The sequence below is a fragment of the Pantoea sp. MQR6 genome (assembly GCF_022761075.1).
Taxonomy (GTDB): Bacteria; Pseudomonadota; Gammaproteobacteria; order Enterobacterales; family Enterobacteriaceae; genus Pantoea; species Pantoea phytostimulans.
Genome location: NZ_JAKYXB010000001.1, coordinates 1,607,851 through 1,665,521, shown reverse-complemented (window position 1 = coordinate 1,665,521; position 57,671 = coordinate 1,607,851). Strand labels below are relative to the sequence as shown.

At 50.2% G+C, this 57,671-nt stretch carries 55 protein-coding genes and 2 tRNA genes (2 of these 57 only partly in view); 25 read left to right on the top strand and 32 right to left on the bottom strand.

Annotation, left to right across the window (positions count from 1 at the left end; translation table 11 throughout):
• The 4 genes from MUG06_RS07810 to pncB all read right to left on the bottom strand — a co-directional run.
• Window positions 1–235 carry the start of an amino acid aminotransferase gene (locus tag MUG06_RS07810; RefSeq protein ID WP_215847177.1) on the bottom strand. The gene continues 956 nt to the left of window position 1, outside the view, so 235 of the gene's 1,191 nt are visible here — the first part of the coding sequence; its start codon is at window positions 233–235; its stop codon lies beyond the left edge, outside the window.
• Window positions 236–456: 221 nt separating this feature from the next.
• The gene (gene ompF / locus MUG06_RS07805; RefSeq protein WP_279233926.1) at window positions 457–1,563 is read right to left on the bottom strand and encodes a porin OmpF; all 1,107 of its coding nucleotides are present in this window, start codon (window positions 1,561–1,563) and stop codon (window positions 457–459) included.
• Window positions 1,564–1,864: 301 nt separating this feature from the next.
• A complete protein-coding gene (gene asnS / locus MUG06_RS07800) occupies window positions 1,865–3,265 on the bottom strand; it encodes an asparagine--tRNA ligase (RefSeq protein ID WP_243078233.1) in 1,401 nt (466 codons plus the stop codon).
• Between the two features lie 157 nt (window positions 3,266–3,422).
• The gene (gene pncB, locus MUG06_RS07795; protein ID WP_243078515.1) at window positions 3,423–4,643 is read right to left on the bottom strand and encodes a nicotinate phosphoribosyltransferase; all 1,221 of its coding nucleotides are present in this window, start codon (window positions 4,641–4,643) and stop codon (window positions 3,423–3,425) included.
• A gap of 227 nt (window positions 4,644–4,870) precedes the next feature.
• On the opposite strand from pncB, the gene pepN reads away from it, so the two are divergent.
• Window positions 4,871–7,486: an aminopeptidase N gene (gene pepN / locus MUG06_RS07790; protein WP_243078232.1), complete on the top strand. Its 2,616-nt coding sequence runs from the start codon at window positions 4,871–4,873 to the stop codon at window positions 7,484–7,486.
• Between the two features lie 47 nt (window positions 7,487–7,533).
• On the opposite strand, the gene ssuB is transcribed toward pepN, so the two are convergent.
• From ssuB to ssuE, 5 genes are read right to left on the bottom strand one after another with little or no spacing between them, the layout of a single operon-like run.
• Window positions 7,534–8,322, bottom strand: a complete 789-nt coding sequence (gene ssuB, locus MUG06_RS07785; RefSeq protein WP_243078231.1) for an aliphatic sulfonates ABC transporter ATP-binding protein — start codon at window positions 8,320–8,322, stop codon at window positions 7,534–7,536.
• Window positions 8,319–9,110: an aliphatic sulfonate ABC transporter permease SsuC gene (gene ssuC / locus MUG06_RS07780; protein ID WP_243078230.1), complete on the bottom strand. Its 792-nt coding sequence runs from the start codon at window positions 9,108–9,110 to the stop codon at window positions 8,319–8,321. The genes ssuB and ssuC overlap by 4 nt, the downstream gene beginning before the upstream one ends.
• A 10-nt stretch (window positions 9,111–9,120) precedes the next feature.
• Window positions 9,121–10,269, bottom strand: coding sequence for an FMNH2-dependent alkanesulfonate monooxygenase (gene ssuD / locus MUG06_RS07775; protein WP_243078229.1), 1,149 nt, complete (start codon window positions 10,267–10,269; stop codon window positions 9,121–9,123).
• 11 nt (window positions 10,270–10,280) lie between these two features.
• Window positions 10,281–11,234: a sulfonate ABC transporter substrate-binding protein gene (locus MUG06_RS07770; RefSeq protein ID WP_243078228.1), complete on the bottom strand. Its 954-nt coding sequence runs from the start codon at window positions 11,232–11,234 to the stop codon at window positions 10,281–10,283.
• Between the two features lie 10 nt (window positions 11,235–11,244).
• Window positions 11,245–11,796, bottom strand: a complete 552-nt coding sequence (ssuE, locus tag MUG06_RS07765) for an NADPH-dependent FMN reductase (RefSeq protein ID WP_215847174.1) — start codon at window positions 11,794–11,796, stop codon at window positions 11,245–11,247.
• A gap of 737 nt (window positions 11,797–12,533) precedes the next feature.
• Between ssuE and MUG06_RS07760 the strand changes: the two genes are divergently transcribed.
• The 5 genes from MUG06_RS07760 (at window position 12,534) to MUG06_RS07740 (ending at window position 17,834) form a co-directional block, all read left to right on the top strand.
• The gene (locus MUG06_RS07760; RefSeq protein WP_243078227.1) at window positions 12,534–13,388 is read left to right on the top strand and encodes a hypothetical protein; all 855 of its coding nucleotides are present in this window, start codon (window positions 12,534–12,536) and stop codon (window positions 13,386–13,388) included.
• Window positions 13,389–13,475: 87 nt separating this feature from the next.
• Window positions 13,476–15,005: an oligosaccharide flippase family protein gene (locus MUG06_RS07755; protein WP_215847172.1), complete on the top strand. Its 1,530-nt coding sequence runs from the start codon at window positions 13,476–13,478 to the stop codon at window positions 15,003–15,005.
• Complete coding sequence (locus tag MUG06_RS07750) at window positions 15,002–16,009, top strand: glycosyltransferase family 2 protein (protein ID WP_243078226.1); 1,008 nt, start codon at window positions 15,002–15,004, stop codon at window positions 16,007–16,009. The genes MUG06_RS07755 and MUG06_RS07750 overlap by 4 nt, the downstream gene beginning before the upstream one ends.
• 120 nt (window positions 16,010–16,129) lie before the next feature.
• The gene (pyrD, locus tag MUG06_RS07745; RefSeq protein ID WP_215847170.1) at window positions 16,130–17,140 is read left to right on the top strand and encodes a quinone-dependent dihydroorotate dehydrogenase; all 1,011 of its coding nucleotides are present in this window, start codon (window positions 16,130–16,132) and stop codon (window positions 17,138–17,140) included.
• A 151-nt stretch (window positions 17,141–17,291) separates the two neighbouring features.
• Entirely contained in the window at window positions 17,292–17,834 is a 543-nt protein-coding gene (locus tag MUG06_RS07740) for a cell division protein ZapC (protein ID WP_215847169.1), read from the top strand.
• Window positions 17,835–17,839: 5 nt separating this feature from the next.
• Here MUG06_RS07740 and MUG06_RS07735 read toward each other — a convergent pair whose 3' ends face one another.
• Complete coding sequence (locus MUG06_RS07735; protein ID WP_243078225.1) at window positions 17,840–18,949, bottom strand: MOSC N-terminal beta barrel domain-containing protein; 1,110 nt, start codon at window positions 18,947–18,949, stop codon at window positions 17,840–17,842.
• 110 nt (window positions 18,950–19,059) lie between these two features.
• Here MUG06_RS07735 and rlmKL point away from each other — a divergent pair, with 110 nt between their 5' ends.
• The 6 genes from rlmKL (at window position 19,060) to rmf (ending at window position 27,030) form a co-directional block, all read left to right on the top strand.
• Window positions 19,060–21,174: a bifunctional 23S rRNA (guanine(2069)-N(7))-methyltransferase RlmK/23S rRNA (guanine(2445)-N(2))-methyltransferase RlmL gene (rlmKL, locus tag MUG06_RS07730; RefSeq protein WP_215847167.1), complete on the top strand. Its 2,115-nt coding sequence runs from the start codon at window positions 19,060–19,062 to the stop codon at window positions 21,172–21,174.
• Between the two features lie 6 nt (window positions 21,175–21,180).
• Window positions 21,181–23,100, top strand: a complete 1,920-nt coding sequence (locus MUG06_RS07725; RefSeq protein ID WP_243078224.1) for an ABC transporter ATP-binding protein — start codon at window positions 21,181–21,183, stop codon at window positions 23,098–23,100.
• A gap of 16 nt (window positions 23,101–23,116) precedes the next feature.
• On the top strand, window positions 23,117–24,385 hold the full coding sequence (gene pqiA, locus MUG06_RS07720; protein WP_243078223.1) for a membrane integrity-associated transporter subunit PqiA: 1,269 nt from the start codon (window positions 23,117–23,119) through the stop codon (window positions 24,383–24,385).
• Window positions 24,372–26,012 (top strand): intermembrane transport protein PqiB, encoded by a 1,641-nt coding sequence (pqiB, locus tag MUG06_RS07715; protein WP_243078222.1) that lies wholly within the window; start codon window positions 24,372–24,374, stop codon window positions 26,010–26,012. The genes pqiA and pqiB overlap by 14 nt, the downstream gene beginning before the upstream one ends.
• Window positions 26,012–26,581, top strand: a complete 570-nt coding sequence (gene pqiC, locus MUG06_RS07710) for a membrane integrity-associated transporter subunit PqiC (RefSeq protein ID WP_243078221.1) — start codon at window positions 26,012–26,014, stop codon at window positions 26,579–26,581. The genes pqiB and pqiC overlap by 1 nt, the downstream gene beginning before the upstream one ends.
• A 278-nt stretch (window positions 26,582–26,859) precedes the next feature.
• Window positions 26,860–27,030, top strand: coding sequence for a ribosome modulation factor (rmf, locus tag MUG06_RS07705; RefSeq protein WP_215847164.1), 171 nt, complete (start codon window positions 26,860–26,862; stop codon window positions 27,028–27,030).
• 60 nt (window positions 27,031–27,090) lie between these two features.
• On the opposite strand, the gene fabA is transcribed toward rmf, so the two are convergent.
• Window positions 27,091–27,609, bottom strand: coding sequence for a bifunctional 3-hydroxydecanoyl-ACP dehydratase/trans-2-decenoyl-ACP isomerase (gene fabA / locus MUG06_RS07700; protein ID WP_243078220.1), 519 nt, complete (start codon window positions 27,607–27,609; stop codon window positions 27,091–27,093).
• Window positions 27,610–27,677: 68 nt separating this feature from the next.
• Entirely contained in the window at window positions 27,678–29,495 is a 1,818-nt protein-coding gene (locus tag MUG06_RS07695; protein ID WP_215847162.1) for a Lon protease family protein, read from the bottom strand.
• Window positions 29,496–29,602: 107 nt separating this feature from the next.
• Between MUG06_RS07695 and matP the strand changes: the two genes are divergently transcribed.
• Window positions 29,603–30,070 (top strand): macrodomain Ter protein MatP, encoded by a 468-nt coding sequence (matP, locus tag MUG06_RS07690; protein WP_215847161.1) that lies wholly within the window; start codon window positions 29,603–29,605, stop codon window positions 30,068–30,070.
• Between the two features lie 88 nt (window positions 30,071–30,158).
• On the opposite strand, the gene ompA is transcribed toward matP, so the two are convergent.
• Window positions 30,159–31,226, bottom strand: coding sequence for a porin OmpA (gene ompA, locus MUG06_RS07685; protein WP_243078219.1), 1,068 nt, complete (start codon window positions 31,224–31,226; stop codon window positions 30,159–30,161).
• A gap of 349 nt (window positions 31,227–31,575) precedes the next feature.
• A complete protein-coding gene (gene sulA, locus MUG06_RS07680; RefSeq protein WP_243078218.1) occupies window positions 31,576–32,067 on the bottom strand; it encodes an SOS-induced cell division inhibitor SulA in 492 nt (163 codons plus the stop codon).
• A 210-nt stretch (window positions 32,068–32,277) separates the two neighbouring features.
• Between sulA and MUG06_RS07675 the strand changes: the two genes are divergently transcribed.
• The gene (locus MUG06_RS07675; RefSeq protein WP_243078217.1) at window positions 32,278–32,880 is read left to right on the top strand and encodes a TfoX/Sxy family DNA transformation protein; all 603 of its coding nucleotides are present in this window, start codon (window positions 32,278–32,280) and stop codon (window positions 32,878–32,880) included.
• Between the two features lie 23 nt (window positions 32,881–32,903).
• Here the strand turns inward: MUG06_RS07675 and yccS are convergent, their stop codons facing one another.
• Together yccS and MUG06_RS07665 are read right to left on the bottom strand one after the other, a co-directional pair.
• Window positions 32,904–35,066, bottom strand: coding sequence for a YccS family putative transporter (gene yccS / locus MUG06_RS07670; RefSeq protein ID WP_215848305.1), 2,163 nt, complete (start codon window positions 35,064–35,066; stop codon window positions 32,904–32,906).
• Window positions 35,047–35,490 carry a YccF domain-containing protein gene (locus MUG06_RS07665; protein WP_243078216.1) on the bottom strand — a complete coding sequence of 148 codons (444 nt, stop codon included), beginning with the start codon at window positions 35,488–35,490 and terminating at the stop codon, window positions 35,047–35,049. The genes yccS and MUG06_RS07665 overlap by 20 nt, the downstream gene beginning before the upstream one ends.
• Window positions 35,491–35,613: 123 nt before the next feature.
• Between MUG06_RS07665 and helD the strand changes: the two genes are divergently transcribed.
• A complete protein-coding gene (gene helD, locus MUG06_RS07660) occupies window positions 35,614–37,668 on the top strand; it encodes a DNA helicase IV (RefSeq protein WP_243078215.1) in 2,055 nt (684 codons plus the stop codon).
• A gap of 1 nt (window position 37,669) precedes the next feature.
• Here helD and MUG06_RS07655 read toward each other — a convergent pair whose 3' ends face one another.
• Together MUG06_RS07655 and MUG06_RS07650 are read right to left on the bottom strand one after the other, a co-directional pair.
• Window positions 37,670–38,128, bottom strand: coding sequence for a methylglyoxal synthase (locus tag MUG06_RS07655; RefSeq protein WP_243078214.1), 459 nt, complete (start codon window positions 38,126–38,128; stop codon window positions 37,670–37,672).
• Between the two features lie 84 nt (window positions 38,129–38,212).
• The gene (locus MUG06_RS07650; RefSeq protein ID WP_215847155.1) at window positions 38,213–38,851 is read right to left on the bottom strand and encodes a DUF2057 family protein; all 639 of its coding nucleotides are present in this window, start codon (window positions 38,849–38,851) and stop codon (window positions 38,213–38,215) included.
• Between the two features lie 174 nt (window positions 38,852–39,025).
• On the opposite strand from MUG06_RS07650, the gene MUG06_RS07645 reads away from it, so the two are divergent.
• Entirely contained in the window at window positions 39,026–39,448 is a 423-nt protein-coding gene (locus tag MUG06_RS07645) for a CoA-binding protein (protein ID WP_215847154.1), read from the top strand.
• Window positions 39,449–39,482: 34 nt separating this feature from the next.
• On the opposite strand, the gene hspQ is transcribed toward MUG06_RS07645, so the two are convergent.
• Both hspQ and rlmI read right to left on the bottom strand, forming a co-directional pair.
• A complete protein-coding gene (gene hspQ / locus MUG06_RS07640; protein WP_215847153.1) occupies window positions 39,483–39,800 on the bottom strand; it encodes a heat shock protein HspQ in 318 nt (105 codons plus the stop codon).
• 59 nt (window positions 39,801–39,859) lie between these two features.
• Window positions 39,860–41,050: a 23S rRNA (cytosine(1962)-C(5))-methyltransferase RlmI gene (gene rlmI / locus MUG06_RS07635; RefSeq protein WP_243078213.1), complete on the bottom strand. Its 1,191-nt coding sequence runs from the start codon at window positions 41,048–41,050 to the stop codon at window positions 39,860–39,862.
• Window positions 41,051–41,135: 85 nt separating this feature from the next.
• On the opposite strand from rlmI, the gene yccX reads away from it, so the two are divergent.
• Window positions 41,136–41,414 carry an acylphosphatase gene (gene yccX, locus MUG06_RS07630; protein WP_215847152.1) on the top strand — a complete coding sequence of 93 codons (279 nt, stop codon included), beginning with the start codon at window positions 41,136–41,138 and terminating at the stop codon, window positions 41,412–41,414.
• Here yccX and MUG06_RS07625 read toward each other — a convergent pair whose 3' ends face one another.
• Both MUG06_RS07625 and yccA read right to left on the bottom strand, forming a co-directional pair.
• Window positions 41,415–41,741 carry a TusE/DsrC/DsvC family sulfur relay protein gene (locus tag MUG06_RS07625; protein WP_243078212.1) on the bottom strand — a complete coding sequence of 109 codons (327 nt, stop codon included), beginning with the start codon at window positions 41,739–41,741 and terminating at the stop codon, window positions 41,415–41,417.
• Between the two features lie 102 nt (window positions 41,742–41,843).
• Window positions 41,844–42,500, bottom strand: coding sequence for an FtsH protease modulator YccA (gene yccA / locus MUG06_RS07620; RefSeq protein ID WP_243078514.1), 657 nt, complete (start codon window positions 42,498–42,500; stop codon window positions 41,844–41,846).
• A 229-nt stretch (window positions 42,501–42,729) separates the two neighbouring features.
• Here yccA and MUG06_RS07615 point away from each other — a divergent pair.
• From MUG06_RS07615 to agp, 3 genes are all read left to right on the top strand, one after another.
• A tRNA-Ser gene (locus MUG06_RS07615) sits at window positions 42,730–42,817 on the top strand.
• Between the two features lie 78 nt (window positions 42,818–42,895).
• Window positions 42,896–42,983 (top strand) — tRNA-Ser (locus MUG06_RS07610).
• 265 nt (window positions 42,984–43,248) lie between these two features.
• Window positions 43,249–44,808, top strand: a complete 1,560-nt coding sequence (agp, locus tag MUG06_RS07605) for a bifunctional glucose-1-phosphatase/inositol phosphatase (protein WP_243078211.1) — start codon at window positions 43,249–43,251, stop codon at window positions 44,806–44,808.
• Window positions 44,809–44,879: 71 nt separating this feature from the next.
• On the opposite strand, the gene MUG06_RS07600 is transcribed toward agp, so the two are convergent.
• From MUG06_RS07600 to wrbA, 3 genes are read right to left on the bottom strand one after another with little or no spacing between them, the layout of a single operon-like run.
• Complete coding sequence (locus MUG06_RS07600; protein WP_243078210.1) at window positions 44,880–46,253, bottom strand: NAD-dependent succinate-semialdehyde dehydrogenase; 1,374 nt, start codon at window positions 46,251–46,253, stop codon at window positions 44,880–44,882.
• A gap of 57 nt (window positions 46,254–46,310) precedes the next feature.
• On the bottom strand, window positions 46,311–46,541 hold the full coding sequence (locus MUG06_RS07595; RefSeq protein WP_215847149.1) for a YccJ family protein: 231 nt from the start codon (window positions 46,539–46,541) through the stop codon (window positions 46,311–46,313).
• A gap of 32 nt (window positions 46,542–46,573) precedes the next feature.
• Window positions 46,574–47,173, bottom strand: coding sequence for an NAD(P)H:quinone oxidoreductase (wrbA, locus tag MUG06_RS07590; protein ID WP_215847148.1), 600 nt, complete (start codon window positions 47,171–47,173; stop codon window positions 46,574–46,576).
• Window positions 47,174–47,502: 329 nt separating this feature from the next.
• Between wrbA and MUG06_RS07585 the strand changes: the two genes are divergently transcribed.
• The gene (locus MUG06_RS07585; RefSeq protein ID WP_243078209.1) at window positions 47,503–47,679 is read left to right on the top strand and encodes a general stress protein; all 177 of its coding nucleotides are present in this window, start codon (window positions 47,503–47,505) and stop codon (window positions 47,677–47,679) included.
• 96 nt (window positions 47,680–47,775) lie between these two features.
• Window positions 47,776–48,690: a DMT family transporter gene (locus MUG06_RS07580; RefSeq protein WP_243078208.1), complete on the top strand. Its 915-nt coding sequence runs from the start codon at window positions 47,776–47,778 to the stop codon at window positions 48,688–48,690.
• Here MUG06_RS07580 and rutG read toward each other — a convergent pair whose 3' ends face one another.
• From rutG to rutA, 6 genes are all read right to left on the bottom strand, one after another.
• Entirely contained in the window at window positions 48,691–50,010 is a 1,320-nt protein-coding gene (gene rutG / locus MUG06_RS07575; protein ID WP_215847146.1) for a pyrimidine utilization transport protein G, read from the bottom strand.
• Window positions 50,011–50,083: 73 nt separating this feature from the next.
• Entirely contained in the window at window positions 50,084–50,599 is a 516-nt protein-coding gene (gene rutF / locus MUG06_RS07570; RefSeq protein WP_215847145.1) for an NADH-dependent FMN reductase RutF, read from the bottom strand.
• Window positions 50,600–50,621: 22 nt separating this feature from the next.
• Entirely contained in the window at window positions 50,622–51,431 is an 810-nt protein-coding gene (gene rutD / locus MUG06_RS07565; protein WP_243078207.1) for a pyrimidine utilization protein D, read from the bottom strand.
• Complete coding sequence (rutC, locus tag MUG06_RS07560; RefSeq protein ID WP_215847143.1) at window positions 51,431–51,826, bottom strand: pyrimidine utilization protein C; 396 nt, start codon at window positions 51,824–51,826, stop codon at window positions 51,431–51,433. Before rutC ends, rutD begins: the two co-directional genes overlap by 1 nt.
• 36 nt (window positions 51,827–51,862) lie before the next feature.
• The gene (gene rutB, locus MUG06_RS07555) at window positions 51,863–52,579 is read right to left on the bottom strand and encodes a pyrimidine utilization protein B (RefSeq protein WP_243078206.1); all 717 of its coding nucleotides are present in this window, start codon (window positions 52,577–52,579) and stop codon (window positions 51,863–51,865) included.
• A complete protein-coding gene (gene rutA, locus MUG06_RS07550) occupies window positions 52,579–53,670 on the bottom strand; it encodes a pyrimidine utilization protein A (protein ID WP_215847141.1) in 1,092 nt (363 codons plus the stop codon). Before rutA ends, rutB begins: the two co-directional genes overlap by 1 nt.
• A 307-nt stretch (window positions 53,671–53,977) precedes the next feature.
• Between rutA and rutR the strand changes: the two genes are divergently transcribed.
• Together rutR and MUG06_RS07540 are read left to right on the top strand one after the other, a co-directional pair.
• Window positions 53,978–54,613 carry an HTH-type transcriptional regulator RutR gene (rutR, locus tag MUG06_RS07545; protein WP_215847140.1) on the top strand — a complete coding sequence of 212 codons (636 nt, stop codon included), beginning with the start codon at window positions 53,978–53,980 and terminating at the stop codon, window positions 54,611–54,613.
• Window positions 54,614–54,648: 35 nt separating this feature from the next.
• A complete protein-coding gene (locus MUG06_RS07540; RefSeq protein WP_243078205.1) occupies window positions 54,649–55,623 on the top strand; it encodes a metal-dependent hydrolase in 975 nt (324 codons plus the stop codon).
• 50 nt (window positions 55,624–55,673) lie between these two features.
• On the opposite strand, the gene cycA is transcribed toward MUG06_RS07540, so the two are convergent.
• Window positions 55,674–57,068: a D-serine/D-alanine/glycine transporter gene (cycA, locus tag MUG06_RS07535; protein ID WP_215847139.1), complete on the bottom strand. Its 1,395-nt coding sequence runs from the start codon at window positions 57,066–57,068 to the stop codon at window positions 55,674–55,676.
• Between the two features lie 286 nt (window positions 57,069–57,354).
• Here cycA and MUG06_RS07530 point away from each other — a divergent pair, with 286 nt between their 5' ends.
• A protein-coding gene (locus MUG06_RS07530; protein WP_243078204.1) for an extensin family protein crosses the window boundary here: on the top strand, window positions 57,355–57,671 show its 5' end (the start). Its footprint extends 379 nt past the window's final position; 317 of the gene's 696 nt are visible here — the first part of the coding sequence; it begins with the start codon at window positions 57,355–57,357; its stop codon lies off the right edge, out of view.

The following is a 57,671-nucleotide window of genomic DNA, read 5'->3' as shown; positions in this document are numbered from 1 at the left end:
GCGTGCAGCGCGCGAAATCGGCCAAACCATCAATGCTGAGATAGTTTTTAGTGGTTTCATTCTCAAGCAGATACTGTTCGGCTTTTTTAACGCTAGTCAGAACAGGCGTTTTGCCGGTTTCATCTTTGTAGACGCCAATACCAAGATTAATTTTATGGGGGCGGTCATCAGCGCGGAACAGATCGGCCAGTCCAAGAATAGGATCAGCGGGTGCAGCAGAGATCGATTCAAACATGAGTCAGGTCCAGTAGCGTGAACTTTAGCAAAATGAGCTCTCAGGTTAGCGCTGAGCAGAGCAAAAGCCAACCGTTTGCGAGATAAATTCACAATTTAACGATCAGGGATAAGAGTATTTAAGATTCTAATAATAAACGTGATAAGCGAGGTAAAGAAAGAGCAGAGAGTAGACATAAAAAAACGGAGCCGAAGCTCCGTTTTTGCAATTCTGAGTTCAACTTAGAACTGGTATACCAGACCCAGAGCGACGGTGTCGTCTGTGTTCAGACCCAGACGGTTGTTGTCGTCCAGCTGGTTGATCTGATAGTCCACATAGGTAGACATGTTTTTGTTGAAGTAGTAGGTTGCGCCCACATCGATATATTTAACGATGTCAGCATCGCCGATACCGTCGATGTCTTTGCCTTTAGACTGAACATAGGCGATGGACGGACGCAGACCGAAGTCGAACTGGTACTGTGCAACCACCTCAAAGTTCTGCGCTTTGTTAGCAAATGCCTGACCAGTGGTAGTTGGGCCAGTTACGATTGAAATTGGCGTTGAGTTACGGGTTTCACCGTACATTGCTGCCAGGTAAATGTTGTTGGCATCATACTTAATTGCAGTTGCCCAGTTTTCAGCGCGCTTGCCTTGACCTACAACAGTGCCGTCTTGCGCTACAGTACCCGCTGCCTGAGCGTCGGTACGATCGCTGCTGCTATAGCCACCTACAACACCCAGACCGATTGGTGAGGTGTAAGAGGTTGACAGGCCCCAGCCGTCGCCATTTGAACGACGTACTTCGTCACGCTCGTTTTTGCCCTGATACTGAACAGCGAAGTCCCAACCATCAACCAGACCAAAGAAGTTGGTGTTGCGGTAGGTCAACAGACCGGTGCTACGACCGTTCATGAAGTTATCTGAGTATCCTGAGTCGCCACCGAACTCTGGCAGCATATCGGTCCAGCCGATTGCATCGTAAACCACACCGTAGTTACGGCCGTAGTCGATTGAGCCAGCATCGCCGAATTTCAGACCAGCAAAGCCCAGACGGGTTCTGTTACCGTCTTGTGCGTCAGAGCCTTCAGAGTTGTTAGCCTGAACGTTGTATTCCCACTGGCCGAAACCGGTCAGTTGGTCATTAATCTGAGTTTCACCTTTGAAACCGAAGCGAACATAGGTGTTGTCGCCGTCATTGCCGTCGTTGTCAGAGAAGTAATGCAAACCAACAGCTTTACCGTACAGATCCAGTTTGTTGCCGTCTTTATTATAAATTTCTGCTGCATTTGCTGCACCAGCAGCTAACAGAGCTGGAATAACCACTGCAAGAATGTTGCGCTTCATCATTATTTATTACCCTCATTGGAGTTATTCGTACACCTGCCACTGCCGTCAAGAAACCTTTACGGGAACCTTGAAAGAAGTTTGGTGTCTTCCTGTGTCTGCACGCATCTTTCCATCACACCGACGGTAATTCTACCTCGAAAATGCTACTAATCTCGTATTCTTGTTTCAGAAAGAAAGTATGTATTACAAAATGTAAAATTAGGGGAACTTTGTGAGGGAACTCTAAATTTACAAAAATAAAAAAAGGCCGGCGATGCCGACCTCTTTATATATATGAATTTCTTATAATTAATGCAGAATCTTAGAAACTCGCGTTACGTGGAGTACGTGGGAACGCGATCACGTCTCTTACATTTTGTACGCCGGTGACATAAGCGATTAAACGTTCGAAACCTAATCCGAAACCTGAATGTGGAACCGTACCGTAGCGACGTAGGTCACGATACCACCAATAATCTTCTTTATTCAGACCCATTTCTTCCAGACGTGCGTCTAACACATCGAGACGCTCTTCACGCTGTGAACCGCCAATGATTTCACCAATACCCGGTGCCAGAACATCCATAGCCGCAACAGTTTTACCGTCATCGTTAAGGCGCATATAGAACGCTTTAATATCTTTCGGATAGTTTTTCACTACAACTGGCGCTTTAAAATGTTTCTCAGCCAAATAGCGTTCGTGTTCGGAAGAGAGATCGATACCCCATGAAACCGGGTTCTCGAAAGTTTCACCACAGCTCATCAGAATATTGACGGCGTCGGTATAGTCGACCTGAGCAAAATCAGTGGTGATGAAGCGCTGTAAGCGATCTACGGCATCTTTATCAACACGCTCAGCAAAGAACGCCATATCATCAGCACGCTCGTCTAAGACGGCTTTAAACACGTACTTAAGCATGGATTCTGCTAATGCCGCTGCATCATCAAGTGAAGCAAAGGCGATTTCTGGCTCCAACATCCAAAACTCAGCCAAATGGCGGCTAGTGTTAGAGTTTTCGGCACGAAAGGTCGGGCCAAACGTATAGATTTTTGACAGCGCGCTAGCATAGGTTTCGCCGTTCAACTGACCTGATACGGTCAGGAAAGCTTCTTTGCCAAAAAAGTCTTCGCTGAAGTCAACTTTGCCTTGATCGTCACGCGGCAGGTTTTCCATATCTAACGTAGAGACGCGGAACATTTCGCCTGCGCCTTCAGTATCGGAAGCCGTAATCAGCGGTGTCGACACCCAAAAATAACCATTTTCATGGAAGAAGCGATGCAGCGCCTGAGCCAGCGTATGACGAACACGCGCAACGGCACCAATCAGATTGGTGCGCGGACGCAAGTGCGCGACTTCACGCAGGTATTCGATACTGTGACGTTTAGCCGCCATGGGGTAGCTGTCTGGATCTTCAACCCAGCCCACTACCTCAAGTTTGGTCGCCTGAATCTCAAATGCCTGGCCTTGGCCTGGGGAAGCCACAACGGTTCCGGTAACAATCACGGAACAACCTGTGGTCAGACGCAGCACTTCATTCTCATAATTATTCAGAGAATTATTGACGACAGCCTGAACGGGATTAAAGCAGGAACCGTCATAAACGGCGATGAAGGAAAGACCGGCTTTTGAATCTCTGCGGGTACGCACCCAACCACGTACGGTGACTTCACTGTCAACCGCGACGCGACCGTGCAATACATCCGCTACAGGCACTACGCTCATAAATATCTCTCTATATAGAAGAAGTGAGTAAAAAAGTTGCCCCATCCGGGGTTTTGCTATGTTACTTGCGGCTAAACAGGAAACAAGCAAAATTCCGGGGGAATGCAGATTTATTACAGCAGAAGTGGGGCGGATCAACGCCCCGATAAGAGGACGCTTAACTGGCTTTTTTCACCAGCGGCAAATCGAAGGCTTTTCTTAAGGCTCTGACGAAGGCTTTATCCTGACAAATGGTTTTGCCCGGACTATCAGAAAGTTTGGCAACCGGTTTACCGTTGCACTCCACTAATTTGATCACGATATTGAGCGGTGTCACGCCAGGAATATCACATGTCAGGCGAGTACCAATCCCAAATACCACATTGGCGCGTTGGCCAAAATGGCGATACAGCGCCAGTGCTTTATCCAGATTAAGGTTATCTGAGAAGACCAACGTTTTGCTTTGCGGATCAATACCCAGTTTTTGATAATGGGCAATCGCTTTTTCACCCCATTCAACGGGATCGCCTGAGTCATGGCGCAATCCCTGATAACGGCGAGCGAATGTCAGACCAAAATCGCGCAAGAAGGCGTCCATGGCGATGCAATCGGTCAGGGCTATTCCCAACTGGCCATCATACTCATCGAGCCATGCTTGCAGAGCCGCACGCTGGCTGTTAGCCAAAACCGGACTGATTTGTTGAAATGCCTGGAACCATTCATGTGCTTGCGTGCCGACCGGCGTCAAATCCAGACGACGCGCCAAATCGTAATTGCTGGTGCCTACCAGCCAAGGGAAATCCTGCTTGAGGGTACTGACGATGGATTGCTGAACATCTTGCGAATAGCGACGGCGGGTGCCGAAATCCATTAGACGGAAACGTGACATATCCAGGTCAGAAACCTGCTGTTTAAACGCATCCAGCTTAATATGTAAATGATCGACAGCCTGCTGTGTGCCGATTTGCGGGGTGCGATGACGATGTACCACTTCACTGATCAACGCCAACAGCGGCACTTCCCACATAATCACTTCGCGCCATGCGCCCTGAATACGAATATCCAGTTTGCCGTGATGATTACGCACCTCGACCTGAGCGGGGTTGTAGCGGAAATTTCGCAGCCAGTCGAGATAGTCGGTCTGGAAGAAGGGAAGGCTAGCCAGCCAGGCATATTCATCATCGCTGAGCGTTAGCGCCTGCATTGCGTTAATCGCTTCACGGATCTCATCAGCGTAAAAACCCAGCAGTTCGTCACCACGGCAGCGAAACTCGGCCGCCACCGTTATGTCATGATAGCGGTGGAAAACCGCTTGCTGCATATGGAGCTTATACGCATCGGTATCCAGCAATGAGGTCAGTATCGGGGAAGCATGTCCTGTCATGGCGCGTTTCAGCATCCTGTTCGGTGGCGCAGAGCCCGGTGTGATAAAAGTCATAAAGACGCAAAAGTATAAATCAGTAACTGAGGCCAATCACAGCATATTTCAAGGCTGCAGGTCGAGACTAATCTGTGCCATTGTTAATGAATTGTAGCGATTTTTGCCAATGCGTGCATTGTGCGTGGCAAGCTTGTAGTAACAAGCTTAGACTTTGGCGGTAAACCTATAACAATGCGAGACGGAATATGACGCAACAGCCACAAATTAAAAATCGCCACGATTACCGTGCGCCAGATTACACCATCACCGATATCGATCTGACGTTTGAGCTGGATGCCACCACCACGCGCGTGACGGCGATCAGCCAGGTAAAACGTTTGGGTGACAGCCAGGCTGAACTGCGTCTGGATGGCGAATCGCTTACGCTGATTGCGCTTGAAGTGAATGGGCAACCGTGGACCGCATATCATGAAGATGAAGGCGTATTGGTGCTCAATCAGCTGCCTGAAAGTTTCACGCTGAAAATCATCAATGATATTCATCCTGACCAAAATACTGCGCTGGAAGGATTATACAAATCAGGCGAAGCACTCTGCACCCAATGTGAAGCGGAAGGTTTCCGACATATTACCTGGTATCTCGATCGCCCAGATGTGCTGGCGCGTTTCACTACCACCATTATTGCTGATGGCGAGCGTTATCCGTTCCTGCTGTCAAATGGCAACCGCGTTGACAGCGGACGTGATGCACAAGGTCGTCATTGGGTAAAATGGCAAGATCCCTTCCCAAAACCCTGTTATCTGTTTGCGCTGGTGGCAGGTGATTTCGACGTGCTGCGCGATAGTTTCAAAACCCGTTCAGGTCGTGATGTTGCGCTGGAGATCTTCGTTGATCGCGGCAACCTTGATCGTGCTGACTGGGCGATGATCTCGCTGAAAAACAGCATGAAATGGGATGAGGAACGCTTTGGTCTCGAATATGACCTCGACATCTTTATGATCGTCGCAGTGGATTTCTTCAACATGGGCGCAATGGAGAACAAGGGGCTGAATGTCTTCAACTCCAAATATGTTTTAGCCAAAGCAGAAACCGCGACCGATAAAGATTATCTCGGCATTGAGGCGGTGATTGGCCACGAATATTTCCATAACTGGACCGGCAACCGCGTAACCTGCCGCGACTGGTTCCAGCTGAGCCTCAAAGAGGGCTTAACCGTCTTCCGCGATCAAGAGTTCAGCTCTGATCTCGGCTCACGCGCGGTAAACCGTATCGACAATGTGCGCATTATGCGTGGTGCGCAGTTTGCTGAAGATGCCAGCCCAATGGCGCATCCGATTCGTCCTGAGCAAGTGATCGAAATGAACAACTTCTACACCTTAACGGTGTATGAAAAGGGTTCAGAGGTGATCCGTATGATGCACACCTTGCTGGGCGAAGAAAATTTCCAGAAAGGCATGCAGCTCTATTTTGATCGTCATGATGGCAGCGCAGCAACGTGCGATGACTTCGTGCAGGCAATGGAAGATGCATCCAATGTCGATTTGTCACAGTTCCGCCGCTGGTACAGCCAGTCGGGTACGCCGGTGCTGACGGTACGCGACGATTACAATCCAGAAATGGAACAATACACACTTCACGTTACGCAACACACGCCAGCAACCGCCGATCAAAAAGAGAAGCTGCCGCTGCACATTCCACTCGATATCGAACTCTACGATAGCGAAGGTAAAGTGATTCCGTTGCAGCACAATGGTTATCCGGTGCATAACGTGTTGAACATCACTGAAGAGTTCCAGACTTTTATTTTTGATAACGTCTACTTCCAGCCAGTGCCGTCGCTGCTGCGAGAATTCTCTGCGCCCGTGAAGCTCGATTACAAATGGAGCGATGCGCAACTGACGTTTCTGATGCGCCATGCGCGTAATGATTTTTCTCGCTGGGATGCTGCGCAAAGCTTGCTCGCTACTTACATTCGCCTGAATGTGTCGCGTCACCAGCAAGGCCAGCCGCTGTCGCTGCCGCTGCATGTGGCTGATGCTTTCCGTGCGGTGCTGCTTGATACTCACGCCGATCCGGCGCTGACGGCGCTGATTCTGTCGCTACCCAGTGAAAATGAAATCGCTGAGCTATTTGAGGTTATTGATCCTCAGGCGATTACCGTGGTGCGTGAAGCGCTGCAGCGCACGCTGGCGAAAGAGTTGGCCGATGAGTTCTTTGCGGTATACAACGCGAATCAGCAAAGTGAATACCGAATTGAACACGCAGCTATCGGTCAGCGTACGCTGAAAAATGTCTGCCTGAATTATCTCGCCTTTAGCGAGGTGGAACTGGCGGATAAGCTGGTTCAGGCACAATATCAGCAGGCCACCAATATGACTGATTCGCTGGCTGCGTTGTCTGCTGCCGTATCGGCGCAGTTACCTTGTCGCGAAGCGCTGTTAGCGGCTTACGACGAGCGCTGGCATCATGATGGTTTGGTGATGGACAAGTGGTTCATGCTGCAAGCCACCAGTCCAGCGGCGGATGTTTTGACGAAAGTGCGTGCGCTGTTGCAGCATCGGTCATTCACGATGGGCAACCCAAACCGTATTCGTGCTTTGATTGGCGCCTTCGCTTCAGGCAATCCGTCAGCTTTCCATAATAAAGATGGCAGCGGTTATCAGTTCCTGACAGAAATGCTGACCGATCTCAATACTCGCAATCCACAGGTCGCGGCGCGCATGATTGAACCGTTGATTCGTCTGAAGCGTTACGATGCCGATCGCCAGGCGCTGATGCGCAAGGCGCTGGAGCAGCTGAAAGGGTTGGATAAGCTTTCTGGCGATCTGTACGAGAAGATCGCTAAAGCGTTGAACGCCTGATAATGAAACGGCGGGTTTTGCCACTACGTGCATAAACCCGCCGTTTTTTAGCGCTGCTGAGCGTAACGTACCGGTTGATCGCTCTCCCCACGTCGCATTACACGATCCAGCACTTCCGCCTCCAGTTCAGCCAGTCGCGCAGAACCACGACGGCGCGGACGCGGCAGATCGACCAGTAAATCCAATCCAATCTGACCTTCCTCAATCAACAAAACACGATCCGCCATTGCCACCGCTTCACTGACGTCATGGGTCACCAGCAGCACGGTAAAGTGATGTTGCTGCCACAGCGATTCAATCAATCCCTGCATTTCGATACGCGTTAATGCATCCAGCGCGCCCAGCGGCTCATCCAGCAGTAACAACCCAGGTCGATGAATCAACGCACGCGCCAGCGCAACACGCTGCTTTTGACCACCTGACAAGGCGGCTGGCCAATCATTAGCGCGTTCAGCCAGGCCAACGGCTTCAAGGGCTTCCATCGCTGCGCTGCGCCATTCGCGGCCGCGCAGGCCAAGTCCGACATTATCGATCACTTTTTTCCACGGCAGCAGGCGTGCATCCTGAAACATCAGGCGCGTATCTTCGCGTGCCGAATGTAACGGCGCATTGCCCGCCAGTAGCTGTCCGCTGGAAGTTTGTTCCAGCCCGGCAAGCAAACGCAGCAACGTACTCTTACCGCAGCCGCTGCGACCTACTACCGCCACGAACTGGCCGGAGGGAATGTGCAAATCAATGTTATTCAGAATGGTGCGGTTGCCATAGTGTTTGCTGACCGCATTGACGCCAACGGGTGTACCGGTATTGAGGCGCGCTGGGGGAAGGGTATGACTCATGCGTTCTCCTCCTTCAGTTGATAAGCCGGATGCCAGCGCAGCCAGACGCGCTCTAACAGCTGCGCAGTGACATCGGCTAGCTTACCGAGCAGGGCATAGAGAATGATGGCGACTACCACCACATCAGTTTGCAAAAATTCGCGCGCGTTCATTGCCAGATAGCCGATACCTGAGTTCGCTGAAATGGTTTCAGCCACGATCAGCGTCAGCCACATCAGGCCAAGCGCGAAGCGCACGCCAACCATGATGTTAGGAAGAGCACCGGGCAGAATCACCTGAATAAACAGGCTCCAACCTGACAAACCGTAACTGCGAGCCATTTCCACTAATCCGCGATCAATATTGCGAATGCCGTGATAAGTATTCAGGTAAATCGGGAACAGCGTGCCCAAGGCGACCAGAAAAATTTTCGCCGCTTCATCAATACCGAACCACAAAATCACCAGCGGAATCAGCGCCAGATGCGGGACGTTACGTAACATCTGCACTGAGGTATCTAAAAGGCGCTCGCCAGTACGCGAGGTGCCGGTAATCAAACCGAGTATCAAACCAATCGAACCACCAATACTAAAACCGATGGCAGCACGCCAGCCGCTGATAGCAAGGTGTTGCCACAGCTCACCGCTGGCGGCGAGGTTGTAAAAAGTGATAACAATATTTTCGGGTGACGGCAGAATGCGCGTTGATAACAAGCCGGTTTGCGACGCGATTTGCCACATTACAATCAGCAGGGCGGGCAGCAGCCACGGCACCAGCTGATTCGATATGCGTTTACTGACTTTCGCCATGATGCTCTCCTCAGCCCTGCGCTGCTTTTTTCTCAGGGGTAAAATCATTGGCTACCGCTTCACCATGCGCTTGTACTACGCGAGGTTGCGGCACCAGCGGCACGTTCAAATCGAGATGCGGGAACAGCAACTCGCCAACGCGATAGGCTTCTTCCAGATGTGGATAGCCAGAAAGAATGAACGTTTCGATGCCTAACTCTTCATATTCCTTCATGCGTGCAGCGACCGTTGGTCCATCGCCCACCAGCGCGGTGCCTGCGCCACTGCGAACCAAACCGACACCCGCCCACAAGTTAGGACTGATCTCCAGCTTGTCACGACGTCCACCATGAAGCGCTGCCATGCGACGTTGCCCGATAGAGTCAGCGCGCTGGAACGCAGCCTGAGCTTTAGCGATAGTGGCATCATCCACATTGGCGATCAGCTTATCAGCGGCCTGCCAGGCTTCTTCGTTGGTTTCGCGCACAATCACATGTAAACGAATACCGAAGCGCACTTTGCGGCCCTGTGCCGCCGCTTTGGCACGCACCTGCTCAATTTTTTCTTTCACCTGCGCGGGAGGCTCGCCCCACGTCAGATACACATCAACCTGTTCTGCAGCCAGGTCTTGGGCAGCATCTGACGATCCTCCAAACCACAGCGGTGGACGAGGTTGCTGCACCGGTTTAAACATCAGACGCGCACCGCGTACGTTAACGTATTTGCCTTCATAGTCGACGGTTTCGCCTTCGAGCACCCGGCGCCAGACGCGGGTAAATTCCGCTGATTCAACATAGCGTTCACGATGGTCGAGGAACACGCCGTCGCCGGCTAACTCTTCAGGATCGCCGCCGGTAACAAGATTAAACAGCGCACGACCGTTTGACAGGCGATCCAATGTGGCTGCCTGACGCGCCGCCTGAGTAGGCGAGATCACACCTGGACGCAGCGCCACCAGAAAGCGCAAGCGCTGGGTGACAGGGATCAGTGAGGCTGCAACCAACCACGCATCTTCGCAGGAGCGTCCGGTGGGAATCAGCACGCCACCGAAGCCGAGGCGATCGGCCGCTTGCGCAACTTGCTGTAAATAAGCGTGATCGACAGGGCGAGCACCCTCAGCAGTACCAAGATAGCGACCATCGCCATGCGTCGGCAGAAACCAAAATACGGAAACGCTCATGTTTTCACTCCTTATTGCGTAACGGCATGCGGTTGCCAGATGCGATCTTTGATCGACACTTTTACTGGCATCAGATGATTGGCATAAAACAGGTCAGCGGTTTGCTGCTGGGCTGCAGCGGTTTTAGCGCTAACCGGTGTAATAGTGGTGGGCGGGCGATGACTGAGGTAGCTGGCAATCACCGGTTCTGGCAAGCCCATGGCTTTAGAGAGTAATTCAGTGCTTTGCTGGCGCTGGCTGAGGGTTAATGCATCGGCGTCACTGAAGGTTTTCAAAACGTGTTGTACAAAGTCACCGTGCGTTTCGGTGAATTTACGCGTAGCCAAATAGAAGGAGCCGGTTTGGTTCAGCTTGCTACCATCGACCAGAACGTGAACATTCCCTTGCAGCAACGCAGCGGAGTAGTAGGGATCCCAAATTGCCCACGCGTCTACATCACCTTGCTGAAAAGCGGCACGTGCATCGGCTGGCGTCAAATAAATCGGCTGGATATCGTTGAAACTCAATCCGGCTTGCTCAAGCGCACGCAGCAATAAATTGTGCGAGCTGGAGCCTTTTTGAAAGGCGACCTTTTTGCCTTTTAGGTCGGCCACGTTTTTCAGTGGGCTGTTATTCGCCACCAGAATCACTTCTGCCTGTGGCTTTGGCGGCTCTGAGCCAACATAGAGCAAGTCCGCGCCAGCAGCTTGGGCAAACAGCGGTGGAATGTCGCCGGTACTGCCTAAATCAATACTGTTAACATTCAACGCTTCCAGCATTTGCGGTCCTGCCGGAAACTCTACCCACTGAATTTTAGTGTGAGGAAAACGTTGCTCTAACATCTGATGCGTTTTTGCCAGCACCATGCTGACCGATCCCTTTTGGTAACCCACGCGAAACTGTGCCGGATCTTGTTCAGCGGCCTGCGTCTGCAAACCCGCGAATAACAGCGCGGTGGTGAGCCATATTCCTACACGCCTTTTCATCTGTTCTTCCTTATACAGCCTGAGCAACGGGGTGTCGGTGGCGTGTCAGCGCCAACCAAAATGATTCAACGGCTTCATCAAGGCGTTGAGCCAACGGCGCATACAGTTCAGGTTGACGATCGTAATGGGTAATTTGGCTATCTTCTGCGTAAACGCCATGCAGAATTTCTTGCGCTTTTAGCGCATTCAGCACCGGCTTGAGCGCGTAATCCATCGCCAACATGTGTCCCTGACTGCCGCCGCTGGCGAGAGGTAAAACCACTTTGTGTTCCAGCGCACGCTCTGGCAACAGGTCAAGCAGCGTTTTCAGTGCACCTGAAAAAGAGGCTTTATAAATAGGTGTCGCAACAATCAAGCCATCCGCTTCCAGCAAATCTTCACGCAGTGCCAATAAAGCGGGCGCATCGAAGCGCGCATTGATCAAATCGTCTGGCTGAAAGTTATGGATGTTCCATGGAATCACCTCGACACCTCGTGCTTCCAGCTTGTGCTGGCAGAGCGTAAGGAGAGAAGTCGAACGTGAAGGAAATCGAGGGCTACCCGCCAGCGTAATAACGCGCATCGCTACTCCTTATAACTAAAAGTTATTGATTATCTATTGTTGAGAACTGATGCGTTCATCCTGGCAGAGCAAGCGGTGGGTCTTAAATGATTTATCTGGCAATTGATTGTTGAAAATCGGGATTGGGCGGTAAATATAAATGAAGGGGGACGCGAATTGATGTTTTTTAAGTTTTATCTGAAAAGTGGTAAATGATAGCGTTTCAGCGTTCAACTAATAAATAAGTTAAGGTGCGTTAGTCATCAGTTGAGTTAATGAATAACGTTAATTCCAATAGCTGTATAAGATAAACGTTGTCACGATCTAAATTTCAGGGCATAAAAAGCGCAAATGCCATTGATAGCAATAGGGTAATTGGCAAGGTTAACTCATCGGAACAGATTTCTGCCAGCAAGAGAGTAGCGTTAATGTGTCACGTCTGCCTTAATTTTGCGCCCGATTTTCTGCCTGATTGATTACAATATCAAAAAAATAAAACTAACCTTATTAAGTTTGGTAACAAGTGTTGATGAATTTTTCCCTGTTTCTATTAAAGAGTGTGAAACAAGACTGAACAATGAATCATTACTGTTACTTTAATGAAGTAATATTTATCTTTTCGTTATTTTGTTGCTGTTTATAATTAGTTGAAGCTGACTGAATTAAAAATTTGATAAGAAAAGTTAGCCTTCATAAATAATAGCATTTTGCGACGCTTTATTTTATCAATGTCCGCCCACATCTTAAGGGAGATGATCATGGGGAAATCTTTAGATGCACAACACAGCAATAATAATGATGAAACGCTACTTTCAACGTTGAGTACGAAACAGTTGTCAGCCTCTCAGTCACCGATAGGATGCTACTGGCTTCAAAAGAGCCTGCCCAGTGGAAGATATATCGCGAATAAAAGCAGCAGCGCAGGGTATATTTTCTCTAATGGCACGCCGGATGACGATGATTTTATAGTGATTTGTCCAGAGGCGTATGCGCTGCCTGAAAATCTTTTAAAAGAGATTGCTAGCCTTAGTGACACGCTGCCAGAACTCAACTGTTACCTGATTTCACTGGTTAAAAATGCATTGCCGCAGGGATTACAAAACTCTTCTGCCTTGTTTCAAAAATTACATGAACAAGGTTTATGGCAACATGATTTGTTCGCCGTGGTACTGCGCGCAGCGCAACTAAGAGAATTTAGTAAAGAAACAACTTTGCAGGATGTCATGTTGATGGGGTTGTTAAATACCCAGTCGGTTTGGGTTGTACAACAGTCTGTTAATGAATCCCCAATGAACGCCCAAACGGGATTAAAGCACCCTGTTTCCTACCAACAATTTATTTCAGACTATGAAAGATTAACGAGACTGACACAATTTATCCCTGAAAAAAATCACGTTAGAGAAATTTATTTACGTCATGCTTTAACGCAGTTAATGCGTGACGAATGCTCACAACAGCGTCAACTTTCCGCTAATGTTCAACATGCAATCGATTATTTTGGCGATAAAATGAAAGCCAGAAATTATTGGGAAAAATTAATGCTGAAACAACCTGTCATATTTTTCACATTAATGAAACTGAGAAGAAAGCTACAACCACAGTACCAGTTTTAATTTTAAGAATTAGCCCGCTGGGCGAGCGAATATTTTTATGTCACGCTTATGCATACTAGGAAAGTAAGCCAGACACCATTAAAAATTATGTCAATTAAACGTAATGCTATTGCTAATTATATCGGCCAGATTTACCTGACACTGTCTGGTATTTTAGTTGTCCCTCTTTATATTCAACATCTTGGAATGGAAGCCTACGGGTTAGTTGGCTTTTTTTCAATTCTATTGACGTGGCTGCAATTGCTTGATGCAGGCGTTTCGACAACATTGATGCGTGAAGCTGCACGCTATCGTGCAAACCAGAAAGAGTTTGTTTGGTTTCCATCGCTCTTTGCTGCCCTGACGAAGTTCTTTCTGATTTCAACGTTGTTGCTTGTGGTGCTGGGCTGGCTTGCGACGCCGTGGATTGCTACCCATTGGCTGGATGCTAAACATCTTCCTGCAAATGATGTAGTGATGGCCGTGGGTATTATGGTGATTACTGCAGCTATACGTTGGCGCACCAGTCCTTATCGCAGCGTTATTGTTGGGTTTGAGCATCAAGTCTGGCTGAACGGCGTTAACTTAATCATTACGACCTTACGCACTTTCGGTGCCGTTCTCGTCATACAAATTTTCCCTAATCCCGTCCTGACTTTCTTTTTCTGGCAATTGTTGGTTTCAGTGGTGGAAGCCGCATGCTGTATTTATAAGGCGTGCCAACTTGTTCCACGCGAAGCGCGCCAAGAGAAACGTGAAGATCTTAAAGAGGTGCTGAAACCTTTCTTACGTTTCGCGCTGAGCGCGGCGTTTTCTAGTGCTGTATGGACATTTATTTCGCAAATTGATCGGCTGGTACTCTCTAAAACCCTGCCACTGAGCGAATACGGTTCGTTTACTGTTGTCGCTACAGCCGCCACGGGTATTTTACTGCTTAGTAGCCCAATTATGCAGGCTATTGTGCCCCGCATGACAGGAATGAAAACGCGTTCAGGCAGCGGCGACACTGAATCTTTGAAGCTCTACCGCTACACCACCCAAGCCGTTTCTATCTTTATGGCACCGCTCAGTATAACTATCGCGTTTTACGCAGGCCCCTTGCTTTGGGCATGGACCCAGAAGCAGCAGATAGTTGATGAGATGTCATTTATTCTCAGCCTGTATGCGTTAGGAAGTGGTATTCAAGCAATATGTGGGTTGCTCTATCATCTGCAATATGTGAACGGTAATCTTAAGCTGCATATGAAAGGTTTCACTTTCTTTGCCATCGTGTTGGTTCCCCTCAATATCTGGTCAGCGGTCCATTTTGGCGCGTTGGGCACCGGTTGGTTATGGCTAGGACAGAATGTTTTCTATCTCACAGGATGGGCATGGTTGGTGCATCGGCGATTTGCACCAGGCATTCATTTTTCCTGGTTAACACGTGATGTAATGATGGTCTGGGCCGTATCAGCACTGATTGCCTGGCTCAGCACGTTACTTCCCATTGAGTGGAATCAAAATCGTTGGATCAATCTGCTGTGGCTTGGGCTGATTGGCTTGGTAAATTTATCGGTGTGTTGTCTGCTGCACAGCCTGGTGATTAAGCGTTTGAAAACGCCTTTGCTCAAGAGATTTAACCTGGAGGGAAGAGGATGACAATGCTGACTTCACGCGATGGCCCTACGGTATCAGTGATTGTGCCGAACTGGAATTGCAAACCTTGGTTGGCTGAAGCTATGACTTCACTGTTGCGCCAGTCCTCACCCCCTGAAGAAATCATTGTTATTGATGATGGTTCAACAGATGGCAGCGTTGAATGGTTAACCGATCTGGCAGCGCGCCATCCACACGTTACCTTGCTTCGTAACGAGCGCAGCGGAGTGAGTGCTGCACGAATGAAGGGATTAGCCGCCGCAAGCGGCGACTACATCTATTTCATGGACGCAGATGATTTTGTTTCAACCGAACTGTTTGCTGATTTTCGCCGCGTGAAGGCTCGCCATTCAAGCATTGAGCTGTTCTGTTTCGGGGCAAAGATGTTTTTTGACCTGCCAGCCTATCAGCGGGAATATCAGTTGATTCATCAGCGTCATATCAGCGGCTTGCTGTCGGGTGGCAGTGATACATTGATGAAACTGATGAAATCGCAGTCGGCTCATCGTGTGGTCTGGAGCAGTATTATTTCGCGCGAGCTGATTAATCGATTATCTATCGGTTTTTTATCGATTCAAAATCACGAAGACGCGCCCTATATGTTTGCGCTTTATATGCAGGCTAACCAAATTTATCTCACTAGCCAGAGCTACTATTACAAACGTTTTTTGCTAAGTTCCTTGTCGCAAAGTACGCGAGATTTTTCTTGGATTGAAAATTACTTTATCGCTCGCGAAAGCAGTGAAACTTTTTTAAAAAACCAGGGATTAGAAATCGATGAGGAATTACTGGATGATTATTATCAAACAATAATGCAGGGATGCTTAAGTCAGATTCGTAAGAACACTATGCAAATTCCTGCTGTCTGGCGCGCACCGGTTGAACGCCTGGTACGCAAAGTCACTCAACAAAATCCGCGCATGAAACTTTTGTGGTATTGCCCAACGCTTTTCGTGGGACTCCAGGCTTGCCGCAATCGATTGTCCCGCTACTCACCTAAGCGCTGATATTGATCAAATTCAGTTGCACAGGATAAATTTACTTTTGCGCCAGAGCACTTTACCATTCTGGCGCACATTTACCCGTGCACTGACTTTCACGATCGCTTCCGCCCTTCAGGAGAGTGCATGCTTTATCCTATCGTCCGTCCGGCGCTATTTAAGCTCGATCCCGAGCGCGCACACGAACTCACCTTTCAGCAATTGCGTTTTATCAGTGGCACACCGCTGGAAGCATTGATTCGCCAGAATCTGCCCTCCCGTCCGGTAACTTGCATGGGATTGACCTTCAAAAACCCGCTGGGTCTTGCAGCCGGCCTTGATAAAAATGCGGAATGTATTGATGCTTTTGCGGCCATGGGCTTTGGCTTTGTGGAAGTGGGAACGGTAACGCCGCGAGCACAGGCCGGTAATGATAAACCGCGTATGTTTCGTTTAATCCAGGCGGAAGGGATTATCAATCGCATGGGCTTTAATAATCTGGGTGTCGATCATCTGGTAGAGAATGTCAAAAAGGCGCGGTTTAATGGCATCCTCGGCATTAATATTGGTAAAAATAAAGACACGCCGGTTGAGCAGGGCAAAGACGATTATCTGATTTGCATGGAAAAGGTGTATGCCCATGCTGGCTACATCGCCATTAATATCTCTTCGCCTAATACGCCCGGTTTACGCACTTTACAATATGGCGAAGCGTTAGATGATCTACTTTCGGCGATTAAAGCAAAACAAAAAGAGCTAGAGCAGCGTCACCTTAAATATGTCCCAGTGGCCGTAAAAATTGCCCCAGATCTTTCCGAAGAGGAGTTGGTGCAGGTTGCGGACAGTTTAATACGTCACCAAATTGATGGTGTCATTGCCACCAATACAACGCTTGATCGATCACTGGTCAGCGGGCTGAAATATTGTGACGAGGCGGGTGGGTTGAGCGGGCGTCCTGTGCAGTCGCGCAGCACTGCGGTGATCCAACGCCTGTCACAAGAGCTGAAAGGAAGCTTACCGATTATTGGTGTTGGCGGTATTGATTCCCTGACGGCAGCACGTGAAAAAATGGCGGCCGGTGCAACCTTAGTTCAAATTTATTCTGGCTTTATCTATAAAGGGCCGGGGTTAATTAAAGATATCGTGACCCATCTCTAAGACAATTCTCACAATATAGCGCCGGGGGGTTTATTTCTCCCTTCGGCTCGTTTATATTTTGGCCTGTTACGCGCTTTTCAGCTTTTCCTTATGTCATTTATTTCGCACTTTTTCGCGTAATTAGACACAGCGGTTTACTACAGGGCACTCCATGAAAATCAAACCTGATGACAACTGGCGTTGGTATTTTGACGCTGACCATGACCGGATGATGCTTGATCTGGCAGACGGTATGCTTTTTCGTTCCCGTTATTCCCGCAAAATGCTCACACCCGATGCATTCAACGAATCAGGCTTTTGCGTCGATGACGCCGCGCTTTATTTCACTTTTGAAGAGAAGTGTCGTCACAGTGAATTAAGCCATAATCAACGCGCCGAACTAGTATTGAATGCATTGGTTGCCGCACGCTTCCTTAAACCGCTGATGCCTAAAAGTTGGCATTTTTCCAGCTGCCAGCAAAGTGTGCAGCCAGCCATGGGTGAAATAGTGGAAGTGACGTTGGCTGACAGCGGTGAGCAAGCACGTTTGCTGGTGGTTGAAAACGGTGATAACGCGGCACTCTGTCTGCTGGCGCAACCTGCCTTAACACTCGCCGGTAAAGGCATGGTATTGGGGGATGCAATCAAGGTGATGAACGACCGTTTGCAGCCGCAGCAACAGGAAATTGCACCGCGCTACGCTCGCGCGGTGTAATTGCGTTAAGCCAGTTCGATATTTCCCGCCGGGATACAGCTACAACTCAAAATGGTGCCATCACTGCGAATGGCACTCTGCTTCAACGCTTTGACCTCGCCTGAAACCAACGTCATTTTACAGCTGCCACACAAGCCTGCCCGACACGAATAGGGAATGCGGAAACCCTGCATCTCGAGCTGCTCCAGCAGAACCTGCTGATTGTCACCGCTAAATTGTTGCCCTTGATAGTCAATAGTGAGTTCCGCTTTTGCCTGCCGCTGCGGCTTTAGCGTTTGCACAACGGCTCCCGCACCATAAGCGCGCGGCGTATGGCGTTTTGTCACCGTCACTTCATCGCCTACGCGAATAATGCCGCTGTTGCGGGCAACCAGGTTAAGACCAAAATCGATGTCGCCGCTGCCATCTTGCGCACTACGGAAGCGCTGTAATGTGGCGAGGGGCTGACCATCAGGATGTTTGCGGCCGCTCTCTGGGCTCACGGTGGTAAAAATGCAGCGGCTACAAGGTTTCGGCACTTCAAACGTTACGCCCCCGACCTGCAGTTCAGCCCAGTTATCTTCATCCCAGGCTGCCGCACCATTCACCACCAAATTGGGGCGAAATTGTTCTATGCGCACGCTGGCAGGCGATCGCTGTTGCAAATCGTGTAAAGAAGCACTGTTGATCAGCAAGAAAGGGTAACCATCGGCGAAACCCAGCGGCACGGTTGCGAAGTTTTTGACCCGGCGAGAAGGCTGCGCGCCTATCCAGCGCAACTCTACCTCACGCGGAAAGAAGCCGCTTAACCACTGATTAATGGTATCCGGCGCAATCCGTGAGGTAAAATGGTTGCCCCACACCTCGGTAGGTTTTTCCTGCGGGGCAAAATCACTAAAGCGAATCAGCGACTGGCTTCCATCCGGGGCTTGTAGAAACAGCCCATCCGGTAATATTGCCGGTGTAAAACGCACCATCTCAGGATACTGACGCGCAGTAATGAAGGTGCCATTCGGTTCGGTCAACATGAAGATGCGATCAAACGCCAATCCGCTCTCCAGAACCTGCGCGTGTGAGAGGTGCAATCCGCGCATCGACTTAACAGGATGAATAAATAAGCGGGAAAGCGTGATCATGGTGTTCTCCTTGAAACCAGGCGCGAAAGACAAAAGAAGCTAACTTTATGACATAGGTCTCTGATTCGCTATAATGCGCAACAATTTTCTCAAGAGTAAGAAGTGACGATATGAATTCTCTGTTTGCCAGCACGGCGCGTGGGCTCGAAGAGCTGTTAAAAAGTGAGCTAGACGCGCTGGGCGCGCAAGATTTGCAAGTGGTGCAGGGAGGCGTTCACTTCGAAGCTGATGACCGCATCATGTATCAAAGCCTGATGTGGAGCCGTCTGGCGTCGCGTATTCTGCTGCCGCTGGGCGAGTTTGGTGTCTACAGCGATCTCGATCTCTACCTTGGCGTGCAGAGCGTTGACTGGACAACCATGTTTGGTAGCGACAAAACCTTCGTGGTGCATTTCAGCGGCACCAATGATGCGATCCGTAATAGTCAGTTTGGTGCATTGAAAGTTAAAGACGCCATTGTTGACAGTTTCACCCGCAAAAATCTGGAACGTCCTAACGTTGACCGTGAACAGGCGGATATTCGTATCAACGTCTGGTTGAATAACGATCGTGCCAGTATTGCGCTGGATCTCAGCGGCAGTTCGCTGCATCAGCGTGGCTATCGTCAGCAAACGGGTCAGGCGCCGCTTAAAGAAAACCTTGCGGCTGCGATTGTACTGCGTTCTGGCTGGCAGCCGACTACGCCGTTGATCGACCCCATGTGCGGTTCCGGTACGCTGTTGATTGAAGCGGCTTTAATCGCCAGCGATCGCGCGCCGGGTCTGCTGCGCAAACACTGGGGCTTTACCGCCTGGAGCCAGTTCAACGCGGCATTGTGGTCTGAAGTAAAAACTGAAGCCCAAACGCGTGCTCGCGCCGGTACCGCAGCCACCGAAGCGCGTTTCTTTGGTTACGACAACAACGGACGAGTATTGGAATGGGCACAGGCGAACGCTCGTCGCGCGGGCGTATTCGAGCTGTTTACCTTTGGCCAACAAGATTTGTTGAAGCTGAAAAATCCGCTGCCAGCAGAGGTTCACGGCACGGTTTTGAGCAACCCGCCTTATGGTGAGCGACTGGATAGTGAACCGGCGTTGATTGCGCTGCACAGCCAGCTTGGCCGTATTATGAAGCAGCACTTTGGTGGCTGGAATTTGTCGCTGTTTAGCGCCTCGCCCGAACTGCTGAGCTGCTTGCAACTGCGTGCCGATCGTCAGTTCAAAGCTAAAAACGGCCCATTGGACTGCGTACAGAAAAACTATCAGCTGGCGGTTAACAGCAGCGAAAGCGCTAACCAGATTGCCGAAGATTATGCGAACCGCTTGCGCAAAAACCTCAAGAAGCTTGAGAAGTGGGCGCGTCAGGAAAAAATTGAAAGCTACCGCATTTATGATGCCGATCTGCCAGACTATAACGTAGCCGTCGATCGCTACGCCGATTGGGTCATTATTCAGGAATATGCACCACCGAAAACTATCGATCCGAATAAAGCACGCCAACGTCTCTTTGACGTGATCAGCGCGACGCTGACCGTGCTGGAACTGCCAGCAGATCGCCTGATCCTGAAAACGCGTGAACGTCAGAAAGGCAAAGCGCAGTATCAGAAGCTAAGCGAAAAGGGCGATTACTTTGAGGTGCAGGAATTTAATGCGCGCTTCTGGGTAAACCTGACTGATTATCTCGACACCGGCCTGTTCCTCGATCACCGCATCGCGCGTAAGATGCTGGGCCAAATGAGTCAGGGCAAGGATTTCCTTAATCTGTTTGCTTATACCGGCACCGCCAGCGTTCACGCCGGACTGGGTGGCGCACGTTCTACTACCACAGTTGATATGTCACGTACCTATCTGGAGTGGGCAGAACGTAACCTGCGCCTGAACGGCCTGACTGGACGTCAGCATCGCCTGATGCAGGCAGATTGTCTGAGCTGGCTGAACGAAAGTGATGAGAACTTTGATCTGATCTTTATTGATCCGCCGACCTTCTCTAACTCCAAACGCATGGAAGAAAGCTTCGACGTGCAGCGCGATCACATGATGTTGATGCGTAATTTAAAACGCCTGCTGCGTCGGGGCGGCACCATCATGTTCTCGAACAATAAACGTGGTTTCAAAATGGATCTGGAAGGGCTGAAAGAATTAGGTCTGCAAGCGCAGGATATCACCCAGAAAACCCAGTCGCAGGATTTCGCGCGTAACCGTCATATACACAACTGCTGGCTGATCACTCACGCCGGTAAGGAATAAGTTTACATGTCATTAATCAGTATTCACGGCGCCTATCTCTCTTTCAGCGATGCGCCGTTATTAGATAACACCGAACTGCACATTGAAGAAAATGAACGCGTCTGTTTAGTCGGGCGCAACGGTGCAGGCAAATCCACCTTGATGAAAATCATTAATGGTGAACAACCGCTGGATGATGGTCGCATCATTTATGAGACCGATCTGGTGGTTGCACGTCTGCAACAGGATCCACCGCGCAATATCACCGGTTCAGTTTACGATTTCGTGGCTGAAGGCGTGGAAGAGCAGGCTGAACACCTGAAAGCCTATCATGCTATTTCCCATGTGGTGATGGAAGATCCCAGCGATAAGAACCTCAATGAGATGGCTCGTCTGCAAGGCATTCTTGATCATCAAAACTTGTGGCAGCTCGAAAGCCGCATCAATGACGTGTTGCAGCAGATTGGACTGGAACCCGATACCGAGCTTTCTTCGCTGTCGGGTGGTTGGCTGCGTAAGGCCGCTTTAGGCCGCGCGCTGGTGAGTAATCCTCGTGTTTTAATGCTGGATGAGCCAACCAACCACCTCGATATTGAAACCATCGATTGGCTGGAAACGTTCCTGAAAACCTTTACCGGCAGCATTGTGTTTATCTCGCACGACCGTTCTTTCATTCGCAATATGGCAACCCGTATTGTCGATCTCGATCGCGGCAAACTGGTTTCCTGGCCGGGCAATTACGATCTTTATCTTGAAGGTAAAGAAGAAGCACTGCGCGTTGAAGAGATGCAGAACGCCGAATTTGACCGCAAGCTGGCGCAGGAAGAAGTGTGGATTCGTCAGGGTATCAAAGCGCGCCGTACGCGTAACGAAGGCCGCGTGCGTGCGTTAAAAGCGTTACGTCGTGAGCATTCAGAACGTCGTGAAGTAATGGGCAAAGCCAATATGCAGGTCGGTGAAGCCTCACGTTCCGGTAAGATTGTTTTCGAAATGGAAAACGTCGATTACTCAGTGGGCGGCAAAACGCTGGTGAAGGACTTCTCTTCACAAGTGCAGCGCGGCGATAAGATCGCTTTAATCGGACCCAACGGCTGCGGCAAAACGACGTTGCTGCGTTTGATGTTGCAGCAGTTGAAAGCAGACAGCGGACGCGTACATTCCGGTACCAAACTTGAAGTCGCTTACTTCGATCAGCATCGCGCTGAACTCGATCCCGATCGTACCGTGATGGATAACCTGGCGGAAGGTAAGCAGGAAGTGCTGGTCAACGGTAAGCCGCGCCATGTGCTGGGTTATTTACAGGACTTCTTATTCCACCCGAAACGCGCGATGACACCCGTGCGTGCGTTATCGGGCGGGGAGCGCAACCGTCTTTTACTGGCGCGTCTGTTCCTGCGTCCAAGTAACCTGATGATTCTCGATGAACCGACCAATGACCTCGACGTTGAAACGCTGGAACTGTTGGAAGAGCTGATTGATGGATATCAGGGCACCGTTTTGCTGGTGAGCCACGATCGTCAGTTCGTCGATAACACCGTAACGGAGTGCTGGATTTTTGAAGGCAACGGCGAAATTGGTACTTTTGTCGGGGGTTATCATGACGCACAGCAGCAGCGTGCGGCTTACAAACAGCAGAAATCGGTTACAGCGTCAAAAGCGCCAGGCACAGCGGCTAAACCTGCGGCAGAAAAAAATGATTCTGCCAAACGCAGCGCCAACAAACTAAGCTATAACCTGGCGCGCGAGCTGGAACAGTTACCGCAAAAGCTTGAGCAGCTGGAAGCGAAAATCGGCGAATTACAGGCAAAAATGAGCCATCCTGATTTCTTCAGTCAGCCACATGATAAAACCCAGCCGGTTTTAGATGAACTGGCTCAGACTGAACAAAATCTGGAAACCGCTTTTGCTCGCTGGGAAGAGCTTGAGTCACTGAAAAACGGCGGGTAGTTAAAAGGAATAAGGGATGTGTTCAGCAGATAAAACTGGCGCGTGGATGCTCTGTCCACAATGCGATTTGATGGTCAGACTGCCGGACATTCCTGTTGGCAGCCGTGCATCTTGTCCGCGCTGCCATACCACCTTGACGGCCAACTGGCACGAACCGCGTAAAAGACCCACCGGCTATGCGCTGGCGGCGTTGTTCATGCTGTTATTGGCCAATCTCTTCCCGTTTATCACCATGAAAGTGGCGGGGATCAGCAGCCAAATTTCCTTAATGGAAATACCTCAGGTGATGGTTTCTGAAGATTACAGCAGCCTCGCCACGCTGTTTTTATTGGTGGTACAAGGCATTCCTGCCTTTTGTATGCTCACGATTATTCTGTTGGTTAATCCTATTAAGATGCCTGCCGGTGTGAAACGGATTTTGGCACGCGTGCTTTTCCAGCTTCGCAGTTGGGGCATGGCCGAAATTTTTATGGCTGGCGTGCTGGTGAGTTTCGTTAAACTCATGGCGTATGGCGACATCGGATTGCAAACCAGCTTTTGGCCTTGGTGTCTGTTTTGCCTGCTACAACTGCGCGCTTTTCAGTGCGTTGATCGCCGCGAATTGTGGCAGAACATTGCGCCAATGCCTGCGTTAAGGCATCCACCTGAAGTGGGCGTTACTGGCTTGCGTCAGGGATACCGTTCTTGTCCTTGTTGTACGGCAATTCTGGCGGTTGATCAGCCTGCATGTTCACGTTGCGGCGTGGTCGCCGGTGCACGCCGCAAGCACAGTCTGCAATGGACGCTGGCGCTGCTGCTCACCTCAGTCATGCTCTATGTTCCTGCTAATCTGTTGCCTATCATGGTGACTGAAACCCTTGGCAATGCGTATCCCTCCAATATTATGGCGGGCGTTATTTTGCTGTGGAGTGATGGCTCCTATCCGGTCGCGCTGGTGATTTTCATCGCCAGTATTATGGTACCGACCTTGAAGATGTTGGCCATTGGCTGGCTTTGCTGGGACGCCAGCGGACGTGGACGCCGTGACAGCCACAGAATGCATCTGATTTATGAAGTGGTCGAGTTTGTTGGCCGTTGGTCGATGATCGACGTATTTGTGATTGCTGTGCTCTCTGCGCTGGTGCGCATGGGGCAATTAATGAAGGTCTATCCAGCGTGGGGAGCCGTGTTGTTTGCGCTGGTGGTCATTTTGACCATGATTGCTGCGATGACTTTTGACCCACGTTTGACTTGGGATCGTGTTCGCGAAAATAAATTAAAGGAGCCGCGCCTTGACGGAAACTAACCACGGGCATGCCAAAGTGGAACAGATTAAGCGCTGGTCGCCGGTCTGGATTGTCCCCATCGTGACACTGCTGATTGGCGGATGGATTTTGTTCTATCACTTCAGCCATCAAGGTCCTGAAGTGACGCTGATTACTGAAAATGCCGAAGGAATTGAAGCAGGAAAAACCACCATTAAAAGTCGCAGCGTTGATGTAGGTATCGTCGAAAGCGCGGTACTGACTGACGATTTACATCACGTTGAAATCAAGGCGCGCTTAAATTCCGGGATGGAAAAACTGTTACACAGCGATTCGGTTTTTTGGGTGGTCAAGCCGCAGGTAGGTCGCGAAGGAATATCCGGTTTGGGCACTTTACTTTCCGGGGCGTATATCGAATTACAACCGGGCAGTAAGAATGAGCAGGCAGAACAATATCAGCTGTTGGATGCACCTCCGCTCGCACCACCCGATGCCAAGGGCATTCGCATTACACTCGACAGTAAAAAAGCTGGGCAGCTGAATGCTGGCGATCCGGTACTGTTTCGCGGCTATCGCGTAGGTACGGTGGAAACCAGCACCTTTGACACCGACAAGCGTATGATGACTTATCAACTGTTTATCGCCGCGCCTTATGATCGTCTTGTCACCACCAATGTGCGTTTCTGGAAAGACAGCGGAATAGCCGTGGATATGTCAGCGTCAGGTATGCGTGTCGAGATGGGCTCCTTAACCACGCTGTTCAGCGGCGGTGTCAGTTTTGACGTGCCGGATGGCTGGGAGCTCGGAAAAGCGGCAGAGAACAAATCAGATTATCATCTGTTTGACGATCAGCGCAGTATTCAGGATTCGCTCTATACCAATCACATTGATTACCTGATGTTCTTCACCGATTCGATTCGTGGTTTGCAGGCAGGTGCGCCGGTAGAGTTCCGTGGAATTCGTCTGGGTACAGTTTCTGAAGCACCGTTTATGAAAGCGGGAGTGGATCAGGCGCTGAACAATGATTATCGCGTTCCTGTGTTAATACGTATTGAACCAGACCGCTTTATTAGCCGTTTAGGTGAAAACTTCGATCTTGAGCAACATTTGCAAGATGGTAAAAAACGCGGCCTGCGTGCCACGCTGAAAACAGGCAATTTGCTCTCTGGCTCGCTGTATGTTGATCTCGACTTCTACGATAACGCGCCTGCCTATAAAGGACCGGAAAAGATCTCGGGTTATGAAATCATTCCTACCGTAAGCGGCGGTTTAAGTCAGATTCAACAAAAACTGATGGCGGCTCTGGATAAAATTAATGGCTTGCCGCTGGACGGTATGATTACCCAAGCGACCGGCACATTGAAAGAAAGCCAGCGCACTATGCGTGATCTGCAGCGTACTATTGATAACGTCAACAATCTTACTGGCAGTCCGGCGATGAAAACCTTGCCGGAAGATATGCAGCAAACCCTGCGAGAGTTGAATCGCAGCATGAAAGGTTTGCAGCCGGGATCCCCTGCATACAGCAAATTGGTCGGCGATATGCAACGCCTGGATCAGGTATTGCGAGAACTGCAACCTGTGCTGAAGACACTGAATACCAAGAGTAATGCATTGGTGTTTGAGGCCAAACCGGGACAAGATCCCCAGCCAAAGAGGGCAAAATAGTGAAAAAAGGGTTAATACTTTTTGCCGCGCTCGCGCTGAGTGCATGCAGTAGCACCATTGATACGACCTATTATCAGCTGCCTTCCGGGGCAGCTTCAATGCAGGTCAATAGCGCCAGTCAGATGCAAGGCCAACCCACACTGTGGGTGCAGCAGGTGACGGTGCCAGATTATCTGGCGGGTAACGGCTTGGTTTATCAAACCAGCGATGTTAAGTACGTTATCGCAGCCAATAATCTTTGGGCGAGTCCGCTGGATCAGCAACTGCAGCAAACGTTGATTACTAATCTCAGCAAAGCCTTACCGGGAAGGCTGGTTTCAGGTTCGCCATTGGGTGCCCAACATGACACGTTGAACGTGACAGTGACAGGTTTCCAGGGACGCTACGATGGCCAAGCAGTCATCAGCGGTGAATGGACACTAGAACATCAAGGAAGGTTAACGAAACGCGCGTTTAATCTGACCTTACCGCAGAAAGAAGATGGCTATGATGCGTTGGTCAGAACGCTGGCTTTAGGCTGGCAACAAACGGCACAACAAATCGCCAATAGTGCGGTTGAAATAAATTAGGAATAGTACGAGCATCATCTAAGCCCTTGATTAATCATGATGTTACCGTTGTGATGGTCAGGGGTTTTTTCTTAGACGAATCAGCGAGATAGCACAGCAATCTCTGTCACAAAACCCAAACTCTTTTTCAGATACAGGTCACAATTATGAAATTGGCGTGAATATTGCGCATTGATCTTTCTCTTCAGAGCGGGTAGAACATTAGAGTGGTTGAACATTAATTCACCACCTTTTTCTTTCCACCAGATTCCACCGACCTGATATGAGGGACACGGAGTATGAAGAGACAGAAACGAGACCGCCTCGAGCGCGCCCATTCACGAGGTTACCAAGCAGGTATTACAGGACGCTCAAAAGAGATGTGTCCGTATCAATTGATTGACGCTAAGTCTCACTGGTTGGGAGGTTGGCGACAAGCCATGGAGGACAGATCGGCGGCGGTTGCCTAACCGAATGTCACTGAAAAGGGAAAAACCTCCGCTGAACGCGGAGGTTTTCGTTTCTGTCATTTAGAATGCGGTAGTGTCTTTAAACAGACCTACTTTTAAATCGCTGGCGGAATAAATCAGATTGCCGTCAACAAACACTTCGCCATCTGCCACGCCCATTACCAGTTTACGGTTAATGACGCGTTTGAAATGAATGCGGTAAGTCACTTTTTTCGCTTCTGGCAGCACCTGACCGGTGAATTTCACTTCGCCCACGCCCAATGCACGGCCTTTGCCTTCGCCACCTAACCAGCCCAGATAGAAGCCAACTAACTGCCACATAGCATCTAAGCCCAGGCAGCCTGGCATTACTGGATCGCCGATAAAATGGCAGCCGAAGAACCACAAATCTGGATTGATATCTAATTCGGCTTCAACAAAACCTTTATCAAATTTTCCGCCGTCTTCGGTCATTTTGACGACGCGGTCCATCATCAGCATGTTGCCTGACGGAAGCGGTGGGCCGTTCTCGCCAAACAATTCACCGCGACCAGATAAAATCAGGTCTTCTTTGGTATAGGATTCGCGTTTATCTACCATGTTCTCAATAAGCCTTGTTTTAGTGAATCACGAATACTAGCGAACAGTTGTACGCTGAGCAAATCGGATTAGCGGTGGTTAAACCAGTTGAGCCAACGTAGCGGCCACGGACGATGTGAAATGTCCTGTTGTTGGTTCAGCTGGCTGATGCGTTCCTGAATAGTGCCCAGCAAACAATCGCCTTCGACATTTTCTATATTCCACTCTTTACCGGTTAACAAAGGCAGGGCTTCGTCGGCACGATCAATCGCCCAAATGTGGAACCGACCTTGTTCAACGGCATTCACCACTTCCTGATTCAGGCAAAGATGGCGAACATTACAGGCTGGAATAATTACACCTTGCTGGCCAGTAAGTTCACGCTGATGGCAAATATCAAAGAAGCCTTCAATCTTTTCATTTAATCCACCAACTGGCTGGACATTACCGAACTGATCAACAGAACCGGTAACGGCGATCTGCTGATTTACTGGCTGATTCGCCAACGCACTGATTAATGCACAAAGTTCAGCTAATGAGGCGCTGTCACCATCGACTTCTGAATAAGATTGTTCGAACACCAGCGATGCTGAGAAGGGCAGTTGTTGTTCAAGCTCGAGTTCGGCAATCAAATATGCCTGCATGATCATCATACCTTTGGCATGGATATTCCCGCCAAGCTCGGCTTTACGCTCAACGTCGGTAAACTCACCGTCGCCAGGATGAACCACACAGGTAATACGTGAAGGATCACCCCATGCACGTGGATGGCCAGGATATTCCACTACTGACAATCCATTTATCTGACCAACCACTTCGCCTTCGGTTTCAATCAAAATCTGCTTCAGCAGAATTTCATCACGCATTCGCTCGTTCAGATAATTTTCACGCCATAAACGCGCATCAAGTGCATCGCGTAAGGTTTCCGCGGAAATGCTTTCACCCATTAAGGATGATTCACGTATCTGTCGCAGCAACCAGCGAGGACAAAGTGGCAACGTTTCCTGATCGCCACTGTACCGGACACCTTCTTTGATTAGCTCTGGCCAAAAATCGGCTTCAGGTATCGGCAGGTTGGCTTGCTTGGCTAAATCCACTGTCCAGCGGCACCACGAGAACATGTCATCCTCATCCAGCACTTGAATGTTTTCTTCAAATTCAGTGTAGATGGACATTTCGTGGGTTTCAGGATCGAGCTCCTGAAATTCAGCTAAGGCTTCGCGATCGCCACAAAGCACCAGATTAAGCTGAAGTGGAAGAGGTGGAATCGACACCGGTAGCGGGCGTCGTTCATCCTGAGAAATCCAGTCAACGAAACCTTGCTCAACGCATTTTTTCAGGCGCATCCACAGCAGCGGCTGCGCCAGAAAGGAGCGTAACGACAAAATTAGCGTACCGCCGTTGGCACGGTGAATTAAACCTGGCTCAAGCTGAATGCGATCTTTATGTGAACGAACGCAGCCAAACAATTGCTCCATCTCAATCCATTCCGCAAAATGCACTTCACCTTGACTGGTAAAAGGGCGATCTTTATTGGAAGGCGGTTGCAACGTGACGTTATCTGCAATGATATGGTAATCACCGCCAAATAATGTGGCTGCATTAGCCGAGAAGCGTTGTGCAGTTTGCGCAATAAGCGAAAGATAATCTCGATTTTCCTGACTGCGAATTAACAACAGAGGAAAACCTTGTGTTTGATGATGTAAATGCGCCAGCGCATTGAGCAGCCGAGGCTGAACCGATGCGAGTGAATCGGTCTCTTCATCAGCAATTCGGGAGAATACGGATTGGTATTGCGAACTATCCGGCTGTAAGTTTTGCCACGTAAGTTGAGTGCTGGTCAAAATAATCGCATTTATCTGATTGAAGAAAAGCGCGATTATACAGGAATCACCCTTGTTAATCACGGCAGAGTTCCAATTGAAGATGTGACGGCGGCAACATGTTTTTCGTTGCTACATCCGGGAAAAAAGCTGTTATTCTTAGATTGTTACGTGATCACGATGAGATTCCGATGAAATACCAGCAACTCGAAAATCTTGAATGTGGATGGAAATGGAAATACCTGGTGAAAAAGCATCGGGAAGGTGAACTGATCACGCGTCACCTTGAGTTAAGTGCGGCGAAAGCTGCGGTAGACGTGCTGTTGGCGATGGAAAACCATCCGGTAGATGTGGGTGAATGGATTGCCCAGCATATTCATCCTGATTTGGATAACCGCCTTAAGCAGACCATCCGCGCGCGCCGAAAGCGTCATTTCAACGCCGAGCATCAACATACCCGCAAAAAATCTATCGATTTGGAATACCTGGTTTGGCAAAGACTGGCAGGGCTAGCGCAACGGCGGAACAGCACTTTGTCTGAAACCATTGTGCAATTGATTGAAGATGCGGAACGTAAAGAGAAGTATGCAACCCAGATGTCGAGCCTTAAACAAGATCTGCAGGCTATCTTGGGAAAATCGAGTACAGAAAATGAATAACGACCTTCTGAATTATTGCTTTATTTTTCCAGCATGATCACCAGATACAAAAAACCCCGCCTGAGCGGGGTTTTTCTTACGTATTAACTTAAGCCTGAGGCTGAGTTACTACGTCTTTGATACCTTTAACGTCGATTTCTACACGACGATCTGGTGCCAGGCAGTCGATCAGGGCGTTACGGCCTTTCACGCTATCACAAGTGTTGCCAGTAACTGGGTTAGATTCACCCATGCCACGTGCAGAGATCTTGTTAGACGGGATACCTTTAGATACCAGGTAATCTACAACTGACTGAGCACGTTTCTCAGACAGTTTCTGGTTGTACTGCTCTGAACCGATGCGATCGGTAAAGCCCAGGACAACAACGGAACCATCTTTAGGATCCATTGAGCTCAGCTGGCTGTACAGCTGATCCAGAGCTTGCTGACCTTCTGGCTTCAGAGAAGCTTTGTTGAAGGTAAACAGAACGTCAGATTTCAGAGTGAAACGCTTGGTTTCAACAACTGGAGCTGGTGCTGGAGCAGGAGCTGGTGCTGGAGCAGCAACATCCTGACCGAAGCGGTAAGAAACGCCTACGCTCAGCATTGTGTTATCAGGACGTGCACCAACGGTACCTGCGTCACCGATGTTGTTAACCCACTGGTAGTCCAGGCGAGTAGCCCAGTTTTGAGTCAGTGCGTACTCAACACCCACTGCTGCCAGCGGAGAAACGCCAGTGTCGTGGTCGCTGATGCGGCCAGTCGTTGGGTTAGTCTGAGTAGAGTCTGCGCGCCATACCATACCACCCAGACGAGTATATACGTCCAGATCGTCAGCAATTGGGTAGCTCAGTTTAGCAGCCAGCTGAACGCCTTGTGCTTTAAATGCGCCGTTAGTCACGTCGCCTTTGTTAGGCATGCGACCCAGCCAGTCATAGCCCAGCTCGAAGCCCAGGTATGGGTTTGCCTGGTAACCAAGGAATGCACCCGCACCCAGTTGGCTTTCATGAGTTGGACCGTCATTGTTCTCGTAACCGTTACCGTAGTAACCAGTATCGTGATACTGAGACCAGCCCAGTTTAGCACCGGTATACCAGGTGTCATCTTTCGGAGCGGCCTGCGCTACGGTAGCGAAGCCAGCCAGTGCCACTGCAATTGCGATAGCTGTCTTTTTCATTTTGCGCCTCGTTATCATCCAAATAGGCAATGAGCAAAAAGGTTGCTCTTGGTTTAAATCCTTCGCCGGGTCAAAACGCTCGCTTATGACTCTACCGAAAAAACGGAGGTTATTGAGCACCCTGGCGAGATAAAGTCTACAACGAGATTGGAAACTTACAAGTATGATGTGAGGCGCTACTGTAAAAAAACAGCCGTTTATACACAAATTCTAACAATTGGCCTTGTATTATCGCCACCGCAAAATGGGTAAAAAAGGTGCTAAGCCATTGTCAATACAGGAGGTAACAGAATCAGTGGCTTAGCGATGAACGATAAGAAAAATAGCCTGAGATAAATCCCATTTTTACTTAATGAAACAAATCCGACTGAATTTTTAGCGCGTTTTGTGGTCGGAGAGGCGCTTCGGCAGGATTGCTTGAACGCAAAATGAGCCCTAAAGCTTCACCTTCAGCCGCCGCACGTTCAAGTTCACGACGCTCTTCTTCATCCAGTTCGTAGGGAATCCAGGCCAGTACCACGCTGTAATTACCCGTTCTTAACGCTTTAATCATTGTTTCTACAGCATTGAGCCGATCTGAATCAGCGATATGCATGCTTTTATCCAGTGGCAAACCTGACTGCTGCAACCATGCTCGATTGAGTTTATGCGCTGGCGTGAGCCACAGCTGCCAGCGAGATTGCTGACTTAACTGCTGCAACAGCGGTAACAGCAACATTTGCATCATACCCGGTTGCTCGCTGTAGCGTAACTCGGTTATCCAGCCGCTGTTTTGCTGTGGCATGGATGAAGACGCATAACGGTGAGCATCGCGTGCATTATTCGTATGTTGTGTCCGCATAAATTAATCACTCAACAATTGACTGTATGAATATACAGTAATGTCATCCCGCATAAAGATCAACCCAAATTTCTGACAGCAGCTCGCAAAAACGACACAAGGTTGGGCAAGAATGCATTTATTCATTGAACCTGTTATCACTTTTTCTTATCTTCTAAGTGGCTGAATACAAAGCTATTTGAGAAATTTCCTGTACATGGAGGTGGGACTATGAAGAAAGTACATCAGGTTATTGAACGTTCAAAAGAATGCTTGTCACCATTAGGAAAAATAGAATCACGCACACAATTTGGGGGGTACACGTTAGCCGTAGAAAAGGTCGTTTTCGCATTGGTGAATGAGGACGAACTCTATCTGCGCGCCAGTGAAGCGTTACGTGAGTATGTTATTGAACGCCCTTTAGAGCCATTGATCTTTCGCAAACGCGGTTTACCCGTCAGCCTAAACTATTTCAAAGTTGACGAGGCCCTGTGGCAAAACGCTGAGCACCTTCTTGCGCTCTCGGCGTCTGCGCTTCAGGCTGCCCAAGGTGAGTTATTGACAAGACATGTCTCACTGAGATTAAAAGATTTGCCTAATCTCAGCCTTCGAATTGAGATGCTTTTGCGAGAAGCTGGAATCTGCACAGTGAAGCATTTGCGTGAAATGGGGGCTAAACAATGTTGGCTCAAGTTAAAGGCAATTAACAAGCATGTTGGCTTGAATACTTTGCTGGCGTTGCAGGGTGCTATCTCAGGTCATCACCATGCAGCCTTACCGCCAGCGGTAAGGGCTGAGTTGAGTGAATGGTATAAGGATACTGTTAAGCGCTAGTCTGTTACGGAAGGTTCAGGGCGTTAATGCCTGACCAGCGTGCGACGCAGGCGTGCAATATCGGGTAACAGCGAAACCAGCAATCCCAACTGTTGTAACACCAGCGGCGCACGCGTTTCCGGATCGGTAGCCAGTTCAGTAATACGTTGAGCGAGCGAAACGCGCATCGCTTCAGCTTGACTATCGGTAACGGTATCTATTTGTAAAACGTCCTCAACATAACAAACGGTATCATCCAGCAATTGGAGGAGTTCAGGTTCTGAGATTTTGTCGCGATGCGCACCAAGAGCAGAAATGTAGCTAAGAAATGAGTGATTCAGGCAGAGCAACTGAAAGGCAGACTCCCGCGTTTTTTGGTCCGGCCGCGTCTCGCTGCTCATATTTGACACCACCGAAGCCAGTTCTGCATCAGCGTTATGAGCATCACGGCGAGCAATACGGTAAGCCAGCCGATTATCTTTGCCTTGATGATATTGCTCCATGATTGCATCAAGATAGCGGCAATTCGCATTTAAGGTGCGTTCAGCGACAGCAGGTAATTGACGGAAACGCCAGTCAGGCCAGATAAATGCCACCGCAAACCATGCCAGAGCGCAGCCCAGCAAGGTATCAACGACACGCGGCAGGGCAATTTCAAATCCTTCGCCCAGTAGGTTAAAGCAGAGTAATACTAATAAAGTGATAAAGAGCGTCGCTTGCGCATATTGCACCTGGCGAAAAGCGAAAAACAGCACACCGCTCAGCACAATCAAAATCAACTGGCCTTCGACGGAAGGCACTAACCACAGTACCGGCAAACCAATAGCGATTCCCGCCAGCGTACCGCCGATACGTAATGCCAGTCGCCGCTGTGTGGCATTGTAATTGGGCTGACAGACAAACAGGCTAGTGAGCAAGATCCAATAGCCGCGCTCAACCCCGGTGATCTGTATAAAACTATAACCAATACACAGAACCACTGACATACGCACCGCATGGCGAAACAGGGCGGAAGAGGGCGATAAATGACGACTGAATCGCAGTCGAATATCACTCCATCCACTTAATCCTTCACGGGACAGCAGATTATCACTGTGTTGTGGATCGTCTCCGCCCAGCGCTTGCTCCGATTCAATGGATGCCAGCTGAGCGTCAATCGCCTGCAAGTTTCGTAATAACCAATAAAGTGCGCGGATATGTGTGGCTTCCGGCTCGCGCTGTTCCAGCCTTTCTATAGCTTTTTGCAAACGATCAAAAGCCCGCTCAAAGCGACCATCATGTTCCCAGCGCTCACGCATCAAAATAGATTGCGCCAGCTGCCGACAAGCCTGAGCCTGCATATTCAACAGACGCTGGAAGCGGAACAAAATTTCGTTGTAACGCCAGTCACCGCGTAATAAATGGTATTGCAGATGTGATGAGCTGGCGCGTTCATGAATGTCCTGCGCCACGAAGTAATAATGCAAGCTGCGACGCGTTCCCCGAGAGCCGCGGTCACCGCGTAAACGACTCTGCAATGTTGTTTTGGTCAGGTTGAGTTGCGCCACCAGCTGGCTGTTCACCATCGCATTATTGATTAACGAAGCGTCATCATGCTCATTCGCATCGGGATCGAACAAATTGGCTTTGGCTTCAAGATAACGCGCCAATTGCGAATAGCTGCCCGCCAGTTGTTCTTGAACGGGCCGTACCGGAAACATCATGTGGCCCAGTAACGTCAGCAGGTTGTACCACAGCGCGCCCAGCAATAGCAGCATGGGTTGCATATACCATTGCTCAAACAGGCCGATGCCAAGCATGGTGTAAACAGCGATGAGAAGGGCGCCAAAGGCGATAGTGGCATAACGTTGCCCCAATGCACCCAGCAGGATGAATCCCCAGCTAGAGAGCGCCAGACCAATAATGAAAGCAATGGGGTGCGGGAAAAGCAGTTCAACGGAAACGGAAGCGATGCAAAAGCACAGCAGCGTAATCAGTAAATTTTTCAGGCGACCCGTCAGGCGATCATCTAAATCTGCCAGCGCGGCAGCCACTACGCCCAAAGTAAGCGGAATGGTCCATTCGATTTGATTCAACCACCAAGGCACCGCTGCACAGCCAGCCAGGGCAAAAAAGATGCGCAACAAATAGCGCCAGGTGCTGTTGAACAAATATTGCCGCCAGCCAGGCAGCGATTTCGACATCATATTAATGGCGACGACGGGCATTGGCTTCGCGTGCGGCACGCGCCTCCTCAACCGAAACGACGCGACGTCCCACCGGCCATAGTGCGATAGCGGCAATCTTGAAGTTAGCAATGCCGACCGGAATACCAATAATTGTCAGGCATTGAACGATGCCCGCAGAGATGTGCGCCAGACATAACCACCAGCCAAAAAACAGCAACCATAAAATATTCAGTAAGGTACCGCCGCTGTTCAAGATATGGCTCTTATCATCAGGACGCAGTACATCCACATGCACCGCTTCATTACCGAAAGGCAGCAATGACAGCTTAGTGATCTCCCAACAGGAACGCGTTAGTGGCAGCGTAAAAATCAAGACGATGGTGACCAGCGTGGCAAAAAGCCAGCTCAGCGTGGTGAAAAAACCGCCCAAGACGAAGTTGAGAATATTTAAAACGGTGCGCATGACAATCTTTTCCTTTTGCATTTCGCAAGATGTGCCGCCAAGTTTAGCCTGTTTTAAGGCTGGAGCGCCAAGTGTCTGACAGGTAAACTCCGCATAATCCTTTTCTTAGTCGTTGGTGTGGACGTGGAACTGAAAGCAACATCCATGGGCAAGCGACTTGCTCAACATCCTTATAATCGGGTTCGTTTACTCGCAGCTGGCGTAGAAGTGAGCGGGGATAAGCATGAGTATTTAATTCCTTTTAACCAATTGCTGAATATTACCTGCAAGCGCGGATTGGTGTGGGGCGAACTTGAGTTCTTATTAGCTGAAGATAAAGTGGTGCGACTGCACGGCACCGAATGGCAGGAAACGCAGCGTTTTCATCATTACCTTCTGCAATCGTGGCAAAGTTGGAGTCACGAAATGAGTGATGTATGTCGTGAGGTGCTTCATACCTTGCGTGAAGAGATCAACGGGTTTGGCGATCAGGATCGTTGGATAAAAAGAAGCGAGCTCCAGTCATTAAAAGAGAAAATAGTGAAGCAATTCGACGCCTTGCCATTGCCTTTGTCGCGCCTCACTGAATTCGATCATACCCGCGAGGATTGGGCCTTCTGCCAGCACTGGCTGGATCAGGGCGAAGTCGCATTAAAAGTGCGCAATGGTGACTGGACAGCGAAAATGCTGGCGCACTATAAAGATTTCTTCTCCACCGTCGAAACGACACCGCTCAATCCTTCGCAATGTGAAGCCGTGGTTAACGGTGAGGATGCGCTGCTGGTACTGGCTGGAGCAGGTAGCGGCAAAACCTCGGTGCTGGTTGCGCGTGCAGGCTGGCTGATGCAGCGTAAACTCTCGGCACCGGATCAAATCTTACTGTTAGCGTTTGGTCGCCAGGCAGCAGACGAAATGAACGATCGCATTCAGTCCCGGTTAGGCGCTGGTGAGATTCAGGCACGAACGTTCCACTCATTAGCCCTGCACATTATTCGCGAGGGCAGCAATAAACAGCCTCTTATCAGTAAATTAGAAAGCGATGCTGATGCGCGTCGTGAATTGCTGATTACCGAATGGCGTCAGCAGTGTAATGAGAAAAAAGCACAAGCTAACGGCTGGCGACAATGGCTGCGTGATGAGTTGGAATGGGAAGTGCCGGAAGGTGCATTTTGGCAGGATGATGCTCTAGCGAAACGTCTGTCATCGCGCCTTGAACGCTGGCTGGGATTAATGCGTATGCATGGTGGTGCGCAGGCAGCGATGATAGCTGACGTGAGCGAAGAGAGGCGTGACCTGTTCAGTAAACGCGTGAAGCTGATGGCTCCGCTGCTTAAGGCCTGGAAAACAGCGCTGAAAGAAGAGGGTGCAGTGGACTTTTCTGGCTTAATTCATCAAGCAGTAGCCATTCTTGAAAAAGGGCGTTTCATCAGCCCCTGGAAGCATATTCTGGTGGATGAGTTCCAGGACATTTCACCGCAGCGTGCGGCCTTGTTAACTGCGCTACGTCAGCAAAATAAACGGACGACGCTGTTTGCAGTGGGTGATGACTGGCAAGCCATTTATCGTTTTAGCGGGGCTGAAATGAGTCTGACTACCGCCTTTCATCACTATTTCGGTGAAGGCGATCGCTGTATGTTGGACACCACTTATCGCTTTAACGATCGCATTGGTGATATTGCCAACCGTTTCATTCAGCAAAATCCTCATCAGTTGCGTAAGCCGCTTAACAGCCTAATCAAAGGCAATAAGAAATCGATAGCGCTTTTATCGCAAGATCAGCTTGAACCGCTGTTGAATAAATTGAGTGGCTACGCCAAACCCGACGAGCGAATATTGCTCTTGGCGCGTTACCACTATTTATTACCGGAGGTCTTGCAGAAGGCCAAAACGAAATGGCCAAAACTTAAACTCGAGTTTATGACGATACATGCCAGTAAAGGGCAGCAGGCAGATTACGTCATTTTATTGGGATTACAGCAGGGCAAAGAAGGCTTCCCGGCTGAGGCGCGCGAATCCATCATGGAGCAAGGCTTGTTACCGCAAGAAGAAGCTTTTCCGGATGCCGAAGAGCGCCGGTTAGCTTATGTTGCGCTGACGCGCGCGCGCCAGCAGGTGTTTCTTATGTTCGATAAGCAGCAACCATCCGTTTTCGTCGATCAATTCCGCGAACTTGGCGTGCCGGTTTTACGCAAGGCCTGAGTTACTTTAGGCGCTCTGCCAAATAGCGTTGATAGTCAGGGATTTGAATCTCGACGGACTGGGCAAACAGCGGTGACTGGATAATGAAGTCTGCTGTTGTCCGGTTTGTCGCAACAGGAATGTTCCAAACTGTGGCAAGGCGCAGCAATGCTTTTACATCGGGATCGTGCGGCACCGCATTAAGCGGATCCCAAAAGAAAATCAGCGCATCAATTCTCCCTTCAGCAATCATTGCGCCCACCTGCTGATCACCCCCCATCGGTCCGCTTAGCATAGCGTTAACATCAAGACCGGTATGACGATTGATTAAGTTGCCGGTGGTGCCGGTTGCGTAAAGTTCATGCGTGCCGAGTGCGGGCTGGTTTTGCTTAACCCATTCAAGCAGCGAGGCTTTGCAGTGATCGTGAGCAACCAATGCGATATGTTTTTTTACGCCAAGAGTACGAGCCGTTTGTTCCATAGAGGCTTCCCGATAATGTCACGTGCGCCAGATTTGTTGCACGAGTTTACCTCTTGGCTTTCCTCTCTATCAACTTGAACGTAATCAACTTGTACGTAACATTTTGACGAGGTTGAGAAATTGTTGGCGAGTCGCTTCATCAAAACGCTGAAACCAACGTTTGAGTGAGGGTAATTCAGGCTGATCGGCCCACGCGAGATCGGCAGTAAGTTGGGCTGAAGGCGGAGCGGCAGTTGTTTTAGCGAATTGCGGAACGGAGGCGATATGGTCGTCGCGGTTGTAATTCAACATCGCTTTTTCCATATCAACACCCGCGGCGACAGGCAAGCGATCACGCATACTGACGATCTCTTTGCCATGCTCATCAACGAGCTGAAAGTTTAATGTGCGATCAAAATGGTGGCGAGCGCGCTTATTATCCAGCGGCGGCAAACGAATTGTGATGGTTTTCACTTCGGCGTTAAACGTGACGATCATGGGTATGGATTGGTAGCGTAACGAAGCATCTTTGTGGTCATCACGCAGTTGTTCTACACGAAACAGAAACTGGTGTTGGCCTCGGTCTAATTCTAAGCTGTCGGCCCCTTTTAGCAGTGAACCCGAAATTTTGCGGCCATCAAGCACGAGGAGATCGATCTGTGGATCGAGCTTCAATGTAATGGCAGAACAGGACGCCGTTACGAGGAAAAGCATCAACCCCGTGACAGCCAGCGACAGCTTCATTTCAACTCCAGGAAATAGGGCGCAAGGGATGTGTGTAGCAAATTCTTACATTATGGCAGTAAATTTACATTTAAACATATTTATTCGTGCGTCAGCCCTAATAATTACCGCTCTACATGGCCCACTGTTCGTTCTGCCAATCTACAATCAAGCTTGTCGCTAAAGGAGATGAAAATGAATGATCAAACGATTCGTGATGTGCTGACGCGTACGCAACGTATTGCGCTGGTAGGAGCCAGCGATCGTCCTGAGCGCCCGAGTTATGGCGTGATGAAATATCTGCTTGATCAGGGTTATGACGTGATTCCCGTGAGCCCAAAACTGGCAGGACAAACGTTATTAGGTCAAACCGCTTACGCGAGTCTCGCAGATATTCCGGGCAAAGTGGATATGGTGGATGTGTTTCGTCATTCTGAAGCGGCATGGGGCGTGGCGCAGGAGGCAATTGCTATAGGCGCGAAAACCCTATGGTTACAGCTCGGCGTGATTAATGAGCAAGCTGCAGTATTGGCGCAAGATGCTGGGATGACGGTGATTATGGATCGCTGCCCAAAAATGGAAATCCCACGGTTGGGGATTTCAGCTAAACACGCATAACAAAAGTGGCGGCGATTAACACAGCCGCCACCTGTTAATGGCGTAGATGCGGAGCCTGTAACTGTTTGCGAACCGATGCAGCAAGTTCATCCAGTGAAGGCTGTTCCGGGTGTTCAAAGGTGGTTTCACCCGATAATTGAATCTCGGCGACGTAGGTGTGAACCTGATCGCCTTCTTCATCTTCCATTACCACGTGATACCAAGGTGCGGCACGCATTTTTTCCGCAGCGCCAACCTCATCCAACTTAGGTTCATCCAATGAATATTCTGGATCGACATCCACAATCACACCCAAAATACCTGAAAGGCGATGTCGTACCTGCTGTCCAATTCCAAATTTACTGGCAATCATTATGACCTCCGAAAAAACTGTTCTCTGATCAATATGGCGTCAAGAACAGTTTTTTCAAGTCACATTACGCGGCAAGCAAACCCTTTCAGGTAAAGACCTTCTGGATAGCTGGCGATAACAGGGTGATCGGCTGCCTGACGGAATTGCTCAATAAACTGCACTTCGCGACCCGCATCAATGGCGGCGTCCGCAATGATTTTCTGGAACAAATCGGTAGCCATTAGCCCCGAGCAGGAGTAAGTCATTAATACGCCACCGGGATTAAGCAGCTGAATAGCTAGCATATTAATGTCTTTATAACCGCGACAAGCGCCCATTAGCTGGTTTTTATTTTCTACGAACTTCGGGGGATCCATCACGATAAGATCAAATTTCTCACCGCTGTCACGATAGCGTCGGAGCAGTTTGAAAACATCATCACGTTGGAACTGGGCGCGCGAAACATCAAGGTTGTTGAGCTCAACGTTTTGACGAGCAATATCCAGCGCATCCTGAGAGGTATCCACGCTGATTACTTCTCGGCAGCCGCCCATCAGAGCAGAAACCGCGAAACCGCCGGTATAAGAGAAGCAATTAAGCACGCGAGCATCTTTAGAATAGCGGCGTGTTGCCAGGCGGCTGTCACGTTGATCAAGGTAATAACCGGTTTTGTGGCCACCCTGAATATCAACCAACAATTTCATGCCATGTTCTGTTATAGGCAGAAGCGGCGGTGGCAACTCACCGGTGACGGTGCCTTGTGTCAGCTCCATACCCTCTTTTTTACGTACCGCTACATCAGAACGATCGTAAATAGCACACTCAGGGAAACAGTGCTGCAATGCAGAAATAATGGCAGGGCGCTGATATTCCGCGCCTGCTGACAACAGTTGAAGCACGAGAAAATTGCCGAAACGATCAATGGTAACGCCAGGCAAATTATCTGACTCACCCGCAATCAAACGGTAGCTATCCAACCCATCACGTTCCGCCAGCCACTTTCGCCATTGCTGTGCTTGCTCAAAGCGGCGCACGAAAAAAGCGATGTCGATGGATTCATCCTGCTGCCAACTCCAGACGCGGGCACGAATCTGCGACTGCGGTGAATAAGCGGCGCGGGCCAGCCATTTGCCGTTACTGTCACAGACATCAATGGTTTCACCCAGTTGTGCTTTGCCTTCCATGCGAGCGACCGCACCAGAAAAAACCCAAGGATGACGACGGAGCAGGGACTTTTCACGTCCCTTCGCAAGAATCAATCGAACTGTCATAGTTTGCTATGCTTACCTGAAAAAATGAGGCGCTATTGTCCGGTGGATAGCGGGAAAATGCAACGAACAGCAGCAGGAGAGAATAATGTCAGCAGCCTGTTTTAAAGCATGGGTACAAGGTCAGGTCCAGGGTGTGGGTTTCCGTTACAGCACGCAAGCGCAGGCTAAGAAGCTCGGTGTGTTCGGTTACGCACGTAATCTTGATGATGGCAGCGTAGAGGTTTTGGCCTACGGAGAAGCGCAGCAGGTTGAAGCCTTAATTGATTGGTTAAAAGCTGGCGGGCCGCGCAGTGCGCATGTTGATAACGTTTTAATCGAACCTCACCAGCCTGCGCAGGCACCAGAGAATTTCACCACAGGTTAATTAAAGACATTTCGCGGGCTTGGGCAAACCGGCAATTTTTGTTGCTTGTTTGGCGGGACCGTCAGGAAACAGGCGGAACAGGTAGCGGCTGTTGCCTTTTTCTTCGCCATATTTCTGGCCCATGGCTTTTACCAACATCCGCACCGCTGGCGATGTGTTGTATTCAAGATAAAACGCCCGTACAAAGTGCACCACCTCCCAATGAGCCTCGGTCATGGTAATCTCTTCCTGCTCAGCAATCTTTACCGCCAGCGCTTCGCTCCAGTCGTTGCCATCTTTTAAATAGCCTTCGGCGTCGACTGCAATTTCAATACCGTTAAAATTCACCTGAATTCCTCATAAAAAACGACGGCGCATTTTAACAAAATACGCCGTCATAAAAAGCAAAACCCCGCAGAAGCGAGGTTTTGTGAAATCCGTTGTGACCGATTAGTTGCTGCGCGAGAAGCCCAGAATGCTCAGTAAGCTCACAAAGATATTGTACAGCGACACGTACAAACTCACGGTTGCGCGAATGTAATTGGTTTCGCCACCGTGAATAATGTTGCTGGTTTCCCACAAAATCGCACCCGCTGAGAAGAGGATAAACAGGGCGCTGATTGCCAGGTGAAGTGCAGGCAGCTGCAGGAAGATGTTTGCCACGACCGCAACCAGCAGCACAATAAAGCCTGCCATCATCATGCCGCCCAAGAAGGACATGTCGCGACGTGTCGTTAATACGTAAGCCGAGCAGCAGAAGAACACTAAAGCGGTTCCGCCCAGCGCCAGCGCAATCACATCACCCATTCCGGCCGTCAGAAACGAGCTCAGGATCGGGCCGAGGCAGTAGCCCAGGAAGCCGGTAAAGGCGAATGCAGCCAAAATGCCCATTGGGCTGTTTGCTAAACGGTAAGTAAGGAACATAAGTCCATAAAAACCGACCAGCATTAAGATCAAACCTGGCGCGGGCAAGCCCAGCACGGTGCTGGCTGTGGCAGTCACCGCTGAGAAAGCCAGTGTCAGGCCCAAAAGAAAATAGGTATTACGCAAAACTGTGTGCGTACTCAGCAGCGACTGCTGCGACGATGATGTTGCGACTCTGTCCATTCTGTTCATGTTGCGCTCCTGTTAGCAGAACACCAAATATGCGCTGAGAATACGCAGTGCAATAAAAGGGGAAAAGGCGTTTTACCCTTCTTTACGCGTCAAACCGCTAATTCTTTGAGCAGAGTGGTGATTTTGACAACAAATAATTCTATTTTGACTGTTTTTCAGCCGAACGAATTGAAGCAGGCTTTACATCTCTCAGGGGGATGTTTATAGTGCGCCTCATTGCGGAGGGGTGGCCGAGCGGCTTAAGGCAGCGGTCTTGAAAACCGCCGATGGGAAACCATCCGAGAGTTCGAATCTCTCCTCCTCCGCCACTTCATCAATGTAAAATGATGAAATAGCAGAAACGTAACGCATAACGTTTTTGCCGCACGCAGTACAAAGCATTACACGGAGGGATGGCCGAGCGGCTTAAGGCAGCGGTCTTGAAAACCGCCGATGGGAAACCATCCGAGAGTTCGAATCTCTCTTCCTCCGCCACATTCTACAGGCCAGCATTCGTGCTGGCCTGTTTCGTTTTTGTCCTTTCCCTTCAGTGATTCCGAAAAACATCCCGTTGCTTTTCAATCTGCTGTCACGTCTGCAACTCACTGCAGCAACTCTGCTATAGTCCATTAACTGTTTTTACAATCCACTGGCGCTTTTCCGAGGCGAGCTGAGTTACACTGTGCAGCAATTCGCTCTTAAGCGAGCTAATCGGTTGATAGCCTGAGTGTTTCTCTACTGAATATATGGAATAGGCACAATGATCAAGAAACTGAGTCTTTGCGCATTGTCGGTGCTGGCTGCATTACCGATCGGAACGATGGCGCAAGCCGCTGACGGTGATATGCAGCTACAGCAGGTGCTGATGTTGAGTCGACATAACTTACGCGCACCACTGGCCGACAATGGCAGCGTGTTAGAGCAATCGACCAAGAAAAACTGGCCGCAATGGGATGTACCGGGCGGACAGTTGACGACCAAAGGTGGCGTGCTGGAAGTTTACATGGGCAATTACACCCGCCAATGGTTAGCCCAACAAGGTCTGGTAAAGAACGGCAGTTGCCCAGATAGCGATAATGTTTTTGTTTACGCTAACAGCCTGCAACGCACTGTCGCGACCGCTCAATTCTTCATTAATGGTGCTTTCCCGGGTTGTGATGTTGCTGTCACGCATCAGGACGCTATGGGCACCATGGATCCCATCTTTAATCCAGTCGTCACTGATGACAGTGATGAATTCAATAAAAAAGCGCTGGCCGCTATGGCTGCGACTAATGAAAAACTCTCTTTAAAGCCTGCTTTCCAACGTTTGGAAAAGATCGTTGATTACAAATCAGCGCCTGCCTGTAATAACAAAAAGCAGTGTGACCTGAGCAACGCCGAGAACACCTTCTCCGCAGACAACGGCAAAGAGCCCAACGTTAGCGGCCCGCTGAAAGTGGGTAATTCGTTGATGGATGCTTTTACACTGCAATATTACGAAGGTTTCCCGCTGGATCAGGTTGCCTGGGGTCAGATCAAAACGCCTGAACAATGGAAAGAGCTTTCAACCATAAAAAATGGTTATCAAGATGCTTTGTTCACCAGCCCAGATGTCGCGCGTGAAGTCGCTGCGCCGCTGGTGGATTACATTCGTAGCCAGTTAGTTGATCAAGATAAAGCCAACGCGCCTAAGATTACGTTGATGGTGGGACATGATTCCAACATCGCTTCACTGCTAAGCGCGCTGCAGGTTAAACCTTACGAGCTGCCAGATACCTACGAGAAAACGCCCATTGGCGGTCAGGTCGTCTTTGAGCGCTGGCATGATGCTAAAAATGACAAAGATCTGCTGAAAGTCGAATATGTTTATCAAACAGCCGATCAACTGCGTAATGCTGATGTTTTAAGCCTGAAAAATCCGCCTAAGCGCGTAACGCTTCAACTGGCAGGTTGCCAAACCGACGCGAATGGCTATTGCGCATGGGATCAATTTTCCCAGGCTTTGAACGGTGCGCTGCAAGGCACGCCAATGCAACCCGCCGCCGCGCCACAGCCGGCTGCGCAACCTGCTGCCGCTCAGCCTGCCGCGCCTGCATCCGACGATGCGAAAGTGAAAGCAGACAAAGCCGCAGCCGATAAAGCGGCTGCTGAGAAAGCCGCAGCTGAAAAAGCCGCCGCGCAAAAAGCCACGGATGCAAAAGCCGCAGAAGAGAAGGCCAAAGCAGATAAAGCGGCAGCCGACAAAGCAAAAGCCGCTGCAGATAAAGCTGCCGCAGACAAAGCGCCGGCTCAAGTGGAAAACAGCGAAAAAGCGAAAGAACCTGTCGCCGCGAGCTAATTCCACATTAGCTGCAATAAATAAAAACCCCGTCAAGACGGGGTTTTTTTATGGTGGTGAATCAGAAAGGTTTAGCCGGAAATGACCACCAACTTCTGATTGGCAAACTCTTTAATGCCCAGATCAGAAAGTTCGCGTCCGTAGCCTGAACGCTTTACGCCGCCAAATGGCAGTTCAGCTGAAGTGTCACTCTGCGAATTAATAAACACCATACCGGTTTCGATTGCTGAAGCCAGCTTACGGCCACGATCGATATCTTGAGTCCAAACTGAGCCGCCCAAGCCATAATGAGAATCGTTGGCCAGCGCAACCGCCGCGCGATCGTCACCCACAACATAAACCTGTGCCACTGGGCCAAAGAACTCTTGATAATAAGCAGGATTGTCCGGTTTGATATCGGTCAGGATTGTGGGCTGATAATAGCAGCCGACACCCGCTACCGCTTTGCCGCCTGTCAGCACTTTTGCCCCGTTGGCTACCGCTTCATCAACCTGTTTAACGAGTCGATCACGCGCATCACTGGATGAAAGAGGGCCGAGCGTGGTTTTTTCATCCAGCGGATCGCCGAGCGTCGCGGAAGATAACGCAGCACTGAATTTTGAAATAAAGCTCTCCGCAATTTTCTCATGCAGGATAAAGCGTTTCGCGGCCGTACAGACTTGACCGCAGTTACTGAGTCGCGCCTGCACGCCCTGGCGTACTGCTTCATCGATATTCGCATCATCCATGACCACGAACACATCGTTGCCACCCAATTCCAGCGTGGATTTTTTCAAATGTTTACCGGCTTGCTCTGCGACCGCGCTGCCCGCACGTTCGGAGCCGGTTAGCGCAACGCCTTGCACGCGGTTATCAGCAATCAGGTCAGCCACTTGGTCGGTTGAAATAAACAGATTGGTCCAGGCACCTTCTGGTGCGCCAGCTTCTTTTACCAGCTTCTCAAATACGTCGGCACAGTGCGGCACGATATTGGCGTGTTTGGCCAGCACCGGATTACCCAACGCCAGATTCGGTGCCAGCACACGCATCAGCTGATAATAAGGGAAGTTCCACGGTTCGACGGCTACCAGCACGCCAATTGGATGATATTCTACCCAAGCTTCACCCAGCTCGCTGGGATAAGATTGTGGTTTCAGAATACGTTCAGCGTTCTCGGCATAATAACGGGCGATTTGAGAGCAAATCTTTACTTCACCTCGACTCTGGCCGATCAGTTTACCCATCTCTTTACTGGCGATAGTGGCCAGCTCTTCTGCACGACTGTCAATCAGGTCGGCCAGTTTTTTTAATACCTGCACGCGCGGCTGAATATCCCCTTTGCTCCAGCTGGAATGGAACAGGCGATCGGCCACGTCCAGCGCCTGGCTTACTGCCGTCGCGTCGTGGGAAGGCCAGCTTTTCAGCAACTGGTTGTTAGCGGGATTGATACTTTGATAGGAAGACATACAGCGCTCCTTGGTCAATAACTTAAAAATGTGAGGCGGGAAAATCCCGCCTCAGAATTAAACGTTTTTACGTTCTACGGTTTTGTCATCCCAGGTCAGGACGTCTTTATCGGTTTTATCGAAGGCGCGGAACAGGACTTCATCGCTGCCTTGCTGACGCCAAATCTCTTCGGCGAGTTTCTCGTCATAATTTGCCACTTCAAAGATGGCTTCAGCAATTTCAGGTGAGGTGTGACGCAGACTGGCCCATTCGCCAACGTGATGTGTTTTCGCTTGATCGGTCGCCATAAAGGTCTCCTTAAATGAAATCCAGAGTAAAATTAGTCCTTGAGTTTAACTGCCAGCCCGGCAACGTGTTCACCCTGAAAGCGGGCAATATTCAGTTCATCTTCCGTGGGCTGACGCGAACCATCACCACCCGCCAGCGTCGTTGCACCATAAGGCGTGCCGCCGCGGACTTGCGAGATATCGAACAGCTCTTTAGTGCCATAACCAATTGGGACAATCACCATGCCGTGATGGGCTAACGTGGTCCAGACCGAGGTAATAGTTTGTTCTTGCCCGCCACCGGTTCCCGTTGAGGAGAAGACGCTGGCGATTTTGCCAAACAGGGCACCAGAAGCCCAAAGTCCGCCAGTGCGATCCCAGAAGGTACGCATTTGACCAGACATATTGCCAAAGCGGGTGGGTGTTCCAACAATTATGGCATCGTACTGTGGGAGGATGTCGGGCGTGGCTTCTGCAGCAGCTTGTTGCGTTTTACCGCCAACCTGTGCAAAACGTTCTGCATCCATGGTTTCTGGCACACGCAGGATATCGACTTCTGCGCCTGGGACTTTGCGGGCACCTTCGGCAATCGCATTCGCCATCGTTTCTATATGTCCGTACATTGAGTAATAGAGCACCAGGATCTTAGCCATCAACATCTCTCTCAGGTTATTTAGCGTAAAAAGAAGTATAGAAGAGCTTTATTGCGCTGCGAGTCTGAGGCAGGAGCAAAACCATTTTTAGGACCTTTAACCGGCAGACGTTGCATTAAAAGCTGGTTGAATGTTCGATATTTACGCAAATTGCTAGCGCATTATCTGTTGCTAAATGTAACGGTTGCCGGGACGTGAGCGAAAACTGGCTAAGCTTTAATCATGATTGCTGTATGAAACGCTGCTGTATAAATCGGCAATCAACAGGCTTTACGCCAGTCCGGGTAAATGATGATTTCAGCAACACGATTAAGCGATCGGAGTAAATTATGGCTACACATCGTGGAGGTTCAGGAAATTTCGCCGAAAACCGTGAGCGTGCGGCAGAAGCCGGACGGAAAGGGGGTAAGAACAGCGGCGGCAATTTTAAAAATGACCCACAACGCGCCGCACGTGCTGGCGAAAAAGGCGGACGCAGCAGTAATAAAAAATCTGCTGATGCCTAATCCTCTTCTGCCGCCGGGAAATACCGGCGGTTAACATCATTGCTTTATCTCCTTTCACTCCGCAAAATGGCGCCCGAATCCCTTTGCAGGTGAATTATGTCGGACGCTATCCGCAGTTTATCCTTGCGCATTTCGCGCCAGGAGCTGGTTTTAATTTTTATAACGATGATCTGGGGCGGCACTTTCCTGGTGGTGCACCACGCTGTGCAGTACTCCGGGCCTTTTTTCTTCGTTGGCCTGCGCTTTGCCACGGCGGCACTGCTGCTGGCGTTGTTTTTTCGACGCTATTTAGCCGCAATAACCTGGATGGAAATAAAAGCGGGCACACTGATTGGCCTTTCAATTGCTGGCGGTTACGGATTGCAAACCTATGGCATGCAAACCATTTCCAGCAGCCAGTCGGCTTTTTTAACCGCACTCTATGTGCCAGTGGTGCCGTTATTACAATGGGTGTTTCTGCGTCGTCCACCGAGTGTGATGGCGTGGCTGGGGATTTCGCTGGCCTTTGGTGGTTTGCTGTTGGTAGCAGGGCCGCAAGATGGGCGCATCAATTTAAATCAGGGCGAGATTGCTACCCTGATCAGTACATTAGCGATCGCGGCTGAGATTATCCTGATTAGTCGCTTTGCCGGCCAGGTCGATGTGCGCCGCGTAACGTTAATTCAACTGGCTGTCGCCTCTGTTTGCGCATTTTTTCTGATGATACCCAATGGCGAATCTCTGCCTGCGTTTTCGCCGACATTGCTGTTGAGTGCGCTGGGTTTGGGCGCGGCCAGCGCGTTAATTCAGGTGACGATGAACTGGGCGCAGCGCAGCGTATCGCCAACCCGAGCTACCGTGATTTATGCCGGCGAACCGGTGTGGGCAGGGGTTGTCGGTCGAATTGCTGGTGAGCGTTTACCGGCCGCCGCTTTATTTGGCGGTGCGTTGATTGTTTGCGGTGTGATTGTTAGCGAACTGCGTTTTAAGCGGAAAAAAGCGGTGCAGCGAGCGCCGACACCGCTTGAGTAACTAACCGACAATCTTATTCTCGGCCAGCGCCTTACCGCGCTGGCGCAGAATGGCATTCAGGATGATCGCACCAAATGTGGCGGTGCCAATACCGCCCAGCGTGAACTCGCCAATTTTCAGCGCAAAGTCGCCTGCGCCTAAAACCAGTGTTGTTGCCACCATGATCAGATTGCCGTTCTGACTAAAATCGACATGGTTTTGCACCCAAATACGCGCACCCGCCACAGCAATCAAGCCAAAGACCACAATGGATGCGCCGCCAATCACCGGCCCGGGAATGGTGTGAATCAGCGCACCAAACTTAGGTGAGAAGCCGAGGATCAACGCAATCACCGCTGCTGCGACAAACGCAAGCGTGGAATAGACTTTGGTAACCGCCATGACGCCAATGTTTTCGGCATAGGTTGTGACGCCGCTGCCGCCCAGGGTGCCAGAAATCATGGTGGCCAGACCGTCGCCGACAAACGCGCGCCCCATGTAGGGATCGAGATTGCGCCCGGTCATGCCTGCTACTGCTTTAATATGTCCGAGGTTTTCTGCTACCAGGATAATTGCCACCGGCGCGATCAGCACAATGGCTTGCATATCAAACGTGGGTGCGGTGGTTTGCGGCAGTCCAAACCAAGGCGCTTGAGCGAGCAGCGTGAAATCCACCGGTTTGCCAAATCCTAAACCGTTGGTCAGCAGCGCATAGATTGCCCAGGCTACGATCAGGCCAATAAGAATCAGCAGCCGCTGAATCATGCCACGGGTAAATACCGCCACCAAGCCAATACATAAAACGGTCATTACCGCCATCCAGCTGTCGAAGGAGGAGGCAGAGACGCTGTGAACAGCAATGGGTGCCAGATTCAAACCAATCGCCATCACTACCGCACCCGTTACCACCGGCGGCATCAGGTTTTCAATCCAGCGCGTACCGGCTTTCATCACCACGAAACCAATCAGCGTATACAGCAAACCACAGGCGATAACGCCGCCCAACGCGATGCTGAGATTAGGATTCAGGCCTTGACCGTTGAAGCCGGTAACGGCAATCACCACCCCGACAAAGGCGGCGCTGGATCCCAAATAGCTGGGCACGCGACCACCAGTAACAAAGAAGAACAGCAGCGTGCCAATACCTGAAACTAAAATCGCCAGGTTGGGATCCAACCCCATCAGTAGCGGCATTAATACCGTCGCGCCAAACATCGCAACTGCGTGTTGCAAGCCGAGAACAATTGTTTGTCCCGCTGGCAACGTTTCATCGGGGGCGATCAGCCCGTTATCGGTTACTGCCGACTTCTTTTGCCACTGAGGAAACCAGGAACTCGCCATCGTTTACTCCAAAAAGAGATAAATGCCGGGGCCGCGCAATTTCGCTATAAAAGGTCAGCTAATAGCCGGCGGATTAACAGGCTTCCTGCCGCAAAAGAGGATGGTATCCGCGATCAAACCACATCAGGCCATGCGTGTCGTCATTGCGTACCAGCGCCAGTACTTCGCAAAACAGTGTGTCGTGTGTTCCCACGCTTACAATCTGACTAATGCGACAGTCAAAAGAAGCCACCGCGCCCTGTAAAATGGGTGAACCGGTGATCGCGGTGGTCCACTCTGCCGCGATGAAGCGTTCCGGCATCGGTGTTTTGCCACCGAACAGCGTTGAAAGTGCTTCATGACCCGATGCCAGCGTGTTGACACACAGTTGCATGTTTTCGCGAAATACAGGGTAAACCGAGGCCGAACGGTTCAGGCACACCAGTAAAGTGGGCGGTGAATCCGTTACGCTACATACCGCCGAGGCGGTGAAACCCGCGCGGCCTGCAGGACCTTCAGTGGTGATAATGTTGACGGCTGCGCCCAATCTCGACATGGCGTTGCGGAAGTCCTGTTTTTCCACCAAGGGTGGAAGATCTTCTCTGCTCATACTCTTCTCCGGCTTCGTCGGTTTAGCCCGCCACGTGCGCTGTTTTTAGCACAGTGTCGGTGTCATTCAGCCACTGCATGAGCAGTGCATTAAACGGTTCAGGATCGGTCACGCTCATTGCATGGCCGCCCCACGGCATTTCTACCAGCTGGCTATCAGGCAAGGCGGCAGCGAGCTGTACTGAACAACTCCACGGCACCAGCAAGTCGTCCTGGCTGCATATCACCAACACCGGCGATGTAATACTGGCTGCGCGGGTGCTGAAGTCAGCCGTTATCAATGCGTTCAAACGGCGTAACAGATTCTCCGTTCCCTGGAAATGGGCGACATGATGCGCATCTTCCTGTTCCAACCGCGCCTGATGCTGCGCCATCCACTCAGAGGGATAAAGAAACAGCGGCTGCGCCCGAACAAAGGCATCAATGCCTACGTTGAGCAGCAGATCCTGACGCACATGAAAACAGCGTTGGGTATGCGCATTAAGCGTTAACCAACCATTAATCACCGCGACGCGCTCAACGCGTGTTGGGTAATCAAGCGCCAGCTGTAAACCGATCAAGCCGCCTAGCGCATGACCAACAATGCCAAATTTTGTTATACCGTGCAGAGTTAGCGCCTCTGCTAACTCTGCCGCCATCATTTTCATGCTGTAGCCTTCCGGCAGCGTATCAGCACTACGCCCGGTGCCGCGTTGGTCATACAGCACCACGCAATAACGTTCACAAAGTGTCGCTAACTGTGGCTGCCAAAAGCCGGTAACACCGCCCAACCCGGAAGAGAGCACCAGCGTGGGCGCTTCGTCAGCAGGCTGGCCATGAATTTCAACGTGCATCACGCCTCCTGTTTACCAATGTGCGCAATGCTGGCGATTTCGATTAAGGCGTCTGGTTTGACCAAGCCACATTGAATGCAGAAGCGCGCCGGTTTTTCGCCAGGAAAATAGTCGGCATAGACCTGATTCACCGCTGCATAGTTTGTCCAGTCGGTAAGAAAAATGGAGTTGAACGTGACGTCCTCCATGCTGCCGCCTGCGGTTTCGATCACTTTCTTGATGGTTTCCAGCACGTGACGGGTTTGCGCGGCCGCATCACCGACATGCACCACGTTGTTATTCTCATCAAACGGCAATGTGCCCGAGACATAAACCACGCCATCTGCCAGCGTTCCCGGAACAAAAGGCGCAATGGGCGTCGTGGTACCTGGCGGGATAATCACACTTTTCGGCATAGCAACGTTTCCTTTTTATCAGCAGGTGAAACCGTTTTAGACGGAGGGTTGCAGGCTTTCGCAAAAAGTATCAACGTTGGATACCCAGCCAAAGAACGTTTCGATATTGAAAATGGCGGCCTGTTGGGCAAAAGTTGGCCCAGCCTGATAGGTTGCGTCTTCCAGCACCACGCCGAAATATTCCAGAAAGAAGCCGTCGCGCAATGTCGATTCCACACAGACGTTGGTCGCGATACCGGTGAAAATTAAATGGCGAATGCCACGGCTGCGCAGCATGCTGTCGAGTGGCGTGTTAAAGAAGCCGCTGTAACGCGGTTTTGGCAACACAATATCGCCAGCTTGCGGTGTGAGTTCGTCAACCAGCGCATAATCCCAGCTGCCCTTTGATAACAAGGTGCCTTGCAATTCAGGACGTTTGCGCATGGTTTTCAGGGCATTCGATTTATGGAAGTTGGGTGAACCTGCATCGCCCGCTTCGACATACTGTTCGTCCCAGCCATTCTGAAACCAGATGATTTGAATACCCGCTGCACGTGCAGCCGTTACCGCCTGGTGAATTTTGGCAATCACCGGTTTGGTGGCTGAAACATCAAACCCCGCCAGATCGAGATAGCCGCCTTGTGTGGCATAGGCATTTTGCATATCCACCACAATCAACGCCGTTTGACTGGGCGGGAAGGCGATAGCTTCAGGACGTGCAGGCAGTTCAACCTGGGGAATGTCGGGAGTGTGGGCGCAATAAACCGTATTCATTAAGCTACCTCTTGCTGAGCATCAATCAGTGCGCTGCGGCAAGCCATCAGCGGTTGGATATGTTGACCAAAGTCTTCAATACCTTGCAGGAAGTCATCAAAAGTCAGTAACACGCCGTGCGTGCCGTCAACTTCAGCGACGTCGTCCAGCATGCGAGCCACGTTGGCGTAGGAGCCGACCAGCGTGCCCATATTGATGTTTACTGCTGAAGTCGGATCAGCCATTTGACGCACATTGGTGTCGCTACCCGATTTGGTATCTTGCTGACTTTGTGTGGTCAGCCAGGCCAGCGCTTCTTCATCGGCGCCCGCTTTGTAGTGTTCCCATTTGGCGCGTGCTTCTTCATCGGTTTCCGCCGCAATGATCATAAACAGCACGTAAGAGCCGACATCGCGGCCCGCTTTTTCTGCCGCTTGTTTCATGCGTATTGAGGTCGAGGAAAACGCCGTTGGTGTATTGACGCCTTTGCCAAAGCAGAAGTTGTAATCCGCATGCTGCGCCGAAAATGCCATGCCCGCATCGCTTTGACCCGCGCAGATCACTTTCATCGGTTTTTGCGGTTGCGGGCTGACGCGGCAATCATTCATGGTGAAAAAGTCACCTTTAAAGTCTGATTTGCCGGTGCCCCAAAGATCGCGCAGCACCGTGACATATTCGGTCAGATATTTGTAGCGGCTACCGAAATACTCATCACCAGGCCACAAACCCATTTGCTCATATTCTGGTTTTTGCCAGCCGGTGACGAGGTTGACGCCAAAGCGCCCGTTGGAAATGGAATCAATGGTGGCAGCCATGCGCGCCACAATGGCGGGCGGTAAAGTCAGCGTGGCGGCGGTTGCATAGATCTCAATGCGTGAAGTCACGGCGGCCAGACCTGCCATCAGCGTGAAAGATTCGAGGTTATGATCCCAGAATTCCGTTTTTCCGCCAAAGCCGCGCAGTTTGATCATCGACAGCGCGAAATCGAAATGATAATGCTCAGCTTTCTGCACAATCGCTTTGTTCAGTTCAAAAGTCGGCTTGTACTGCGGTGCAGTAGATGAAATCAACCAGCCATTGTTACCAATCGGAATAAAGACGCCTATCTTCATGTGAAACCTCAATTAATTAGGGTGGGACTGTTTCACGCGCTGCGCTGCATCCTGCGTCATCCTTGATGGCGGCGCTCAATCAAAGATTTTGCAAAGGCTGTGCCACAATTTGTAAATCGAGTAATAACAAAAGGTTAAATATAACTCGAAAGAGTTAACTGGAGTGATTGGTCTGTTTTGGACCATCTGGTCAAAATAAGCTGCACGTTTTCCATGCAACCTGAGCAAAAAAGGTGCAAGAGCAGAAATGGGCAGCTGCCGGCAGCTTTGCTATGATGCGGGGATGCAGAGCGGATAAGGTAACAGTGTGAAAACAGATGAAAAAAAACCAACGCGCCGTTCGCGAGCTGTAGCGGCCAAGCGTGCAGCTATCCTGGATGCTGCGCTGGCATTCTTCTCGCAATTCGGTATTCACGGCACCACGCTAGACCAGGTTGCCGAACGCGCCGATGTCTCTAAAACCAATCTTCTTTATTACTATCCTTCCAAAGAAGTTTTGTACGTAGCCGTGCTGAAAGAGATTCTTGACGTATGGCTGGCACCGCTTCGCGCGTTAGCCCACGATCAAGATCCGCTGATGGCTATACGCCGCTATATTCGCCTGAAACTTGAAGTGTCACGCGATTTCCCGCAGGCATCACGGCTGTTTTGTCTGGAGATGCTGCAAGGCGCACCGCTATTGAAGGGCGAACTGGCTGGCGATCTCAAACAGCTGGTGGATGAAAAAGCCGCGATTATTGAACGCTGGATTGATGAAGGCCGATTGGCTGGCGTACAACCGCAGCATTTGATCTTTATGCTATGGGCAACCACGCAGCATTACGCCGATTTCGCCAGTCAGGTTGAGGCGGTAACCGGGCAAACGTTGAGCGATCCGCAATTTTTCGATCAGACGGTAGATAATGTGCAGCGCATGATTATTGAAGGTATCCGCGTGCGTTAATTTTACGGCCATACGTTGTTGCGACGGAGTAAAAAATGGATTCTGTTTCGCAGTTTGTTCTGGGGGCATCCGTCAGCGTGGCGGTGATGGGCCGACGCGTCCCGCTTTGGCAAGCCGCCGCCGTGGGTGCGGTATGCGGCACATTACCCGATCTTGATGTCTTTCTTGATCACGGCGATGCCATTCGCAACATGACATTACACCGTACCGAAAGCCACGCTTTGCTCTATTTGACGCTGGTTTCGCCGCTGCTGGCGTGGTTGGTCGCGGGCCTTTTTCGTGGCAATGTGAAATGGCAAGCGTGGTGGCCTGCCATTTGGTTAGCATTGATTACACACCCGCTGCTGGATTTGATGACTGTTTATGGTACGCAGCTTGGACTGCCGATCACCGATCATCCTTATGCAGTGAGCAGCATCTATATTGTTGATCCGCTCTATACCTTGCCGCTGCTGATTTGTCTTGGTGTTGCCCTGTGGCGGCGAGGCGATCCTGGTCTGCGCTGGAACCGTATCGGTTTGGCGCTGAGCACGCTTTATCTGGCATGGAGCGTGGTGATCCAGAGCATTGCTACCGGAGAGATTAAGCAATCACTGGTTGATCAGGGTCTTCCAGCCGACAAAGTGCTGGTCACACCCACTGCATTTAACACGTTGGTGTGGCGCAGCGTGGTCATTACCCCCGATCGTTATGGCGAAGCCTATTGGTCACTGCTGTCGCCAAATCGTCCGCTTAATGTTAGCTGGCAGCCTCGTCATCCTGAACTGTTTGCACAGGTAAAGGGAGACTGGTATGCCGAACGTGTGGCCTGGTTCAGCCACGGTTTTTATGCGATGAATGAGAAAAATGGCAAGATCACAATTGCTGACTTACGCATGGGAGAAGGGCAAAACTATACGTTTACCTTTAATCTCGGCTCGCCTCAGCAGTGGGAAACCCATCCGCAGCGGCTACCTTCAGCACGGCCTGCGTTGAGCGCCAGCTTTAGCGCGCTAGCCGATCGTCTGTAAATAAAAAGCCCGGCCATGATTGGCCGGGCTTTTTTGTCATTCTAAATGAATTAGCGGCTAGCGCGACGGCGCAACAACCAACCCAGCGTCAACAAGGCAAACCACACTGGCGTTACCATTAATGCCTGACGCGTATCTTCCTGCAAGGTTAACAGCACTAGCACAAAAGCGAAGAAAGCGATGCAAACCCAGCACATCAATTTACCCATTGGCATTTTGAACGCCGACTTTGCATGGCGCTGTGGATATTTTTTGCGATAAACCAGGTAGCTACAGAGAATGATTGTCCAGACAAACATGAACAGAATCGCTGAGACCGTCGTCACCAGCGTAAATACTGTCATGACATCCGGGATCAGATAAATCAGCGCCACGCCACTCAGCAAGCAAAGGCATGAGAAAAACAGACCGGTAGTCGGCACCGCGCGCGCTGAAAGACGTCCAAATGCACGATGCGCCACGCCTTGCTGTGACAGGCCATACAACATGCGGCTGGTGGAGAAAATGCCGCTGTTGGCAGACGAAGCCGCAGAAGTCAGTACAACAAAATTCACGATGCTGGCGGCAGCCGGTAAGCCAATCAGGACAAACATCTCAACAAATGGGCTGCGATCGGCCTGTACTGCGGTCCACGGCGTCACGGCCATGATTACCATCAGCGCCAACACATAAAACATAATCACGCGCAGCGGAATGGCGTTGATAGCGCGTGGCAAAACTTTATGCGGATCGTGTGTTTCGGCAGCCGCGGTACCCACCAGTTCGATGCCGACAAAGGCAAACACCGCAATCTGGAAACCGGCAAAAAAGCCGCTTAACCCTTTCGGGAACATGCCGCCATGATCCCATATATTACTCAGTGATGCAGTCCCGCCGCCTGGCGAAGGATAATGCATTGAAACCAGTACGATACCGGTGACTATCAACGCGACAATGGCGACGATTTTGATAATCGCGAACCAAAATTCCATCTCACCGAACAGCTTTACCGTGGCGACATTCAGCGTCACAAAGACAAACAGGCAAAGCAGGGCGCTCATCCATATTGAGAAACCGGGGAACCACAACTGGAAATAGGCGCTTATCGCCACTACGTCGGCAATACCGGTGACAACCCAGCAGAACCAATAGGTCCAGCCGGTAAAATATCCTGCCCAAGGCCCTAACAGGTCGGCAGCGAAGTCACTGAAAGATTTGTATTCAAGGTTGGAAAGCAGCAGTTCGCCCATGGCACGCATGACGAAGAACAGCATAAAACCGATGATCATATAAACAAAAATAATCGAAGGACCTGCAAGGCTGATGGTTTTACCCGAGCCCATAAACAGCCCAGTGCCAATGGCACCGCCGATTGCGATGAGTTGGATGTGGCGATTATGCAGGCTGCGCTGCAGTTTTTCGGGGTTCTCCTGCGTAACCACCGCGTCTTTAGAGTGATCAACCATATGATTGTCTTTCCTGTCTTGATGTTGTGTCAGCTCTACTGGCTGTTATTAGGCGAGTCTGCCTCAAGGGCAAGTCGGCATAAGATAGTGGAAAGCACCTTGAAGTCGGTAATTTTTTTTGAACAATTGTGACCTTTCATCACCTTATCGTCGGCAGGTTTTGTTTACGCAGCACACTATTGCGTCAGGATGCGTAAGTTTTAATCACTTTGTGCCAGATTGACTGCGTATTAACTGAGAGCTTCTACACTTTTCTTTTGCTTATCATCATGCTGCGAGAGGGGAAATGCGCACGCTTATCCTGTTACTGGTATTCATTGCGGTGGGTTGGGGGAGTTTGCCGTGGATCAAAAAGAATCTGCCGCCTCAGTTCAATCCCTTCACGCCACTTGCAGTTACCGATCCGCCAGGTTGGATGACGCAACTGAAAATGAAGCGGCTAGCGAGTGATCCTGCTGCCTGTCTGGATGTGATGAATCGTGCTCAGCAAGCAGGATTAGTCAGTTTTAGCCAGCGTCCGCCAGTAACGGGCGCATGTCCGCTGGCTAATCCATTGCGCATCCAAAAATTTGGGCCGGTAAGTCTTAGCAGCAGTTTTCTGGC

Bases quoted from the DNA above. Each gene is read 5' to 3' on its own strand.
- rlmI (WP_243078213.1), bottom strand. From the start codon at position 41,050: ATGACAGTTCGATTGATTCTTGCGAAGGGACGTGAAAAGTCCCTGCTC.
- fabA (WP_243078220.1), bottom strand. From the start codon at position 27,609: ATGGTAGATAAACGCGAATCCTATACCAAAGAAGACCTGATTTTATCT.
- MUG06_RS07750 (WP_243078226.1), top strand. From the start codon at position 15,002: ATGACAATGCTGACTTCACGCGATGGCCCTACGGTATCAGTGATTGTG.
- pyrD (WP_215847170.1), top strand. From the start codon at position 16,130: ATGCTTTATCCTATCGTCCGTCCGGCGCTATTTAAGCTCGATCCCGAG.
- rutG (WP_215847146.1), bottom strand. From the start codon at position 50,010: ATGGCGAGTTCCTGGTTTCCTCAGTGGCAAAAGAAGTCGGCAGTAACC.
- yccA (WP_243078514.1), bottom strand. From the start codon at position 42,500: ATGGACAGAGTCGCAACATCATCGTCGCAGCAGTCGCTGCTGAGTACG.
- cycA (WP_215847139.1), bottom strand. From the start codon at position 57,068: ATGGTTGATCACTCTAAAGACGCGGTGGTTACGCAGGAGAACCCCGAA.
- MUG06_RS07760 (WP_243078227.1), top strand. From the start codon at position 12,534: ATGGGGAAATCTTTAGATGCACAACACAGCAATAATAATGATGAAACG.
- rutA (WP_215847141.1), bottom strand. From the start codon at position 53,670: ATGAAGATAGGCGTCTTTATTCCGATTGGTAACAATGGCTGGTTGATT.
- ssuD (WP_243078229.1), bottom strand. From the start codon at position 10,269: ATGAGCGTTTCCGTATTTTGGTTTCTGCCGACGCATGGCGATGGTCGC.
- ompA (WP_243078219.1), bottom strand. From the start codon at position 31,226: ATGAAAAAGACAGCTATCGCAATTGCAGTGGCACTGGCTGGCTTCGCT.
- rmf (WP_215847164.1), top strand. From the start codon at position 26,860: ATGAAGAGACAGAAACGAGACCGCCTCGAGCGCGCCCATTCACGAGGT.
- pqiA (WP_243078223.1), top strand. From the start codon at position 23,117: ATGTGTTCAGCAGATAAAACTGGCGCGTGGATGCTCTGTCCACAATGC.
- yccX (WP_215847152.1), top strand. From the start codon at position 41,136: ATGTCAGCAGCCTGTTTTAAAGCATGGGTACAAGGTCAGGTCCAGGGT.
- yccS (WP_215848305.1), bottom strand. From the start codon at position 35,066: ATGCCCGTCGTCGCCATTAATATGATGTCGAAATCGCTGCCTGGCTGG.
- agp (WP_243078211.1), top strand. From the start codon at position 43,249: ATGATCAAGAAACTGAGTCTTTGCGCATTGTCGGTGCTGGCTGCATTA.
- matP (WP_215847161.1), top strand. From the start codon at position 29,603: ATGAAATACCAGCAACTCGAAAATCTTGAATGTGGATGGAAATGGAAA.
- MUG06_RS07645 (WP_215847154.1), top strand. From the start codon at position 39,026: ATGAATGATCAAACGATTCGTGATGTGCTGACGCGTACGCAACGTATT.
- wrbA (WP_215847148.1), bottom strand. From the start codon at position 47,173: ATGGCTAAGATCCTGGTGCTCTATTACTCAATGTACGGACATATAGAA.
- MUG06_RS07595 (WP_215847149.1), bottom strand. From the start codon at position 46,541: ATGGCGACCGATCAAGCGAAAACACATCACGTTGGCGAATGGGCCAGT.
- MUG06_RS07665 (WP_243078216.1), bottom strand. From the start codon at position 35,490: ATGCGCACCGTTTTAAATATTCTCAACTTCGTCTTGGGCGGTTTTTTC.
- pncB (WP_243078515.1), bottom strand. From the start codon at position 4,643: ATGCTGAAACGCGCCATGACAGGACATGCTTCCCCGATACTGACCTCA.
- rutB (WP_243078206.1), bottom strand. From the start codon at position 52,579: ATGAATACGGTTTATTGCGCCCACACTCCCGACATTCCCCAGGTTGAA.
- rutC (WP_215847143.1), bottom strand. From the start codon at position 51,826: ATGCCGAAAAGTGTGATTATCCCGCCAGGTACCACGACGCCCATTGCG.
- MUG06_RS07580 (WP_243078208.1), top strand. From the start codon at position 47,776: ATGTCGGACGCTATCCGCAGTTTATCCTTGCGCATTTCGCGCCAGGAG.
- ssuB (WP_243078231.1), bottom strand. From the start codon at position 8,322: ATGAGTCATACCCTTCCCCCAGCGCGCCTCAATACCGGTACACCCGTT.
- MUG06_RS07655 (WP_243078214.1), bottom strand. From the start codon at position 38,128: ATGGAACAAACGGCTCGTACTCTTGGCGTAAAAAAACATATCGCATTG.
- MUG06_RS07585 (WP_243078209.1), top strand. From the start codon at position 47,503: ATGGCTACACATCGTGGAGGTTCAGGAAATTTCGCCGAAAACCGTGAG.
- MUG06_RS07725 (WP_243078224.1), top strand. From the start codon at position 21,181: ATGTCATTAATCAGTATTCACGGCGCCTATCTCTCTTTCAGCGATGCG.
- rutF (WP_215847145.1), bottom strand. From the start codon at position 50,599: ATGAGCAGAGAAGATCTTCCACCCTTGGTGGAAAAACAGGACTTCCGC.
- MUG06_RS07755 (WP_215847172.1), top strand. From the start codon at position 13,476: ATGTCAATTAAACGTAATGCTATTGCTAATTATATCGGCCAGATTTAC.
- MUG06_RS07770 (WP_243078228.1), bottom strand. From the start codon at position 11,234: ATGAAAAGGCGTGTAGGAATATGGCTCACCACCGCGCTGTTATTCGCG.
- MUG06_RS07735 (WP_243078225.1), bottom strand. From the start codon at position 18,949: ATGATCACGCTTTCCCGCTTATTTATTCATCCTGTTAAGTCGATGCGC.
- hspQ (WP_215847153.1), bottom strand. From the start codon at position 39,800: ATGATTGCCAGTAAATTTGGAATTGGACAGCAGGTACGACATCGCCTT.
- MUG06_RS07600 (WP_243078210.1), bottom strand. From the start codon at position 46,253: ATGTCTTCCTATCAAAGTATCAATCCCGCTAACAACCAGTTGCTGAAA.
- MUG06_RS07540 (WP_243078205.1), top strand. From the start codon at position 54,649: ATGGATTCTGTTTCGCAGTTTGTTCTGGGGGCATCCGTCAGCGTGGCG.
- sulA (WP_243078218.1), bottom strand. From the start codon at position 32,067: ATGCGGACACAACATACGAATAATGCACGCGATGCTCACCGTTATGCG.
- MUG06_RS07740 (WP_215847169.1), top strand. From the start codon at position 17,292: ATGAAAATCAAACCTGATGACAACTGGCGTTGGTATTTTGACGCTGAC.
- rlmKL (WP_215847167.1), top strand. From the start codon at position 19,060: ATGAATTCTCTGTTTGCCAGCACGGCGCGTGGGCTCGAAGAGCTGTTA.
- ssuE (WP_215847174.1), bottom strand. From the start codon at position 11,796: ATGCGCGTTATTACGCTGGCGGGTAGCCCTCGATTTCCTTCACGTTCG.
- MUG06_RS07650 (WP_215847155.1), bottom strand. From the start codon at position 38,851: ATGAAGCTGTCGCTGGCTGTCACGGGGTTGATGCTTTTCCTCGTAACG.
- MUG06_RS07675 (WP_243078217.1), top strand. From the start codon at position 32,278: ATGAAGAAAGTACATCAGGTTATTGAACGTTCAAAAGAATGCTTGTCA.
- pepN (WP_243078232.1), top strand. From the start codon at position 4,871: ATGACGCAACAGCCACAAATTAAAAATCGCCACGATTACCGTGCGCCA.
- rutD (WP_243078207.1), bottom strand. From the start codon at position 51,431: ATGCACGTTGAAATTCATGGCCAGCCTGCTGACGAAGCGCCCACGCTG.
- ompF (WP_279233926.1), bottom strand. From the start codon at position 1,563: ATGATGAAGCGCAACATTCTTGCAGTGGTTATTCCAGCTCTGTTAGCT.
- ssuC (WP_243078230.1), bottom strand. From the start codon at position 9,110: ATGGCGAAAGTCAGTAAACGCATATCGAATCAGCTGGTGCCGTGGCTG.
- asnS (WP_243078233.1), bottom strand. From the start codon at position 3,265: ATGAGCGTAGTGCCTGTAGCGGATGTATTGCACGGTCGCGTCGCGGTT.